Raw genomic sequence first — 55,350 nt, forward strand, 5'->3', positions numbered from 1 at the left:
AACTGAAAAAGGATGTAAGAGATTTTGTCGAAAAATATTTTTTGGACACCCCTGAGGGGCCGAAAAGCCTTGATAAATCAACATTTCTAGAGGGAGGGATACATAATGGATCGCATGTTCCGCGTCTTGGCTTTTTGGACTGGCATTTTTGCCGTCATGTTTTATCTTGGCCATATGCATACGACATCGCTCATCTTCTTTGGCCAAACCGTGTTTTTCCTTTTCGTCGGCTTTTTGAAACTGACCGAGCGAATGTACATTTACATTTTCGGGGCGTATTTGACGATTTTCTTTGCCGCTTTTACATACTGGACGACGTTCATGATGGTGCCCGGCATGGGCGAATGAAAACAGGCAGAGCCCGTTCTCTGCCTGTTTGTCTTTATGGCAAAAATTCCGGCGCCGCCCAAATGTCCGGGATGGGAAGCTTCACGCCTTTTTGTCCGATGAGCACATCGAAAAAACGGCTGATGCCGTCATCGGCGACCAACGCGCGAAGCATCCGGTCTTCCCGGCTCGGCGGGGCAAACAACTCCGCGCTTTTGGAAACTGCCCATTCGTCCAAGAGACCGGCAGCAAGCAAAAACCGATCTTGGCGGAGAAACGCCACCTCCTCCCACCCGGTCTGCTGGGCGTACAAGCGGATGGCATCCCATTGTACATGGGCCGTCAAATCCATCTCCCCTGGACGGTGAAGCGGGTCGGGGACGAGCCGATGGCGGAAATAACCCCGCAAGCTGCCGTGCCGCCGCGCCGGCGCCCGCAGCTGTTCGTCCGTATAACCATAATCAATCGTCACCATCACCGCCTGGCGAAACTGCGGCCCGATGTCAAGCCAAAATGATCGTGCCGCGAGCGGCACTTCCAAGCGCTGCCCTTCGGCAAGCGAGAGGCCGCGCTCAGCCAAGTAGCGAGCAATATCCAAATTGCAAAGCGGCTCCTTTTCCTCGACGAGCCGACCGTCACGGGCGGCGACGAAACATTCATAAAGAATCCCTTGTTCCTTTGCAATCACATGAACCGGGAGTGCGTCAAAAAATTCATTGCTGAATACGATCCCAGAAAACGGCCCACGCTCGGCGAGCCAGCGGGAGACGTTGTCATATTGCTCCACTTTATCGGCAGCCGCGCGAAGCGTTTCCCGCTGCCTTTGACGGTGGAACAGGCTTTGATCGATGATCGTATACGACAACTCACGGTATGTATCAGGGCTTTTTTTCTCCCATTCTTCCAATATCGCCAGCGCCAAACGTCCATCCCCGCCCCCCCACTCGCAAATCGCCGGCGGCAGGCCGCCCCGCTCGACAATCCGAATGAAAAACGAAGCAAGCGCTTTTCCGAATACGGCAGCGAACGAGCTGTTCGTAATGAAATCTCCCTTCCTGCCGATTTTCGTCCGCTCGCGCATATAATAGCCCGCCTGTGCGTCATAAAGCGCCATGTTCATATAATCGGCGTATGACACCCGCCCTCCCGGCGCCGCGGCAATTTGTTCGTACAGTTGTCCCATGATGGTTTCCTTCCTTAAATTTTTTATTTTTACTATTGACATAGTGAAAACAATGGTATATGGTTATAGTAGTAGCTTAACTATATCCCCTCCCATTATTATGGATAGAACATCCCCCAAAAACCCTTCTTGGCGCGGCTGAGAGGGGTTTTTTTATTTTGCAGGCTTCACAGGCAGACGCCTGTCTGCCTGTTTCCATGTCCTCTCCGGAAGCTCTGCCGTGCGGCGGCTGCCGGGAAATCAAGAAAACCCGTGCAAAAATGGATTGGTGTCCATTTCCATGCCGATCGTCGTCTCCGGTCCATGCCCGGACAAAACCAACGTCTCTTCAGGCAGCGTCAACAGCTTGCGGTGAATGCTTGCCAACAGCTGCTGGTGGTTGCCGCCCGGCAAATCGGTGCGCCCGATGCTGCCGGCAAACAGCGCATCGCCTGAAAATACGAGCTGCGCGGCTTCACAGTAATACGAGACGCTGCCCGGCGAATGGCCAGGCGTTTCCCGCACGTCAAACACAAACGGACCGATCGTCAACGTCGTCCGCCCTGTAAGGCATGTCGGCTCGCAACGGACAACGACCGGACCGCCGAAATAAAGTGAACCGTTGAGCGCCGGATCTTGCAGCCATGATTTTTCGTTTTCATGCACATACACGGGAATATCCCAGCGGGCGAGCACATCAGAAATGCCGCCGATATGGTCAAAATGGGCATGCGTCAGCAAAATCGCCAGCGGGGTCAATTTCTTTTCTTCAATTCGGCGCACGATCGTTGCTCCTTCCGCTCCAGGGTCAATGATGACACATGCACCGTCCGCGGCCGACAACAAGTAGGCGTTCGCCTGAATCGGGCCGACAGGAATGCGCGTCCATTCCATCACCGTCTCCTCCTTATCGTTGGCATGGTCAGCGTTATCCTTATTTTACCGTTTTTCTCCCGCCGATGAAAGAGAAACATGCAAATGCGGAACAGACCTCGACAAAAGAAAAAAAAAAGATTACAATGAAAAAGAATGAGCTCGCTTGTACATACTGTTTCACAAGGGGGTAAAACGGATGGGTACAGTCATTATTTTTGCGCTCGTGACGTTGCTCGCCCTTTACGGCATGCTCCGCACGCTGCGCGAGAAAAATGTGCTCGGATTTTTATTTGGGCTTGGCACAGCGGCGGTTTTCGGCTGGTTTACAGTGATGACGATTTTGCACCACGGCATTCCGACAGGCACACACTGAAAACGCAAGAGGCGGACGGAGCCTCTTGCGTTTTTTCACGCCTTTCAGAGCATTGCGATGCAATTGGCAGCCCATGCGGCATTTCTCCGCAAACGCCGCCTTCAAGCCATTTCGAGCGCAGCCAAAAACAAACCGAGGCTGTCGCGGTATATTTGCGCAAATTGCGAAAGCGGCAGCGGGTTGACCCCTTCTCCGAGTTCGACCGTATAGCCTCTGCGCCGCCATGTCTGAATGAACCAGTCGCGGTAGCCGGCGTGGCTGTCAATATAGCGAATCGCTTGGTATCCGCTCGCTTCGGCCATCGCCTTGACGGCCGCCTCCGCTTCTGGCGGCTCCAATCCTTCGTACCCCCAATAAATCTCCTTTCCTTGTGTATGAAACGCAACAACCATTGCAAAATCCCCTTCTTCAGCCAGCGCTGCCATCGCTTTCGCCTCCGGCTCGGTGAGTGGGGCGAAGCCGGGAAAATCACGCGGCGCCGGTCCCTTTGGCGGTTTGCGCGCCTGTTCAATTTCCCAGCGGGCCGGAAACTGGTTGTTTAAGTCGATGCCACGAATGTTCGCTTTCCACTGGGAAAAATCAGCGGCCCCACCGTTAATGCGGATGGCTTCACTCCGGTGCGGCTCCTTCTCGGGAGGACCGTTCAACACAAGATTGACGCCATCGGGATTGACCATCGGCACGACGGAAAGAGTCGTTTTATGGTAATACTCGAGAACCCGGCGGCCGGCCAACATGTCGTCATTGACAAGCGCCCGCACATAGTCATCGATGAGCGCCATTAATACTGCCGTTGTAATCCATTCGTTGGCATGGAACGATCCGTTCATATGGACGCGCACCGGGCCGCGGCCGATTTGCAGCTCAACAAGCGGCAAACCGAGCACGCTGTATCCGATCGTCCGCTGGCGCACAAACGGGTAATGGCGGACGATCGCGTCAATATCCTCCGTCAAAGCGGCAAAATCGTACGGCCGGACGCTGCGAACGACAGGAGCGGCGATCCGCATAGGCAGCGGCGCTGTTCCGTCAATGACCGCCATCGCCCCCGACATCCGCCGCAACGCCTCGATCGGCAGCGATAGACTGCGGGAGAGTGTTTCCCATGACTCGATGACGCCATATCCCGGAATAGCGACTGTCTGTCCGGGACGCAGCCTTCCTTTGTCGACATGTGGATTGGCGTCTACAATCAACTCCGTCGGCACTGAAAACCATTGCCCGTATTTTTCAAGCGTATCGCCAGGCCATGCTTGGACGCGCATGCGCCATCTCCCCTTCCCTTTCTTCTACCTTCAACATATGCGGCAGGCGCCAAAAAATGAAAACAACGGCTTGCTCCCTTGCTGGAGCAAGCCGTTGCGGTTTAGGCGCCGATGAGCGATTTCGCCAACCAGGCGCCGCCGATGACTCCGGCGTCATTGCCGAGCGTTGCCAGCACGATCTCCGCTCCGGCGGCGACACGCGGAAAAGCATAGCGGCGGAAATGGGCGGCGACATGCTCAACGAGCAGTGCCCCCGCTTTCGAGACACCGCCGCCGATCACAATTTTCTCCGGATTGGTTACATTGGCCGCATTCGCCAACGCCAAACCGAGATAGCGCGTCACCTCCTCAACAACCTCAAGCGCGAGCGCATCCCCCGTTTTGGCGGCGTCAAACACAGCTTTGGCGGTGACATCGCCGCCGCGGAGCGCGCTCGGACGCTCGCTGGCAGCCAGCTTTTCGCCGGCAATCCGCACAATGCCGGTCGCCGACGCAATCGTTTCCAAACAGCCCGTTTTGCCGCAGTTGCACGGCGCGCCGCCGTCTGCAACCATCGTCATATGGCCAATTTCTCCACCGGCGCCGTTCGTCCCGCGCACGATGGCCCCGTTGGCGATTACGCCGCCGCCAACGCCGGTGCCGAGCGTCACAAACAGCAAATGGCGCGCCCCTCCCCCGGCCCCTTTCCACATTTCGCCGAGGGCGGCGATATTCGCGTCATTGTCGACGGCCACCGGCAGCCCTGTCTCTTCTTCGAGCTGTCGTTTTAAGGGGTAGTGTTTCCATCCTAGATTGACCGCTTCATACAGCATTCCTGTTTCTTCCTGAACCGGCCCGGGGGCGCCGATTCCGATGGCGAGCAGCTGTTCTTTCGTTCCGCCAAGCCGGGCGAGCGTTTCATCCAACGACCGGGCGATATGGGCGACGATCCGTTCGCCGCGGTTGGACGTGTCTGTTGGGATTTCCCATTTGTGTACAATGATTCCGTCTTCTGTAATAAACGCCATCTTCGTCGTCGTGCCGCCAAGATCGATGCCTGCCAACCATTGTTCCATTGCCATTCCCTCATCCTTTTCTCATTCGTTTTTCCCGCTCGATTTGCGCTTCCTGCCGCAAAACAAATAACGCAGCCTGCAATTGTTTGACATCGATGAGCTGAGACTCGTACAGCTCTTTCACTTCCTCCTCCATCAGCTCCAAATCGGCGAGCCGGTCGCCGACATAAATGATCGTGCCAAACTGTTTGAGCAGCTGTTGCACATCGTATACTGTCTTCATCGTCATTGATTCTCCTTTTCTCCCTTTTTAATGTATCGGCAAATATCCGCAGCCGTCAAGACAAAAAAGCAGGCGCCGGGAAATAGAGCGCCTGCGTCAACGGTCAGGGTCGCGCGGATGAAGAATGGCCGGCCGCCGGTTTTTCAGCGGCATCGGCGAGCGGATGAGCACATCGCGCATCGCCCGATAAGAAAACGGAATAAACGGCCATAAATACGGGATGCCAAACGACGACATCCGGGCCAAGGAGATGATCCAAACAGTAAGGCCGAGCACATAGCCGTACAGGCCGAACAGGCCGGACAAGATCAGCAAAGCAATGCGGACGAGCCGGTTCGCCAAGCTCATCTCATAGCTTGGCGTCGCAAACGTGCCGATGGCGGCAACCGAGAAATATAAAATCACTTCGTTGGAAAAGAGGCCGACCTCCACGGCAATGCCGCCGATCATAAGCGCCGCCACCAAACCGAGCGCTGTCGCCAGCGAGGACGGCGTATGAATGGCGGCCATTCGCAGCATATCCATGCCGATTTCGATCATCAAAATTTGGGCAAAAAGCGGAATATCGCCTAATTTCGCCTTTCCTAAAAACTGCAGCGGCCCCGGCAGCAGTTCCGGCTCCGTCATCAATAAATACCAAAGCGGCAACAAAAACACCGACGCCCAGACAGCCAAAAAGCGAACGAGCCGCAAATACGCCCCGACGATCGGCTTGTTCCGGTATTCTTCGGCATGCTGCAAATGATGCCAAAACGTTGCCGGGGTGATCATGACGCTTGGCGACCCGTCAACGATGACGAGCACATGCCCTTCGTACAAATGGGCGGCCGCCGTATCAGGACGCTCCGTATAACGAACGACCGGGTACGGGTTCCAATGCCGCCCGGAAATAAACTCTTCAACCGTCTTTTCCGCCATCACGAGCCCGTCCGTATCGATGGCGGAAATCGACTGCCGGACGCGGCGGACAAGTTCCGGGTCGGCAATTTCTTCAATATAGCAAATGCAAATGTCCGTTTTCGAGCGGCGCGCCACCTGTACATATTCCATCCGCAGCGACGGGTCGCGGACGCGGCGGCGGATGAGAGCCGTATTAAAGATGATCGTTTCCACAAACCCGTCGCGCGCCCCGCGCACTACCCGCTCAGTGTCCGGCTCCTGCGGGCCGCGCACTGGATAGGTGCGGGCGTCAATTAAAAGGATGCGATCCACGCCATCAACGACGAGCGCCGTCGGTCCGGCAAGCACGGCGGCGACCGCCTCCTCGAGATCGTTCGTTTGCCCGATTTCTACATAAGGAAGATGCCTTTTTAACAGTTTTTCGAGCGGATCAGCGTCCAGTTCACCCTCGTCTAGATGGGACAAATTTCTCATTAAATAATGCAAAATATCGTCTTTCACAAACCCGTCAATCATAAACAATGCCATCGCCCGGCCGCCATACTCGACGTCGAGGCGGATGACATCAAAGCTTTTGCCGACCCCAAGCCGCTCGGCTAAGTAAGCCGCATTGTCTTGGAGACGGCATGAAGCTGGCCGTTTCGGCACACGTTTGTCCATCGCCATCCCCCTGCATCTCGTGTCACTGTATACTCCCCATCATAGACAACCAGCAGGAAATTCATACATAAATGTCCCTTTCTATGCATATATTGGTGGAAACTTGTCCGCTCAGGGAGGATGCCATGAGACGATGGTTGTTGGCCGCCGTAGGAGCAGCGTTTTTTCTCGCCGCTATAGCTGCGCTGTTTTCGTGGTGGGAGCGTCAGCGCACCGAGGAAACGATTAAATTTTTCCCGCTTGACCGCGAGGCGGTGTTCACCGAAGCGAAAACCACTCTTGCGCTTGCAACAAACAAAGAGCGCGGGCGCTATTCGCTGCGTTGGTCCACTGTCTCCACGCTGAACCGCCGCGCCTATTTGCGGCAAGACGTTTCATTGCTGTTTGCTGACGGCCGATTGGTTGATGTATTGTCCCGATGGGAGACGAACACCGGAACGATCGCCATGGAAAAAACAGCAATTATGCATGACAGCCGTTTTTTCCAAGCCATTTCGTTCCATCATGGTGAACTGCACAGGGGCGAAACGATCACAAGCAGCCAAACGATGTCAAGCGCGTATTTGTATGTCATCGACTCGCCATACCATCCGCTCGCATCATTCCGCCGGCCGAAAACGGGCGCCGAGCGCGAATGGCAGCGCGTCTTGAACAAGGCAACGAACGAATTTCTCCGCCATAAGGCGGACGAGCTGCTTTCCCATTTTTCGCTATCGAAAGAAGACTACTACGCCCTTTATTTGCCGGAGCTTGTCGCTTATACGGAACAACCGCTGCCCGGCTTGTCGATGACAAAAACACAGACGATCATCGGCCGCCTATGGGAGGGGATCTATAAGTCGTACGTTCTCGGCATAAAAAAAGAGGATGGCTCCATCCTCTCGCCGATCGGCAGCACGGTGCCCCTTATTTTGATCCGGAAAGATTACGGTCAAATCCTTGTTTTGCTTGAAGCGAAAAATGGAGACAAAGTCATGCTCATCCAAGTTCCTTAGCGGAAACCAAGCCATAAGCCGGACGCTGCCAATAACAACGCGGCGGCCAATGCGCCGGCCTGCCGCCCCGAAGCGGTCTGCTTCGGCAAATGGACAGCACCCGCTGCCAGAAAGCCGCCGACAAGCCCGCCGATATGGCCGGCGTTGTCAATGCCGGGAACAAGCAGGCCAAACAGCAGGTTGACGACGATTAAGCTGATTACGTTCATGCCCATCGTCCGAAAAAATAGATGCCGGTAAACCGTCCCAAAATAAAGAAGCGCCCCAAACAATCCGAAAATGGCGCCGGACGCCCCGGCCGAAATCGATGGAGTGAACAAAAAGCTCGACAGCGTTCCGAAAAAACCAGCCGTTGCATAAATGATCAAAAAGCGAAGCGAACCGTACAACCGCTCTGTCGTCGTCCCTAAATAATACAGCGCAAACGTGTTCGTCAACAAATGCAAAAACCCGATATGCAAAAACATCGGCGTCAAAAATCGCCACCATTCCCCCGCCTCAATGAGCGGATTGAATTTGGCGCCATACCGGATCAAGACGTTGGGGTCCGTGCTGCCACCGCTCCACTCGAGAACAAAAAACATAGCGACTTGCACGATCATCAGCAGCCGAGTGAACACCGGCCTGCCGTATTCAAAAATGCGCCGCTCTTCCTCCCGTTGGCGGCGCCATTCCGTCAGCACTTGATGTTTGAAACGCTCGGCGGCGGCGAACGGGTCTTCCTCTTCCGCAGATGGAGCCGGGCGGAGCGCCGCCCCGGTCATCTCCTCGAGCCGCGGCAGCATGTCATTGATGTTGCCGCTATGAATGAGAAGCGTATGAAACGCGCCATCGCCCGTCCCTAAAAGCGGCAGCGGTTCGTCAATGAGAAACTCCCAGTCATCAACCGGCGGATACGCCATGATGTATACGTTGACAACCTGGCCTCCTCTGCCGGTTGCCCGTCCGTCCATCCGCCGAATGAATTGCCACGTATATTCCATATCAAGACGCAGCGACCGACTCCAGTCGAAATCGGCGCGGACGAGGCGGATGAGTGTCGGCCGCCGCCAGCGGGCCGATTCGAGCCATACTTCATCCCCGCGTTCGGCCATCCGCGCGATGCGGTAACCGCCGCGAAGCAAAAGATGAACAAGCTGCCAAAACAATACATCCATCGTTCCAACCATGTTCTCCTCTCCCTTTCTCCGGCAGGCCGAACCCGGCGGACAGCAAAGCTCCGGCTGTCTGGATGATCCAGCGCAATCCAGAGGGAGGCTGTGCCGTTCCCGCCCCAGGCGCGCTTTTTCCACCCGCCCGCTTTGAAATCGACGATAAGGGTGGCCAGCTTCCCGTTCGCGGCATCATAAAACGGCCAGCCGGCCACCGCCTCTCTAGCGCAACATTTGCGACACAACCGCGTTGCGCACCGCCGGAATGTTGAGCGCAAAGCGAACAAGCTGCTTTCGCAGCGGCGGAATGCGCAACGCCCAGTCAGCCATTCGGTAACGATAACGATAGGCGAGCCATCCGGCTGCGACCGCCAACAGCGAGTACGACCATTTGTTCATTGGTGTTCCCCCTTCATCATATGACATGCTCGTTATTCTTTTTTCCCTTTTTCCCCTTAATTATGAAGCAGACGGCCTAACGCCCCAGCACAAGGGCGGCGGCAAGCACCGCACCGGCAGCCGACAAGACGTTGACGGCATCGTTGTCAAGCCAGCGCCATCCTTTCACCTGAACGGTCATCCGCCCGCAATGCTGTTTTCGCTCGGTGGCGATCCCGCATACCGGACAGCGGTAAACGGTCTGCCAGGCGGCGCCAAGCCATGTATCCAGCCAGCTGCCAAACCAGCCGAACAGTGCAAGGGGGAGCCACGGTGCAGCGGGAAGGAGCAACGCGCCGCTGGCGGCGATGAACAGCGCCCCAGCAAGGGAAGCGGCCGTGCCAAGGAGCGTCACCGCTCCGGAAGTGCCGGCCTCGACCGACTGAAAACTCGGCCATGTCCGCGGCGGACGCCGGCTCAAGGCACCGATTTCCGACGCCCATGTATCGGCGTTCGCCGCCGCGACCGCGACGACGAACAGCTCGTTCCAAACCGGGTCAGGGAGCAGCGCCGCCAGCAGTCCGAGCGCAGCCGGCACTCCACCGTTGGCCAGCACTTGGACCGCATCGCGCCGCCCCCCTTTTGCCACCTTTTCGGCGAGTTTCTCCTTTTTCCGCCTCCCGATATGGCTGAAAAAGCTGGAGCTGGCAAAAAATAATCCCAGCAACCATAGCCCGCTCCATGAAAAACCATACCCAACCAAGGCGCCGACAACAACGGTCGCCGCCGCTCCCGAGGCGGACAGCAAGCGCAGCAGCCACCCGCCGCCGGCTGCGATGGCGGATGCAGCAATATACGCCCATTCACCGCTCACAGCGAATGACCCCTTTATCGGTAATAATGAACTCTACCGGCACGTCATGTTCTTCTGCTGGGATGTCGTCCACCACTTGAAACGAATAGGCAAGCGCCGCCGTCACTGCCGCCGCCCCCGGCAAGTACCGGTCATAATACCCGCCGCCGTAGCCGATCCGAAAGCCATTTTTGGCAAAACACACTCCTGGAACAATAATGAGATCAAACTCCTCGCGATCCATCGCCGTCGTTTGTTCCTCGATCGGCTCAAGCAGCCCGGCATACGCCTCTTCAAGCTGGGCAAACGACACGATCCGCCGAAACGTCATCGTTTTCGCCGCTGGGTCGCATTTTGGCACGCCGACTTTTTTTCCTTCCCTCCAAGCTTGTTCAATGATCGGCGCCGTATCCACTTCCGTCTCCCGCGCCACCGTGATGGCGATCGCCCGGGCTTGTTTCCACGGCGTCCATTGATATAAATAACCGGCAATTTGCCGGTCGCAAACTCGTTTTTCAGGCGCCGGAAGCTGCCGAAGCCGGCTGAGCATATGACGGCGCAGTTCCCGTTTGCGGTCCATCGTCGCTCCCCTCTCTGTCCGAAAGATAAAAAAGCAGCAGGAATGGCGTTCCTACTGCTTACTTCGTTTCGCGGTGCAACGTAACTTTGCGGTCCCGCGGGCAATATTTTTTCAGTTCAAGACGTTCCGGGTTGTTGCGTTTATTTTTGGACGTAATATAGTTGCGTTCGCCGCATTCTGTGCATGCCAGTGTAATGTTCACACGCATCCTTTTTCCCTCCAAACGTGCTTTATATAATCAGACCTTTCTATGATAGCATTTTTCTGCGACGATTTCCACCTCTAAATTTCATTTCCCTCCATTTTATCTTTTTCCACAAGACCGGCCACAAATAGAATACGATATGATATAGTGAAAAGAGGAGGGATTCATGATGGTAGAATACATGATCATCGCCTTGGCGGCCTTATCGATTCTTTTGCTTGTCCTTTCCTTTTTCGCCAAAGACGAATGGAAGCCGCTCGAAGAACAAATTGACCAGCTGGCTGTCTCGTTGGCGCAAGAAACGTATCAAATGAAAAAACGGCTGCAAGTCATCGAGGAGGAACTGCTCATCCCTGAGCGCCGGCGCCCGCCCCGCCGCGGTCCTTTTTCCGACACCGAGCGGCGCATCTTCTTTTTGCATAAACAAGGATTTCCGCTCGAAGAGATTGCGCAAGAGACCGGTTTGACGGTTGCCGAGGTCGAGCGGATCGTGAGGAGATTGCTGCGATGAAGAAACGGACGATGCGCGCCTTTGCTCTCGGCCTGCTTGTTGCCACGTCATTCATCGGTGTCTCGTATTATCATTCCGCCCCCGATGCGCCGACGGAAGCGGAAGTGCAGGCGTTTCTCGAACAACGCGGGCTTGTTGCCATTGCGAAAAGCGAATACGATCAACTTCGCCGCGACCGGCAAACGTCGGCTGAACAGCCGGCTGCGCAACCGGCGAAAACAGTATACATATACCGCCTTGTCATCCAAAAAGGCGACACTCCGGAAACGTTCGCCAAAGAGCTTGAGGCTGCCGGCATTATTCAAAGCGCTCGCACGTTTCGCGAGTACTTGCAGCAGCACGGGCTGACGCGCTCGATCCGCCCCGGCGCCTATAACGTGCGAAGCGATATGGATTATGCGGCAATCAGCCGCTTGATTGCTAAACCATAACGGAAAGAAGGAGGCAAATGATGAAAAGACTGCCTCCTTCTTTGTATTTGCATCAATCATTCAAATCATAATGCTTCCCTTTGACGAGATAAAGGAGATGCTCGGCGATGTTGGTCGCATGATCCGCCGTCCGTTCAATATACCGGGCGACGAGAGCCAGCACGTTCATTTGCGCCAGCGCCTCTTTATCTGTTTTCTCCATCTCAAGCAGCGCTCTCATCATCTCCCCGTACCGCTCGTCAACCTGACGATCCATATCGGCAATTTGTGCAGCCAGCGATGCATCTTCCCGATCGTACGCCGTCATAGCCGCCGATACCATGTCTGCCGCCAATTGGTGCATCGACACTAGTGGGCGGATGTCGATGACGAACGGCTCGCCGCCGATGCGGATGCACGCCTTGGCGACATTAACGGCAAAATCGGCGATCCGCTCGATATCGCCCGCGATTTTGATCGCGGCGATGATGCGGCGCAAGTCGGTCGCGACCGGCTGCTGTTTCGCAATGAGCCACAACGCAAAGTCGTTCACTTCTTCTTCGAGCTTGTCAATCGAGCCGTCTCCGTCAATGACGGCCATCGCCAAATGTTTGTTTTGTGTTTGAAACGCGTCAATCGCCTGTTGCAATGCCACTTCTGTTAACCGCCCCATCTCAACCAGCTTGTTGTGCAGCGCTCGCAAGTCATCAGCAAACGTTTCACGCATTTCAGGCTTTCCTCCCTTGTTTTTTATCCGAAACGGCCGGTAATGTAGTCTTCTGTACGCTGGTCGGCCGGATTGGAAAACAGCTTGTTCGTCTCTGCGTATTCAATCACTTCTCCGTTCAAGAAAAACGCTGTTTTGTCCGAAATGCGGGCCGCTTGCTGCATGTTATGGGTCACGATAATGATGCTGTATTGTTTTTTCAATTCTTGAATAAGTTCCTCGATTTTCAACGTGGAAATCGGATCGAGCGCCGACGTCGGTTCATCCATTAAAATAACGTCCGGCTCAATCGCCAAACAGCGGGCGATGCACAATCGCTGCTGCTGTCCGCCTGATAACCCGTAGGCATGATCGTGCAGCCGATCTTTTACCTCATCCCAAAGCGCCGCCCCTCGCAAACTTTTTTCGACAATTTCGTCGAGCACTTTTTTATTGCGGATGCCATGAATGCGGGGACCGTACGCAATATTGTCGTAAATCGATTTCGGGAACGGGTTCGGCTTTTGAAACACCATGCCGACTTGTGTCCGCAATTGTTCAACCGGATAGGAAGGGTCAAAAATGTTGCGCCCGCGGTAGACGAGCTGGCCGGCAATGCGGACGTTCGGCACGAGCTCGACCATTCGGTTCAACGTTTTAATATAGGTCGATTTTCCACATCCTGACGGCCCGATAATTGCCGTCACCTCATTTTCATAAATTGTTAAATGAATGTGCTTCAGCGCATGATGTTCACCATACCATAAGTTTAAATCTGTTGTCTCGTACACAACGCCTTTTGTTGCAACATCTTCGACCGCCGGCGTTGCCGCAGACGGTTCGACCAACGGTGAGAGTTTTGTTTTCTTTGTTTTTGTTGCCATCATCTGATTGGTCTCCTTTCGCTCTTCCCCGAAATTTTTGCGTTAAAACCGCTTTTGAAACTTGTTGCGAATCAACACCGCGACCGAATTCATCAAAATTAAAAAGACGAGCAGGACGATAATCCCGGCAGCCGCTACATGCTGAAACTCCTCTTGCGGCCGTCCTGTCCAGTTGTAAATTTGCAGCGGCATAACGGTAAACGTATCGAACACGCCGCTCGGCAAGTAGGCGATAAACGTTGGAATGCCGAGCACCACGAGCGGAGCGGTCTCCCCGACGGCGCGGGAGAGCGCCAAGATCGCCCCCGTTAACATCCCCGGCAGCGCCGCCGGCAGCACAACCCGGCAAACCGTTTGCCATTTCGTCGCCCCCATGGCATACGACGCTTCTCGCAACTGCTGAGGAACGGCACGAATCGCTTCTTGGGCCGCGACGACGATCACCGGAAGAACGAGCAAGCTCATGGTCAATCCAGCTGCAAGCACGCTGCGCCCGAGCCCGAGCTCACGGACGAAAATCGTCAACCCGAGCAAGCCAAACACGATCGACGGTACACCGGCCAGATTGGAAATATTCGTTTGAATAAAAGCGGTGAAACGGTTTTTGCGCGCGTATTCTTCCAAATAAATGGCCGTCCCGACCCCCAAAACAAACGAAACCGGTGCGACGATTGCCATCAGCCAGAGGGAGCCGACCAATCCGGATTTGATCCCAGCCTCTTCCGGCCGGCGCGAAGGAAAGCTGTTTAAAAAGTCGCCATCCAGCCAGCCGATCGCCTGCATAATAACACGGGATAATAACAGCATAAGAGCAATCAGTCCAAAAACGGTCGCAAAAAAGAAGATGGCTTGCAGGATGGTGTTTTGCGCCAGCCTTCCTTTCATTCGCTTCCAAACGAGCGGTTTGTCCATTTTGTTTTCCATCGTTTTCAATACTCCTCCCTAAACCGGCGGGAAATGTATTGCGCCAATATATTCATAAGCAATGTAAAAACAAACAGCGTCATCCCGACAGCATAAATGCTGTAGTAAATCGTCGTCCCGTAACCGGCGTCGCCCGTTGTCACTTGGACGATATAGGCAGTTAATGTTTGAATCGATTTCGTCACATCAAATGTAAATTCCGGCGATGATCCGCCAGCCACCGCGACGATCATCGTTTCACCAACCGCCCGGGAAATGCCTAAAATAAATGAAGCGATCACTCCAGAAGCAGCGGCGGGAAGCACGACCTTAAGCGCCACTTCAAGCTTTGTGGCGCCAAGGGCAAGAGCGCCTTCGCGAATCGAGTTCGGCACCGCGCTCATCGCGTCTTCTGACAGCGAGGCGATCATCGGAATGATCATAATCCCCATCACGAGCCCCGGGCTGAGCGCATTAAAAATCTCTAAATCCGGAATAACCTTTTGCAATAACGGCGTCACGATCGTCAACGCAAAAAATCCGTAAACGATCGTCGGAATGCCGGCAAGCACTTCGAGCGCCGGCTTGATGATTCGGCGCGTCCGCTCCGACGCATACTCGCTCAAATAAATAGCCGAAGCGAGTCCAACCGGAACAGCCAAAAGCATAGCGATACCGGTCGTCAGCAGCGTGCCGGTCACAAGCGGAGCGACGCCGAACGATCCATGCTCCTCATTCCACGGAAGCCACTCTTTGCTCGTGACAAACTCAACAATCGATACACGGCGGAAAAATTCGATCGTCTCAAAAAGAAGAGTAAACAAAATGCCGAGCGTTACGAGCACGGAGAGCGCCGCCAATGTAAAGAGAAACTTCGGCGCGAGCTTTTCCATCCTTTTCGGCCAATGTTGCCGCGTTTGGTTTTCGGCAATCATCTCCCGCACCGATAACTGCTGTTCTTTCTTCGTTGGAATCCCCATAAAACGAAAACTCCTTTCCGACATATTCCAGCCGCAGTCACAAGTCTAGGCCGACGGACATCCCTTGTCGCCGGCCTGACGAAACCTATTTCAATCCTTTCAACGTTTCAAGCTGTTCTTTATACTTTTCCTCCGGCAGGCGGACGTAACCAACTTCTTCCGCCAAGTCCCCGGCTGTTTCCATCAAGAATTCCATGTAGTCATACACTTGCGGTTTTTCTTTCAGCGATTTGACGTTCACATACGTAAACAGCGGACGCGAAAGCGGAGTGTATTTTCCTGTTTCAATCGTCTCGTTCGTCGGCTCGACCGGACCGTTGCCACCATCGATCGGAACCACTTTCAGCTTATCTTTATTTTCCAAGTAATACGCATAGCCGAAGTAGCCGATCGCGTATTGATCTCCTTCAACCCCACGAACGAGAATATTGTCGTCTTCCGCAAGTTGAGCCGTTTTGACCAGTTCTTTTCCTTCCAAAATCACTTCATCAAAGTAGTCATACGTCCCGGAATCATGACCCGGCGAGAAAAACTTAATTTCCTCATCCGGCCATCCTGGGCGGATGTCCGACCATTTTTTCACCGTGCCATCTTCCGTCCACATTTTTTTCAGCTCATCGACCGTCAAGTAGTCAACCCAGTCGTTTTCTTTGTTGACAACGACAGAAAGGCCATCATAAGCGAGTTGAAATTCTTGGAATTCAATGCCGTTGGCAGCGGCCGCTTGTTTCTCTTCCTCTTTGATCGGACGGGAAGCGTTCGAAAAATCCGTTTCCCCTTTCGTGAACTTTTCAAATCCACCGCCCGTTCCCGACATACCGACGGACACTTTCACGTTCGGCTGTTCAGCCATGTATTCTTCAGCGGCTGCCTCCGCAATCGGATAGACGGTCGAGGAGCCATCCATGATCACTTCGCCCGACAGTTCGTTCGCTGCGGACTCACCGTTGGCGTCATTTTCCTCTGCTCCGTTGCCTCCGCCACAGGCAGCAGCGATTACCATCACCCCGCTGAGCACCCCGGATAACATGAGCCGTTTCCACTTGTTCATCGTTTTTCCCCCTGCCCATTTCGTTTTCTCCTTACATGTCCTATCATAAATGGCGGCTATTAACGAGGTTTAAACGGAATGTTAAGATTGTGTAAACATTCCGACCGCGTTACTGTCCGGCTCGGACAAATGGTACCTAATTAAATCTTTATCTTTTGTATGAAAAATAGGAATGAAATTGACCGCACGCACAAGTTAAATAGCGAATTGGATGTATTTATTATTCGCTTATTCACCTTTGTTTTATTCAATAAAAAGGCTGATTCAACAGGGAAACCGCCTGTCGAATCAGCCCAGTTTATTGTTGCTCATTTGTTTCTGAAGCCGCCTTCTCTCCATTGGCCCTCTTTACTTTCAATTCAAAATACGCATCTAAAATGCGGCGGCCGATGCGGTTGTTAATGCCATCACTTTCCCCTTGCGTCGCCCACGGGACGACGACCGCAAACGATACTTGCGGATCGTTATACGGCGCATAGCCGACAAGCGTCAAATTGTAGGTCGAGTCATTGCGGCGGCTTTTGATCGGCCCGTCGTAAAACGCTTCAGCCGTCCCTGTTTTCCCGGCCGGCTTGTACGGAGCGCCGGCGAAATACGCATACGCCGTTCCGCCCGGCTCTTGCATGACGCGGCGGAACCCTTCCTGCACGCGCTCAATGTATTCCGTCTTCATATCGACGCGGTTTAACACGATCGGCTCGAACCGTTTGATGACGCGGCTAGGTTCTTTTCCGTCAATGGACGGCTCACGAATTTCTTTGACGAGTTGCGGCTTCATCCGATAGCCGCCGTTGGCGATCGTCGAGACGTATTGCGCCAGCTGCATCGGCGTATACATATCGTACTGGCCGATCGCCAAGTCAAGCAGAAATCCTGGCAGTTTGCTTTGCCCTTGAAAACCGCTCAATTCGTTCGGCAAGTCGAGGCCGGTTTTCACACCCAATCCGAATTGGCTGAAATAATGGCGCATCGTCGTAAACGCGGCCGGATTGATGTCAAGGGGCTGATGCGGACGATACACACCGCCCCCGATGGCGATCGCTGTTTTAAACATATAGACGTTCGACGACTGCTTGAGCGCCGTCAGCTCGTTGATCGTCCCCATCGTTTTCCATGATTTTTTTTCAGGAGTTCGGTAGATATAAAGCGGCTCATCCTTAATATACGTATTCGGATGGAGCACGCCCGTTTGAAAGCCGGTGAGAACGGTCGCGCCTTTTACCGCCGATCCCATCGCATAAGCAGACGTAATGTTGCCGATGGCAAAGTCGACAAACTCGCCATCGCGAAGCAGTTTTCCAGCCATCGCCAACACTTCGCCCGTCTTCGGGTTCATCATGACGACAAACGCCCGGTCCAAGAGCGGCGATCGGCCTTTGCGCTTCGTCGCCAGAATCTCCTGCTGAATGATCTCTTCGACTTTTTGCTGCAATTCAGCATCGATGGTCAACACGAGATCTTTGCCGCGCTCGCCTGGATACACTTGCTCAACCGAGATGACATTGCCCGATTTGTCAACAACGTTTTTCACTTTTGCCTTTTTGCCGTGCAGCACTTCTTCATACTGCATCTCCAAATAGCTTTTGCCGACGCGGTCATTGCGGCTGTAGTCGCGGGCTAAAAAGTAATCGAGCCGTTCGCGCGGGACGCCTTCGTCTTCTTCCGTCACACTGCCGAGCACGGAGCGGAATGTGTTGTCATACACGTATTTCCGGTCCCAGTCAACGGTCGTATTGACGCCGGGCAGCTCGCCCAAATGCTCACTGACGACCGCATATTCGCGGTCGGTCACTCCTTTGCTTTTGACCGTCTGTGGCGTCAAGGCGTAGCCGCTCTCCATCTCATGTTTAATGGCGATCACTTCAAGCTCTGCTTTCGAAATTTGCGCCAAATCTTGCTTGGTGATGCGATCGAGCGTCCACTCGTACACTTTTTTGTCGATCTCTTTTTGCGTCAATCCTTGATCAGCGAGCTTTTTCCGTTCTTGTTCGCTCACCTTCCGTTTCGCTTCTTTCGGATGCGTTAAAATCCAATAATCTTTCATATCGCGCTCCGTCACTTTTTTCTCAGCATCGGGAATGTCGATGTATTGGGCAAGTTTCCTTGCTATGTCCAATATTTCTTCCGGCTGTGTCGTTTTGGAGCGCGTGTACGTAATCGCCTTTTGCGGTGTGTTGTCGACGATCACGCGGCCGAATCGATCGTAAATTTTGCCGCGCGGCACCGGCGTGCTGACGATTTCATCCTGCGTTCGCTCCACTTCGCGGCGGTAGTCCTCTCCGTACACAATTTGCACGACGCCCAAGCGCAAAATAAGCACTGAAAACAACAAAAAGACAAAGAAAAACAAAATGTTTAACCGAATCGGCACTTGTGCCCGTTTCTTCCGTTTCATCCCCCGGCCCTCCTTTCCCCCCTATTGTAAAAGAAAAAGAAGGGGTTGGCTAGGGAAAAACATGGGCGACTTTTATGCTGTCGGGCCGCCCCGTTCATTGGCCAGCTTCGGCCGAAGCAAAAGCCGCCCTTGCCGCTCCCGCTCCGGATGGCCATCAGTCAAGCGGATGCGGCGGACGAACCAGTAAATCACTAGATGTCCAGCCCCGCATACAAACATGAGCATACGAATGCCCATCTTTTCCCCAAACAGTGTCACCGCCGCCAAAAAGGCTAAAATCGATGCCATCCGCCCGGCGTTTAAAAACAGCTCGCGGACGACGATATATTCGACGCGCGCTTCCGCTGATTTCCAGCTTTTCCCGATCACGTCAAACGTCAACGATGAGTACGGAACAAGCAAAATCGGATAAGCGATGGCAATCGTGACGGCATAAAGAAGAAGGCGCGGGTACGAAGGATGAAAGACGATGAGAAAAATGGCTGCATACAGCAAAAGACCGCCCAACAAAATGGCTTTCATCCGGTATTCCCGCTTCATCAACCGGGAGACGACGTAATAAGCGATAAACGATGTGAAGGAATTGACCAATCCGTACTTGCCAAGCGCCCATTCGCTATGGGAGCTGACGTAGACAAGCACGGAAATGACAAAAACGAACGAGCCTTCACGCAGTCCTTGAAAAAAATGGGCGTTCGTAATGAGCCGCCAGTTCCGGTTTTCATTCCGTTCCTTTAAAATGCGGAAAAATAAATATTTCCCCGCTGCCGGACGGCGCTTAAGGAAAAAGCTGAGCAGCACAGCGACAAGAAACAAACCGAGCGACAACGAAAACGTCACCGTGTACCCCTTTGCCCCGGCCAGCGACGAAATGATGTAGCCGGCGGCAATCGGCCCGATCATACCGGCTGATGAGGTCAACACCCCGAAAAAACCGTTAAAAAAGTCGCGCGTCTCCGGTTCGGTAATTTCAAATGTCAGCACGTTAAAAGCGAGCCAGTAAAAACCGTAGCCGACGCCGAGCAGCGCGCCGAGAACGAGCAAATATTGATGGGCGCGGGAGCCGACCAGCAAAACCGTGACAAAAAAAACGGCTAAACATGACACGCCAAGCCGTAAAATCAAAATGCGGTCGATCTGTTTCGCCAGACGGCCGGCAACGATAAACGTCAGCGGCTGCATCGTGACGACCGCCAAGTTGTACAATGCCAAATCGCGAAAATCGCCGGTCTGTTTCCACAAATAAATGTTGACAAACGTGTTCGACAGGGAAACACCGAGCGCATAAAATCCTCCAATGCAAAGCAGCAGCAGTAAATCACGGCCTACTTGTTCTTGGCCGGTCAATTTTTCGAAAAATGCCATTGCGAACTCCCCTTTTCGTCTATCCGGTAGTGTGGCCATTTCCGCTGCCTCTATGCACCCGGCGCAACGAAAACCGCTCCCTTTGCCTGCCCCCTTCGTCGAAAAAAAGCGGAGCGTTTTGTTTCGCCCCGCTTTGTTGATTACTTCGCTTTCGCTTCGCTGTACCGTTTCGCCACTTCGTCCCAGTTGACAATGTTCCAGAATGCGGCAATGTATTCCGGACGGCGGTTTTGGTATTTCAAGTAGTACGCATGCTCCCAAACGTCCAAGCCGAGAATCGGCGTTTTGCCTTCCATGATCGGCGAGTCTTGGTTCGGCGTGCTTGTGATTTCCAGCTCGCCGTTGTTCACGACAAGCCATGCCCAGCCAGAACCGAAACGGCCGGCCGCTGCTTTCGAAAACTCGTCTTTGAACGCGGTGAAGCTGCCGAATTTTTTGTTGATGGCGTCAGCCAGCTCACCCGTCGGCTCGCCGCCGCCATTTGGCGACAAAATCGTCCAGAAAAGCGAGTGGTTCGCATGGCCGCCGCCGTTGTTGCGCACCGCCGTGCGGATGCTTTCCGGAAGGGCTTCCAAATTGCTGAGCAGTTCTTCGAGCGATTTGTTTTGCAAATCCGGATGCCCTTCAAGCGCCGCATTCAAATTTGTAACGTATGTGTTATGGTGCTTCGTGTGGTGAATGTTCATCGTTTCTTTGTCGATGTGCGGCTCCAGGGCATCATACGGATACGGCAATGCTGGCAATTCAAATGGCATCTAAATCTCCTCCTTCTTTTGCATTATGTAAGCGGACGCTGCACGTCCGTTCAAAATCAGCTTACCAAAATTGCCACAATGTTTCAATGAATTTGCCTGTCCACCAATGAACAGGAAACGATCACAGTTGAATTCGCCTGTTCCAGCATATACAATGGAAATGGAGAAAAAGAAAGGTGTGGCCATGATGAATGTATTCGTCCAACTATGGAAAAGCCTATATTCCCCCAAAGACATCGCCCGTTTTCGATTTCAAGGAATTGGAAAAACAATTGGCTATTTGTTTTTGCTGACGCTTTTATCCGTTCTCCCAACTTTTTACTATGCTTCAACGTCGCTAGCTGAGAGCATTCGCACGACAAGCGCTTTGTTGCGTAACGACCTCCCGCCCTTTTCGATTGAAAACGGCGAGCTTCGCTCAGCGGCGGCTGAACCGATTCATATTGACCAAGGTGGATTTACGATCGTTTTTGACAGCACGGGTAAGGTGACGAGACGGGAAGTAGAACGGTTGCCGAATGCCATCGCCTTGTTGAAACATGAGGCTGTGCTCGTCGCCGGCTATCAGGCGCAGCACTACAGCTATGCCATGTTTCCAGACGTAACCATCACTGATGAGGACGTGCGCGTGTTTATTGCCAGCTTGCAGTCGCTTCTCCCGGTTCTTATTCCGCTTTTCGGGCTTGTTTTATATGTGCTCGCTTGCGCGGGGAAATTCGTCAGCGTTTGCTTACTCGCTTTCTTTGGCCTCATGTTTGCCGGCATGTTAGACAAAAAGCTTCGCTACCGTCATACATGGATCATGTCGGCTTATGCGATTACGCTGTCGACGGTCTTTTTTGCTTTAATGGAAACAGTCCAAACGATCGTGCCGTATAGCACCTTTATCCATTGGTTCGTTTCGCTCGCCGTTCTCTTTTTGGCGGTGAAGGAAGTTCCTGCCTCAGCCCAGCGAAACAGCTAGCCGCCAAGGAGTTCCTTGGCGGCTTTTTATCCGGCCGTTTCAAACTGTTTCACGCTTTGCCTCAACGTTTGGCCGAGCTCAATAAGCTCAAGCCCGATTCGATACATCGCCTTCATATCTGTTGTTTGTGTGTGGGAAGAATGAAGCATCTGTTCAGCGCTTGCCAATGTTTGTTGGGCCGTTGATACGAACGAAATGGTTGCCTGTTCCATCGGAGGAACCGAATTTGCCAACTCTCCCATATGTCGTTTCATACCCTCGATCTTCTCTGTCACAACTGCAATCTCCCTTAGCAATTCCTCGAAGGAACATTTCGAGCGGTACGCTGTCTGCATATACGTAGAAAAACGTTCGGAAACGAGCATGCCTTGCTTCGTTGTCGCGATGATGACATCGACCATCTCTTCCGTTGTTTTCGCAATCGACTCAACCGCTTTTCCTGATTGCTCCGCTAACCGCCTTATTTCTTTCGCCACGACAGCAAACCCTTTTCCAGCTTCTCCTGCTCTCGCCGCTTCAATCGTTGCGTTCAAAGAAAGATATTTCGTTTGCTCAGCGATCGTGCGAATCACTTGCACGATGTTGGCAACGGACGATGAGTAGCTCTCAACCTTTTTGACGGCGCCGGCCATTTGGGCAATTTCCTGCTCGAGTGCCTGAATGGACTGCGTCAGTTGCTTAATTTGTCTTCCCCCTTCCAAAGCAGCCGTATTCATATGTTGGGAGCTTTCTTGGATCATCTCCATCTGGTCAGTGACTTGCACCATATCCTCTTTCATTCGCTGAAAGAAGGTAATCGTTGCGTCTGAAGAAGATGCCGTTTCCGCAGCACCGCTTTTCACCATTCCGACTGCTTCCATTAATTCCTGATTACTCTCCACTGTCTTTTTAGATACTGTTTTTAATTGCTCGCCTTTATCCGAAAGCTGTTCTGTTGTAACCGATATGCGATAAATCATCTCCCGCATATTGCGAACCATCTGTTGGAAACTGGCGGACAACGATTGAATTTCCCGGGTGCGGGAAATGATGGACAGGTCGCTGCTCAAATCTCCATTCGCCACCTTTTTCATCGCTCGCTGAAGGCTGACGATAGGTGCTATCACCGTTCGGACAAACGCGATGATGACCAATGAGGCCGCACATGCGCTGATCAATGTTGCCGCCAAAATAAAAACAGCCATTTGGCGCACAGCCGTCATGTATGAACTTGTAGGCACAGCAATAACATAGATTCCTTTTAATTCCTGTATATTCCGGTAAACAAGTGTATAATCTTTTCCATTTATAACGGCATAGGAAATCCCATTTCTTTTCTTTTTCATATGTTCGGTGAGCGTCTCCGGAAGCAAAAGCTGTGAGCGCCGGCTTATGTAGAATGGGCGAACCGTTTCAGCAACGAGAAAAAATTCAGCCGGCATCCCATCTTGCATCAATTCGGCTTGTTGCTTGCGGACGCCCTCGTTCACACGCTCCATAAACTGTTCTTGATCCCCTATGTACATAAATAAAAGGTTTTGCACCAGTTCATACATCATATCCGTTTCCCGCTCAAGGCGTTGCTCAATCGCTTGCATTGTCTCCTTTTTGGCTTTCGCATACGATACTGCGCCAACCAGTCCAACTGAGATGGCTACAATGCCGACAAATAAAATGATTAACTGGTTTTGCAACTTCATCTCTCTTCGTGTTTTTTTCATGCTCGTCCCCCTCCTTCTCCCATTATGTCGGCCAACTATTAAGCCCGTGTAAATACTTTGTAATTTTTTTGAATTGTTCTCATATTTCACGCGGACAAGCATACATTTCATAAAAAAAGCGGTGGAGGAATCATGAAAAAGTGGCTGCTTGTTTGTGTCGCCATCCTTGTCGGCTGCATCGCCTACCGGGATTTGACAACCGGAACGCTTCCGACGTCATCGAACCCGCTGATCGTCGACGAGACGATCGGCAGCCTTGCTTACAAAACGATTAAAATTAAAGCCGGAGACACCCTTTTGTCCATTGCCGAGCGTGAACAGCAAGGGCCGCTTCCCGTTTCAATCGACACGTTGATCCGCGACTTTGAGAAGCTGAATCCCGGCACAAAGGCGAACGCTCTTCAAATTGGAAAAGTATATAAAATCCCAGTATATAAAAAATAAGCGTAGTGTATTTCTTGCTAACGTGTTGTCACTACTGATAAACTTAGGGCAGGACAGCATTTGGTTTAAAGGAGCGAATGTTCGTGGGTGACATAATCCATCGTTCAAAAACGCGGCCCGTCCGCGTCGGTCCGCTGACGATCGGCGGCAGCAATGAAGTAACGATTCAAAGCATGACGACGACGAAAACGCACGATGTCGAGGCGACGGTGGCGCAAATCCGCCGGCTTGAGGAGGCGGGCTGTCAAATCGTCCGCGTCGCCTGCCCGGACGAGCGGGCGGCTGAGGCCATACCGGAAATAAAAAAGCGAATCAACATCCCGCTTGTCGCCGACATCCACTTTGACTATAAATTGGCGCTGAAAGCGATCGAAGGCGGCGTCGATAAAATCCGCATCAATCCAGGCAACATCGGGCGCCGCGAAAAAGTCGAAGCGGTCGTGAAAGCGGCGAAAGAGCGCGGCGTGCCGATCCGCATCGGCGTCAACGCCGGATCGCTGGAAAAACGCATTTTAGAAAAATACGGATATCCAACAGCCGACGGCATGGTCGAGAGCGCCTTATACCATATCCGCATCTTGGAAGAACTCGATTTTCACGACATTATCGTTTCGTTGAAAGCGTCCGATGTGCGCCTCGCCATTGAAGCGTACGAAAAAGCGGCGCGCACGTTCGACTACCCGCTCCATGTCGGCATCACCGAAGCGGGAACGCTTTTCTCCGGCACGATCAAAAGCGCGGTTGGACTCGGCGCCATTTTAAGCAAAGGGATCGGCAACACGATCCGCGTTTCGTTAAGCGCCGACCCGGTTGAAGAGGTAAAAGTGGCGCGCGAAATTTTAAAAACGTTCGGGCTCGCCTCCAATGCGGCGACGCTCATTTCCTGCCCGACGTGCGGGCGGATTGAGATCGATTTGATCAGCATCGCCAATGAAATCGAGGACTATATCGCCAAAATTAAGGCGCCGATCAAAGTCGCCGTGCTCGGTTGCGCGGTCAACGGCCCGGGCGAAGCGCGCGAGGCGGATATCGGCATCGCCGGCGCCCGCGGCGAAGGCTTGTTGTTCCGCCACGGCAAAATTGTCCGCAAAGTACCGGAAGAACAAATGGTAGAAGAGCTGAAAAAGGAAATCGACAAGCTGGCGGAAGAATATTTTGCGAAACAAAAGGAAAAAGAAGCCTCCCTGAAAAGCGGCGCCCCGGAATAAACGGGGCGCGCCAACGGGCGGACGCCGAAAATAGGGCGTCCCCGCCTTGGGGACACCCTCGCTTTTTTTACGTATAAAACGGCATAATAAACAGGCGGACGAGAATGGCGATGACGCCAATCCCGATGGCCCAAGCCCCAAGCGTTTCCGCCCCGCGCCGGCGTGCAATAAAACCGACGATGATGCCGGCGGCTCCTAACAAAATCGGCCAAATAAACAAGGCGATGATCGACAACGCCAGGGCGAGCCATCCAAGCCCGGCGCCGCCTGCGCGTTCTTCATCCCGCTCGTCGCGGCGGCGAATCGGTTCAGCGACTTCCGCCGCTGTTTCTTCCATGAAAGTGCGTTCTGGTTCCTCTTTTCCGATCGATTGCACGTAACTTCCATTATACGTGCGCTCGCGGTCATCTGCCATATGCTTCCCTCGCTTTCCTAAAGTAAGGAGCATTCTTAGTATGAGAAACCGGTGTCATTTTATCAGTGTGAATATTTTCTAAAAGGGGGATGCGACGATGAAACACCGGCTCGGGATCGACATTGACGGCACGGTGACGTGTCCGAGCACATTTATTCCGTATTTAAACGAGGCATTTGGCAAACCACTCACATTAGGCGACATTACACAATATAATTTGGCGCCGCTGTACGGGACAACGGAGGAAGAAATGGACCGGTGGCTTGCGGAAAATGAGGCGGGCATTTACGAACGTGCGCCGCTGGCTCGCTACGCGCTTGAGGTGATTGACAGCTGGAAAGACAAATACGAGCTGTATTACATCAGCGCCCGCGGCCGCCATTTGTACGAGCTCACCGAACGCTGGTTTCAACGGCACGGCATCCATTACCACCATATTGAGCTGATCGGGTCCCACGATAAAATCGCCGCCGTCCGCCAATACAGGCTGGCCGCCTTTTTTGAAGATAAATACGATAACGCTTGTGAGATCGCAGAAGCATGCGGCATCCCGGTCATTTTGTTTGACACGCCATACAACCAAGGCCCGCTTCCTGACAATGTCATCCGCGTCCGGCATTGGCTCGAGGCCAAGCGTGAAGTCGAGCTGCGCTTGGCGCCATAAGAAAAACATCTCCCGTCTTATATCGGGAGATGTTTTTGGCATTGCGGACATGTTCCGTAAATTTCAAATTTATGGTCGGCGATTTCGTAGCCGTCGAGCTGCGTGGCCAGCCTTTCCATTGGACATATATCGATTTCTTTTGTTTTCCCGCACTCGGTGCAAATGAAATGATGGTGATGGCGGCGGGCGTCACAGGCGAACCGAAACCGTTTCTCTCCTGACAACTCGGTCATCTCCAAAATGCCGAGCGCAGCAAAGAGCGACAAATTGCGGTACACCGTGTCAACGCTTAAGCCCGGATAAGCGGGACGAAGCGCCTCAAGCACTTCTTTTGCCGTCAAATATTTGTCGCGGCCGGCAAACAGCTCGAGCATTTGTTTCCGTTTTTCCGTATATTTAAACCCTTTTTCCTTCATTAACTGCAACGCTTCGCCGACGTTCATCGCGACCGCCCCCTTCTCCATTTTTTCCATCCTAATACGAGAAGCAAAATGGCCACGGCCATCATGACAATCGTTCCGCCCGGCGCCCAATCGAGTTCGTATGCCACCAGCAAGCCGACGATGACGGAAAGCTCCCCGAAGAAAACGGAATATGCGATGGCTTGTTTAAAGCTTTTGGCGATGCGGATGCTCGCGGCCACCGGCAGCGTCATGAGCGAAGAAACGAGCAGCACGCCAACGATGCGCATCGACGCCGCGATGACGAGAGCGACAAGCACGATAAACAAAAAATGAATGAGCTTGGCGCGGACGCCGGAAACGCGGGCATATTCCTCATCAAACGAGAGAAGAAACAATTCCTTGTAAAAAGCGAAAATGACGGCGGCAGCAACAATCGCGACGCCGAGCGCCGTTCCGACATCAGAGCGGCTGACAGCGCTCACGCTGCCGAACAAGTACGAAAACAAATCAGTTGTAAATCCGTTGGCCGCTGAAATCAAAATCACACTTAAGCCGATGCCGGCCGATAAAATGATCGGAATGGCAAGCTCCTCATAATGCCGGTACACAGCACGCAGCTTTTCGATAAACAGCGAGCCGATGACGGAAAAGCCCATGCCGATGTACAGCGGGTTCCATCCGGCTGCCGCCGGCACGGACTTCCCGAGCAGCAGCCCGGCGGCAATGCCGGCAAGCGTGACATGGCTCAACGCATCCGCGATGAGCGAGAGCCGCCGAACAACGATAAACACGCCAAGCAGCGGCGCGGCAAATCCGGTCAATACCCCGGCCCAGAAGGCGTTGCGCAAAAACTCGTACTGCCATAAGGCTTCCCACACGTGTCATTCCTCCAACGTCAATCGTTTATATGGCCCCTCTAGTGCTCGTGGGAGAGAACGTGAAGCGGATGCCCGTAAAACTGCGAAATGGCTTCGTCGCCAAGCTGTTCAAACTCCTCCGCTTTTCCATGGAAATAGAGGCGTCTGTTCAAACAGGCGATATGGGTGACCCGCTCCGTAATCGTCCCGATGTCGTGCGTCACTAAGATAAGCGTCAAACCGCGGCGGTTCAAATCGCCAAGCAGCTCATAAAACTCGTGCACATGGCGGGCATCCACGCCGACCGTCGGCTCGTCTAAAATGAGCAAATCCGGTTGGCTCGCCAACGCCCGGGCGATAAACACCCGCTGCTGCTGGCCGCCGGACAGCTCGCCGATATTGCGCTTCGCCAACTCGCTCAGCCCAACAGCCTCAAGCGCCGCCGTGACCGCCCGCCGGTCTTCTTTCGTCAACAGGCGGAACAAGCCGCGTTTCGCCGTCAATCCGCTCGCCGCCACTTCCTCAACCGTCGCCGGAAAGCTGCGGTTGAAGCTGTTCGCTTTTTGCGACACGAAACCGATTCGATGCCATTCGCGAAACGATTCAATCGGCTCGCCGAACAAAAAAATGCGGCCGCTGTTCGGTTTTAACAAGCCGAGCACACATTTGAGCAGCGTCGATTTTCCCGAGCCGTTCGGGCCGACCAATCCTAAAAATGCTCCTTTCGGCACCGTTAAACTAACATGCTCAAGCACGTTCTCGTTTTCATAGCGGAACGACACATCCTCAATTTGCAAAACAAGCCCACTCTCCATGGCGGTTCTCCCTTGCTAATTCAGAATCATTCTGATTTGCTTCACTATGCAAGTATACCCCGCCATCCGCGTTTTGTAAACCTCAATGAATCGCTGATTTAAAGCGGGCGCCGCGCACTTCATGCGTCGGCATAATGGTGATGAACGCATCCGGGTCGATTTCATTGACGATCGATTTTAGTTTTGTCACTTCCAAGCGCGTGACGACCGCATAAATAATTTCTTTTTCTTCATCGGTGTAGCCGCCTTTGCCGATCAATTTCGTCGTTCCGCGGCCGAGGCGGTGCAAAATGGCGTCCGAAATCTCCGCATAATAATCAGTGACAATAAAAGCGGCCCGCGTCTCATCAAGCCCTTCGATGACTGCGTCGATCGTCTTGGAAGCAATATAGTACGTCATGACCGAATACATCGCCGCCTCGACCCCGAGCACAAACGCCGCCCAGCCGAAAATAAAGACGTTGACAAACATGACGAACTCCCCGACGGAAAACGGGATTTTTTTCGTCAACAAAATTCCTAAAATTTCCGTCCCATCGAGCGACCCACCATGGCGAATGACCAACCCGACGCCAAGCCCAAGCGCCAAACCGCCAAACACCGTTGCCAAAATCGGCTCGGCCGTCAGCGGGGAAAAATGATGAAATGCCCGTTCAGCGGCTCCGAGAATGACGACGCCTAAAATCGTCGACAACATAAACGTTTTGCCGATGTGCTTGTAGCCGAAATACATAAACGGGGCGTTTAAGAGGATGACAAGCGTGGCAAAATTGAGCAGCCGCCATTCATCTGGGATCAAGTAATCGAGGATGAGCGAAACACCGATAATGCCGCCATCGATCATTTTATTCGGAACAAGCAGCCGCTCGATCGCGAAGGCAGCCAATGCCGCGCCGATGGCGATCATGACCACCCGGTACAACACATGGTTCAACGGTTCCTTTTTATGCTGTTTTGCCGCCAAATTACCACCCTTTCTCCCTTTGCTTTCATTTCCATTATATCATACACCCCTTTTCTGTTCACGCCATATGATGGAAGAGAACGAAGGAGGCGGTGGCAATGAATTTTTATCAACAGCTTGTCAAGCAAAAGTTGAAAACGATCACCCCAGAGGAATTGGCGGCCTACAGCCGGGACTACGGCCTGCCGATTACCGTCAGCCAGGCGAAAAAAATTCTCCATCTGGCCCGGACGAATGATATCAACGTTTTCGATCCGCAAGAACGGAAAAAATGGGTGCGCGAGCTGGCGAAAATCACCTCGCCGGAGATCGCCAAAAAAGCGAACGAACTGTTTTTGCAATTTGTGCAAAAAAAGTAAAAAAGGGCGGAACGCCCTTTTTTATTGCTCGTCAGCTGCAATTTTCTCAAGCAATCGATCATCAAAGGTCTTTGCCCGCAGCATCGCAATTTCATGCTTGTACGGTGGTTTTTTGTTGTTTTTCTCCTCACCGACATACGGCGTTTCTAAAATTTTTGGAATATCCTCCAGTTGTGGATGATGGACGATATAATTGAGCGCAGCAAACCCGATATGGCCGAACCCGATGTTTTCATGGCGGTCTTTTCGGCTGCCGCGCGGGTTTTTGCTGTCGTTGATGTGCAGTACTTTCAGCCGCCCGAGACCGATGATCCGGTCAAACTCCTCAAGGACGCCGTCAAAATCGTTGACGATGTCATAGCCGGCGTCATGCGTATGGCATGTATCAAAGCAAACGGACAGCTTATCATTATAGGCGACGCCGTCGATAATGTACGCGAGCTCCTCAAACGTCCGCCCGCATTCCGATCCTTTGCCGGCCATCGTCTCAAGCGCGATTTGCACGGTCTGCCCGCGCGTCAACACTTCATTCAGCCCGCGGATGATTTGCCGGAGCCCCGCCTCCGCCCCGGCGCCGACATGAGCACCCGGGTGCAGCACAAGCTGGCTCGCCCCTATCGCTTCTGTCCGCTCGATTTCAGCGCGCAAAAAATCAACGCCAAGCGCAAACGTATCAAGGTTGACCGTGTTCCCGATGTTGATGATGTACGGGGCGTGAACGACGATCTCCTCAATGCCGTGCGCCGCCATATGTTTTCGCCCGGCTTCGATATTGAGTTCCTCGATCGCCTTGCGCCTTGTGTTTTGCGGCGCCCCCGTGTAAATCATAAACGTATTCGCGCCGTAGGAAACGGCTTCCTCACTGGCGGCGAGCAGCATGTTTTTGCCGCTCATCGACACGTGTGAACCGATTTTTAGCATCCTCTTCTCTCCCTTTTCGTTTCATTCCGGGCCAAGACTACAATTGTTTGAAACGGCCAAGCCGCTTTTTCTTCTTTTCGAGCTCGGCGCGCAGCTTTTTCTTATAGCCCGGCTTCACTTTCTTCGCCTTTTTCAGCTTGGCGATCACCGGCGCGAGTTCGTCTTTCTTTTCGCCCGCCCGCTTGCTCCGCCGGTTCCATGGCGGGAGCTCTTTCCATTCGCCGCGCACAAGATCGCGGTGGACGAACGAAATGCCCATTTTCTCCAGGCGGGCGATCGCATCCTGGTCGGACGGCTCGTAAATCGTCGCCGCAATGCCGTTGTAGCCGGCGCGCGCCGTCCTTCCAGCGCGGTGGATGTAAAACTGTAAATCATCCGGCAGTTCGTAGTTGACAACATGGCTGACTCCTTCGATGTCGATGCCGCGCGCCGCCAAATCGGTGGCGACCACGTATTGAAACTCGAGATCGCGGATTTGGTTCATCACTTTTTTTCGTTCGCGCGGCGTCAAATCGCCGTGCAGCACGCCGACTTTCAGCCCTTGTTCCGCAAGAAGGTCGGCGACTTCATCCGCCATCTTTCTCGTGTTGACGAACACGATGGCCAAATACGGGTTGTAGCTGACAAGCACATCATGAAGCAGCCTAGCCTTCTCGCGCCCACGCAGCGGAATGAGCACATGCTCGATGTTTTCGTTTGCCGCCTGTCTCGGCTTGACCTGGACGAATGTTGGATTTTCCATATATTTTTTCAAAAACGGCTTCAGCTTTTCCGGAATGGTCGCCGAAAACACAAGCATTTGCAACTCTTTCGGCATGCGGGCGGCGATTTGGTCCACATCGACGAGAAAGCCCATATCCAGCATCAAATCGGCCTCATCAACAACAAGAGTGCGCGCCGTATGCACATCAAGCGCCTGCTCGCGGATGAAATCGTTGATGCGCCCCGGCGTGCCGATGACGATGTGCGGCTGCACCGTCAATTTCTCGAGCGCTTTTTGCTTATCCGTCCCGCCGATGAAACAGCGGGCGATGATCATGTGGTCTTTCGGGCAAAATTTTGTAATCTTCAATGTCTCATGATAAATTTGCGTCGCCAGCTCGCGCGTCGGCGCCGTGATGACAGCCTGCACTTCCGCACGCTCCGGATCGATCTTTTCGATGATCGGCAACAAATAGGCATGCGTTTTCCCTGTCCCGGTTTGCGACTGGCCGACCATGCTTTCGCCGCGCAACGCCCCCGGAATGATGCGTTCTTGAATTTCCGTCGGTTTATAAAAACGAAGCGCCTTAATGGCTTCGATGACAAACGGTTGAAACGAAAAACGGGCAAACTGCGTCTCCGTCATTCCACCACAACTCCCTTCTGCCTGAGCCGCTCCATTCGCTTCACCATTATAGCGAATGTCGGAGGTCGGCCGCAACTAAAGACCACGGCAGCGGGAAAAACCTTTCCCGCCTCGCCCGCATATTGTATGAACGAGGACGATTGTTCATCCGCACAGTGGAAAGGAGGCAACTGTCATGAGTGCCATGAGATACAGCCGGCCCCCGATGATGCCTTCTCCATTCATCGGTGCCCCGCCCGCCCCGTTCGCCCGCATGCCGGCCCCGTTCCCTCGCCCCGGCGGCGCAGGCGGCCTGCTAGCCCGTTTATTTTCCCGCGGGCAGCCGCCAACGGCGGTCCCATCTCCATGGGGGATGCCGCTATTGCAAAACACAGCCGCCAACGCCGCCACAACAGCCAACACAGGCAGCGGGTTTATCGGCATGTTAAACAACGTGCAAAAAATGCTCGGCATCGCACAAAACGTCATGCCAATGGTGCAGCAGTACGGGCCGCTCATCCGCAATCTTCCGGCGATGATCCGCATTTTTCGTGAGTTGAAACCAGCTGATAAAAAAGAGGAGAACCCCACCCAACCGGAGCGCGCACCGGCTGAAGAGGAGAAACGAAAATCAGGAGGGCAGGCGGCCAAGAAACGCCCCGTTCCGCGGCCAAAGCGCGAAGAGCTAGCAGAAAAGCGCACGCCAGCCGCACCCAAACCATCAACCCCCAAGCTGTATATATAGCCATTTTCCGCCCCAGCGCTGCTTGTTGCCGTTTGGGGCGATTATTCTTTGTCTTCCCTTCCGCTCTCCGATATAATGAAAGGTGAACAACCGCCGCACGGTCGGCGGCAGGGAGGGAAAACGATGGAAGTCATTAAAATCACCCCGCGCGGATATTGCTACGGGGTTGTCGATGCGATGGTGATCGCCCGCAATGCGGCTTTGGATCCGTCATTGCCAAGGCCCATTTATATTCTTGGAATGATCGTCCATAACAAACACGTCACCGATGCGTTTGCCGAAGAAGGCATTATTACACTCGATGGAGAAAACCGGCTTGAGATTTTGGAAAAAATCGACCGCGGCACGGTCATTTTCACCGCCCACGGCGTATCGCCGGAAGTGAAAAAGCGGGCGCTCGAAAAAGGGCTGGTCACGATCGATGCAACGTGCCCGGATGTGACGAAAACACACCGCTTGATCGAACAAAAGCTCGCGGATGGCTATGACATCATTTACATCGGCAAAAAAGGGCACCCGGAGCCGGAAGGAGCGGTCGGCATCAATCCGGAGCGCATTCACCTTGTGGAAACGGTCGACGATGTCGAACGGCTCGCGTTGGAAAACAAGCGCCTTATGGTGACGAACCAAACGACAATGAGCCAGTGGGACGTCGCCGATATTATGGCGAAAGTGAAGGAAAAGTACCCGCACGTGGAAATGCATAAAGAAATTTGCCTCGCGACCCAGCTCCGGCAAGAAGCGGTCGCCGAACAGGCAAAGGACGCCGACGTGACGATCGTTGTCGGCGACCCGCGCAGCAACAACTCCAATCGCCTCGCCCAAGTGTCGGAAGAAATTGCCGGCACGAAAGCGTACCGCGTCGCGGATGTCACGGAAATCGACATCAATTGGATAAAAAATGCCAAAAAAGTCGCCGTCACCGCCGGCGCTTCGACCCCAACGCCGATCACCAAGGAAGTGATCGACTTCCTCGAGCAATTTGACCCGAACGACCCGGCGACATGGCAGCGGGAGCGGAAAGTGCCGCTGCACAAAATTTTGCCAAAAGTAAAAGCAAAGAAAGACGAGTAACAGCTCGCCCCGTTTATAAACAAAGGCTGTCCCGCAGTCGGCAAAACCGCCTGGTGGAACAGCCTTTTTCGCTTGCCGCTTAGATGAACTGAAACGGATCCGTATGAACGCTGGAGGCGATCACGTCCGTTTCCCACTGCCGCTTCCGGAGCTCTGCCATTAAATAGCGGGCTAATCCTTGCTTCATCACTTTTTCAACATTATGGCCCGGGTCGACAAGGCGCAAGCCGAGCGCCTGGGCGTCATGGGCCGTATGGTAGTACACATCGCCGGTCACGTACACGTCCGCTCCAGCCGAGGCGGCAGCAGCGACAAACTTGTTCCCGTCCCCGCCCAGTACGGCGACGGTTTGCACAAGGTCATCGAGCCGGCCGACGACGCGCACGGCCGGGACGGAAAATGCGGTTTTCACTTGTTCGGCGAAGGCGCGCAGCGTCACCGGCTGCGGCAGCCTCCCGATGCGGCCAAGCCCAAAGCGGCGCCCCTCGTTGTCAAGCGGATAAAGATCATAGGCCACTTCTTCATACGGATGGGCAGCCAGCATCGCTTGAATGACATTCCGTTCCAAGGAAGCAGGAACGATCGTCTCAATGCGCACTTCCTCCACTTCTTCGAGCTTCCCTTGTTCCCCGATAAACGGCTGCGCTCCTTCTTCCGGCAAAAACGTTCCGATGCCGTGGCTGTTGAACGTGCAATGGCTGTAGCGTCCGATATGGCCGGCGCCGGCATCGCCTAACGCCGCCCGCACCGCCTCGGCATGACTCGCCGGCACGTAGACAACGAGCTTTTTCAACGGTTCTGTATATGTTGGCACGAGCACCGCCGTCTCGCTTAAACCAAGCGCCTCGGCGAGCCAATCATTGACCCCGCCAAATGCGACGTCTAAATTCGTGTGGGCGGCATACACAGCGATGTCGTGCTTGATGCACGCCGCGATCGTCCGCCCGTGCCCGTCGTCCGTCAACAGCTGCTTAAGCGGGCGGTAGAGCGGCGGATGATGGGCGATAATCAAATCGACTCGTTGATTGATGGCTTCGGCGACGACGTCTTCCAGCACGTCGAGGGCGATCATCACTTTCCGGACCGGCTTGTTCAACGTCCCGATTTGCAGGCCGATCCGGTCCCCTTCCATGGCGAGCTGTTTCGGGGCAAGCCGTTCCACAAGCTGAATAACTTCATGACCGTACGGAACCCGGCTCATCGCAACGCCTCCTCTACCAATTGGACTTTTTTCTCCAGTTCGCGCATTTTCACCCTAGCCGCCTCGCTTTCCCCTTTCTCCGCCAAATCGGCGATAATCCGTTTCCAATGCAGAAGCTCGCGCTGCCATTTTTCGCGGAACACCTCGCTGTTTTCCCGGCGCAAAAACGGCCCAAGGAGCAATTCCGCCTCCAGATGGCGGTACGGCCGCCGGGCGTCGCCGCGCTCGGCGACAAGCACTTCGTAAATTTGCCCATCTTCCTTCAGTATGCGTTCGGCAATCAACTCCCACCCATGATCGAAGAGCCAGCGGCGGATCAGTTCAGCGCCAATGTTCGGCTGCAAAATGAGCCGTTGGACACCGACGAGCTTTTCTTTCCCCTCATCCAAAATGCGGGTGATAAGGGAGCCGCCCATGCCGGCGATCGTGATGCAATCCACTTCCCCCGGAGCGATGACAGCCAATCCGTCTCCTTTGCGCACCGAAATGCGGTCGGAAAGCCCCGTCTTTTCCACTTGTTGCTGCGCGGAGCGAATCGGGCCGTCAGCGACCTCGCCGGCAATGGCTTTTGACACATACCCGTGCAGGCAGGCATAGCAAGGCAAATACGCATGATCCGACCCAATGTCAGCGAGCACGGCTCCTTTCGGAATGAAGGAAGCGACCGTTGCCAACCGCTTTGATAGGCGAAACTCGTTCATGGCTCCTTTGGTGCAGCCCGCCTTCCTTCCACCGCTGGGCGAAGGCGGCCGCTCCTTCCTCCTTTCCTGTTCTCAAGGTCGCGCGCCTCTATTGTACTAAACAAAACATCCCTCTGCCAAAAGCAAAGGGATGTTCACCATCCATTATTTTAAACCGGCGAGCCATTTCGTCATCGCGTCGATGTTGTCAGCCGGCACAAGCCCACCCGGCATGCCGCCGCGGCCGTTTTGCAGGACATCTTTGATTTGGTCCGCCGATAACCGTTCGCCAACTCCTTTTAATGCCGGACCCATGCCGCCTTCATAATTTTGTCCGTGACAGCTGACGCACGTTTGTTGGTAAAACTGCTCCGGATTAAATTCAGCAGCCTGCTCCGTTTTTTCGCCGCCTTTTTTCTCTTTGGCCATTTCCTTCGCATCGCCTAGTCCTTTAAACGACAAGACGAACGTCAGCACAATCCCGAATGCCATAATGATGAAAAACGGGATGAGCGGATTGCGGTTCATCTCTTTTACCTCCCTTATGTATGATAAAGAACGATGCAAACAATTTTATTTTACTGTAAATAGCGGACAAGGAAAAGCCCTAAGTTTCCAAAACAAAAACAACCGGCTTCATCGCCACCAAACAACCACCGCCATAAGCGCCCCACCGACAACGGCAGAAAGAAAAAAGTAACGGAGGCGAAACAGGCGGCCAATGGCAAGCCAAATGGCACAGTTCGCCAGCACAGTCACCGTAAGCGCACCGGTTTGGCCAGGAAAGTAATGGCTGCTGACAGCAACCGTCTCCACAAGCAACAGCCACGCGCTGCCGATCAGCGGAAAATGAAGGAGCTGCCGCTCTTTCCGCCATCGCCAAACGAGCAAGAGGCACGCGGCCAAAAAAAGGGACAAAAGGAGTGTTTGCAAAACGAATGACAATTCAGTAAAATAAATGACAAGAGCAGCGGCTGGAAGCAATAAACAGAGACCAGCGGCGAGCGAGCTGCGCCACCGTCGTCCGTGCGAACGGGCGTCTCCTTCCGTGTACAACGCGAGCAAATAGTCGCAATAATGTTCCGGCAGAAGGCGCGAACGTTTCCAATATTCGATTTCTTGGATGATCGTTTCCCGTCGTTGCCGATTCATAGATAGACCACCTTTCCCATAAAGAAAGAAAAAATAGTTTACTTCCGAAGAAGTAAACTATCGAACAAACCGGTTACTCTAAAAAGTCTTTCAGCCGTTTGCTGCGGCTTGGATGACGCAGCTTGCGCAACGCTTTGGCTTCAATTTGACGGATGCGTTCGCGCGTCACGCCGAACACTTTGCCGACTTCTTCGAGCGTCCGCGTCCGTCCGTCGTCAAGCCCGAAGCGGAGACGCAGCACATTTTCCTCGCGATCCGTCAGCGTATCAAGCACATCTTCGAGCTGCTCTTTCAACAGCTCGTAAGCAGCGTGCTCGGATGGCGATGTCGCGTCTTGGTCTTCGATGAAATCGCCAAGATGCGAGTCATCTTCCTCGCCGATCGGCGTCTCGAGCGACACCGGTTCTTGGGCGATTTTCAAAATTTCCCGCACTTTTTCCGGTGTCAAATCCATTTCCTCGGCGATTTCTTCCGGCGTTGGTTCGCGCCCGAGGTCTTGGAGCAGCTGCCGTTGGACGCGGATCAGTTTATTGATCGTTTCGACCATATGCACCGGGATGCGGATCGTCCGCGCTTGATCGGCGATCGCCCTTGTGATGGCTTGGCGGATCCACCACGTCGCGTACGTGCTGAACTTGTAGCCCTTGCGGTAATCAAACTTTTCAACCGCCTTGATCAGCCCCATGTTCCCTTCCTGGATCAAATCGAGGAAAAGCATGCCGCGGCCGACATACCGTTTGGCAATGCTGACGACGAGGCGGAGGTTGGCTTCCGTCAGCCGGCGCTTCGCCTCTTCATCGCCTTGCTCGATCCGCTTCGCCAGCTCAATTTCTTCTTCCGCTGATAAAAGGGGGACACGGCCGATTTCTTTTAAGTACATGCGCACCGGGTCATTGATTTTCACGCCGGGAGGAACGGATAAGTCATTTAAGTCGAATTCCTCCTCCTTGGCCAGCTCATCGATGTCCGGATCGGCTTCCAAATCGGATTCGCTGATGACTTCAATGCCTTGGTCAGCCAAGTATTCATAATATTCGTCCATTTGGTCGGAGTCCAAATCAAAGCCGGAAAGCCGCTCGGCAATTTCTTCGTATGTGAGGATGCCGCGCTTCTTGCCGAGCTCAGCGAGCTGCTCTTTCACCTGCTCCAGCGTTTCGCCGGCAGCCGCCTCGGCCTGCTTTGATTGGGCTGGTTTTTCGGCCATTTCATTACCTCCTTTAAAAACTCATACCACCATATTATGAGGAAGATAACATTTTTTTCATTTCAATCATTTCTTTGGCGATGCGGGCAGCTGTCAAAAAGTCCTTTCTTCGCTCCGCTTCCGTTTTTTCTTGTTCTTTTTCCTTTAGCATTAACCATTTCGGGCGATTCAACACATGCCTGATATAATCCTCGAGCTCCTGTTCGGAAACGTCATCTGCGATCAATAAAAGCGACAGCTCGCTCGCGAGCGGCTGCAACTCGCCGGGGATTCTTGAGATGAGCGCGCCCGGGTCGGCTTCATGCCCTTCTTCGTAAAAGGCGTAAATATAAGCGGCTAACGCCCGATGCTCCTCGATGTTAAACCGGCCGCCAATCCGCTCTTGAACGATCAGCGCCACATCGCGGCTTCTCATCATATGAGCAAGCAGCAGCCGTTCCGCATTTTGAAAAGCCGGCAGCAGCTTTTTCGCCAGCATCGGCCGCGCGGTTTCCCCATCGGGCGCCTCCCGCGGCTTTGTCCTCTCGCGCTGGCTGCGGGACAGCTGCTCATGAAGAGCGGAAAGCGACAACGAAAACTCATCCGCAAGCTGGCGCAAATAATAATCTTGTTCCACCGGGCTCGACAGCTTGCTGATTTCTCGGAGCGCTTCCTCGATATAACGGAGCCGGTCGCCTTCTTCCTGCAAATTTTTTCCGCGCCGCAAATACGCCATTTTAAACGCCACGAGCGGCCGGGCGGCAGCCACTTCTCCAGCAAACCGTTCACCGCCATAAACACGTATATATTCATCCGGGTCAAGACCGTTCGGAAGGGATGCCACCTTGACGCGGCATCCCAATGCGCTCAGCTGCTCAGCAGCGCGCCAAGCGGCTTCGATCCCGGCGCCGTCGCCGTCATAACAAATCGTTATAGTGTCCGCATGGCGGCGCAAAATGCGCGCCTGCTCCTCGGTCAGCGACGTCCCCATCGTCGCAATGGCATAATCGATGCCGGCCTGCGCTGCGGAAATGACATCGGCAAACCCTTCGACAAGCAGCGCCTCCTGCCGCTTGCGGATCGGCACCCGCGCCGCATGAAAGTGGTATAGAATCGCCCCTTTGCGGAAAACGGGCGTTTCTGGGCTGTTGACATATTTCGGATGCCCTTCGCCGAGCAGGCGGCCGGAAAACCCCACCGTTTCGCCGCGGTGGTCGTGGATCGGAAACATAATGCGGTTCCGGAACCGGTCGACGTATCGCCCGTCCTCTTTTTTCGTCAACAACCCCGCCTTTTCCATCATCGGAAGAGAAAAGGAATGGCTCTCCAGCAACTTGGCCGCCGCATCGGGTGCATCCGGGGCATAGCCGATTTCAAACCGGTCGATCGTTTCTTTTGTCCATCCGCGCGCCTGCAAGTAATCAAGCGCGGCTTGTCCTTCTTTTGTATGAACAAGCAAATGATGGTAAAATCGTTTCAGCAAGGCATGCGCTTCCGTCATCGCCTTCGCCTCGTCCGTCTGACCGTCATCGCGCCCGCGAACATCCAGCTCATAGACGGACAAATCGACGCCTGCCTTGGCCGCAAGCCGTTTGGCCGCTTCCACAAACGGAATGCCCTCGATGTCCATTAAAAACGTGAAGGCATTCCCTCCTGCTCCGCAACCGAAGCAGTGGAAAATTTGCTTTTCCGGAGAAACGGAAAACGACGGCGTCTTTTCCCCATGAAAGGGGCATAAGCCAAAATAGTTGCGGCCCTGCCGTTTCAGCTGGACGTATTCGCCGATGACATCCACAATATCGACGCCGCGGCGAATGGCTTCAATCGTTTCTTCGGGAATGCGATGTCCCATACGAACAACCCCGTATCATAATTTAATTTATTCTCGGCTGTCAGCCGATTTCCCTTTTACTTTCGACAAATTTTTTCAATTCCTCCGTTTTGCCTTCCCCCTTGCCCGCAACAGCCGGCCCTCCCAATCCGTCCGCCGCCTCCGTAAAGCAAACGGCGTCAAGCTGGCGAAAGGGCGCTTCGATATATTATATTTCAAGGCCAAAGGGAACATTTCATTTTTTTTGACTTTGTTGCAGCGGACAACCTGGCCCCTAAAGCAAGGGAAGGCTTCACACCCCCTATTATTCTACATCATCCCCAAAAATCCTTCTTTTTTTTCGGGCGCCCGGCGGTTTTTGTCGAAAACTTTTCCCTTGTTTTCCTTGACAAACAGCTATAAATAGTTTACTCGCCTTATGCCCGCTCTAAACCTATGCAGGGTCATTTTTCCCACAATTTTTTATTATAATATAACTCAGGGACGTATGCCATAAAAAAGCGCACGATTACCGGCAGGAAATCGTGCGGACAAAACAGGCGGATCCAACGTTCTTAACACTTCAACTTTTTCATAATGATGCTTGCCGTTTCTTCCACAGCTTTGTTCGTTACATCGATGACATCGCAGCCGATTTTTTTTACGACTTCGTCAAAATAAGCCAGCTCTTCTTTAATGCGATCCATGTTCGCATAGATGGCTTGGTCGTTCAAGCCGAGCGATTTCAAACGCTCGCGGCGGATCGACAGCAGCTTGTCCGGGCTGATTTTCAAACCGAAGCATTTGCCTGGCCCGACTTGAAACAGCTGCTCGGGCGGCTCGACTTCCGGAACGATCGGTACGTTTGCCACCTTCAGCCGCTTATGCGCCAAGTATTGCGACAGCGGCGTTTTCGATGTGCGCGATACGCCGATCAACACAATATCAGCGCGCAAAATGCCGCGTGGGTCGCGGCCGTCGTCGTATTTGACGGCGAATTCGATCGCTTCGATTTTTTTGAAGTAATCTTCGTCGAGCACGCGCACCTGGCCCGGCTCATACCTTGGCGTCAGCTGGAACAAGCCGCTCATTTTTTCGATGAGCGGGCCGATGATATCGTAAGCGACCACCCCTTCGCGCGCCGCCTCGGCAAGCAAAAATTCGCGCATTTCCGGAACAACGAGCGTAAAGGCAATAATGGCTTGGTTCATTTTGGCCAACGCGACCACTTCGGCTAACGTCGTTTTATCCTCTACGTATGGAACGCGCTTGATTTGAACCGGCGAGGCGTAAAACTGGCTGGCCGCCGCCTTGACGACAAGCTCAGCCGTCTCCCCGCCCGAGTCGGATACGACATAAACGAGGCGTTGATTCATTTTGTTCCTCCTTTTCGCTCACACATCGTCTTTGGCTAATGAGACGAACGCTTTCGTCATATTCGTTTTCGTAATGCGGCCGATCACTTCATACCCCTTCTCCGTTTTGCGCACGACCGGCATAGCGTCGATTTGCTTCTCGATCAGCCGTTCGGCCACCTCAATCAGCGGATCATCTTTATAACAAACAGCGATGTTCGGCATCCTTGTCATGATAATATTAACGGGAATCGCTGTCAGTTCCTGTTTGCCGATGCTCGCGCGCAGCAAGTCTTTGCGCGACAAAACGCCCGCAAGAAGCGACTCCTCATCGACGACAAACAGCGTGCCGACGTCTTCCAAAAACATCGTGACGATCGCATCATAGACGCTCACGTTTTCGTTGACGACGACCGGGATGGACTGGTAGTCTTCAACTTTTAATTTTTTAATCTTATCGGCGAACAGCTGCGTGCCAGTTTTTCCGGTATAAAAATAACCGACGCGCGGCCGCGCTTCCAAATAGCCGGCCATCGTCAAAATCGCGAGATCGGGCCGCAGCGTCGCCCGCGTCAAGTTCAGCTTTTCGGCGATGCTCTCGCCGGTGATCGGCCCGTAGTCTTTGACAATTTGCAAAATTTGTTCCTGGCGTTTATTCAGTTCGATCGTCGCTCACCACCTTGCCAAAAGGTCCCACACGCTATCATCCTTGTTTATATTATACTACATCACGCGTTTACAAGGAAAATTAAGCATCCTGGCCGCTATCGGGGGCGAGTGTGTCTTTCAGCACGCTCATTTGCTGCAAAAAGCGTTTCGCCTTCAGCGACAGGCCGGCATATTCATCGTAGTACGCCGACAGCACCGCCTTCAATTCCGCCTTTGTCGTTTCTTTGACCGAAATCGCGCCCAGCCGGGCAAGATCAATATGGAAAAACAGGCGCAACAGCCGGGCCGACGCCGGCGACAACGGCATCCGGTGCGGGTCGGCCTCCTCGCAGCGATGACAAAGGAAGCCCGCCTCCTTGACCGAAAACGAGACGCTCCCTTCTGTCGCCCCGCAGCGCGCGCAACGGTCAAGCACCGGCGGAATGCCGAGCACTGGGAGCATTTTCATCTCATAAATCAACGCCATGATCTCTAAATCGCGCCCTTCGCTCATATACTGTAACGTCTGCCGCAACAGCTCAAACAAGTACGGATTGCGCTTTTGCTCTTCTGTGCTTTTGTCGGTGAGCTCCACAATATACGCGGCATAGGCAGCGGCAAACAAATCTTCACGCAGCGCCCGCATCGAATCAATGAGCTCCCCTTGATGGAGAACGCCGACGCCGCGGCTGCGGCGGATCAAATAATGGCCATAGGCGAGCGGCTGCGTAACAGCAGAAAGGCGGCTGCTTGGCTTTTTCGCACCTCGCGCCATCACAGCCACCTTTCCCCATTCCCTTGTAAACAATGTGACAATTTTATTCGTCTCGCCATAATCGATGGTCCGCATCACGATCGCTTCGCACTTCTCAAACATCGAATCACCACCGCTTCAGCCAACGACGATACTACGAGATCGGCTGGTCGATTTCTTCCTGTTCGGCGTTTTGTTCTTCACCGCCAAACCGTTGTTCCCGCTCCAGCTCTTTAAACAGAAGGTACGTATCAATATTGCCTGTTTGGCTAAACAACTTCCACGTAAACTCAAGCATGGAATGACACCTCTTTCCGCCTGCAGGCATTGCATATTGGTGGTTTTACCTATAGGTTGGCTCGGTCAAAACCCGTTTATGTCGCGTAAAATTTTCTAGCCGTCAATACTCGTCCTCGCGAAACCCGAAGTCGCGCAACTGCGAAAGGCGGTTGCGCCAGTCCTTTTGCACCTTCACCCACAGCTCCAAAAACACTTTGGATCCAAGCAGCGCCTCAATGTCAGCGCGCGCCCGCTGTCCGATTTCCTTTAACATCCGGCCTTGCTTGCCGATGATGATCCCTTTTTGCGAATCGCGCTCAACAACGATGACAGCCCCGACGTAAACCGTGCCCGTCTCTTCGCGCCGCTCAATGCGTTCGACGACGACGGCGATCGAATGTGGAACTTCCTCGCGCGTCAAGTGAAGCGCTTTCTCGCGAATGAGCTCGGCGATGATAAACTGCTCCGGATGGTCGGTGACTTGATCCGGCGGATAATATTGCGGTCCTTCCGGCAACCGCTCTTTAATTTGCTCCAGCAGACGCTCGACATTGTTTCCTTCAAGCGCTGAAATCGGCACAATTTCCGCAAACGGGTGCAAATCCTTGTACTGGTCAATGAGCGGCAGCAGCTCATCCGGGTGAACGCGGTCGATTTTGTTGATCACCAAAAACACCGGCGTATCGACTTCTTTCAAGCGCTCCATAATGAACGCCTCGCCGCGCCCAAACCCTTCCTCGGCATTGACCATAAACAAAATCAAATCGACTTCGCGCAGCGCATTGAGCGCCACTTTCATCATAAAATCGCCGAGTTTATGCTTCGGTTTATGCACCCCGGGAGTGTCGATAAAAATGATTTGCGCGTCCTCATCCGTGTACACGCCTTGGATTTTATTGCGCGTCGTCTGCGGCTTGTCGCTCATAATGGCGATTTTTTGCCCGACGACACGGTTTAAAAACGTCGATTTTCCTACGTTCGGTCTTCCGATAATGGCAACAAACCCTGATTTGTATCCTTCCTTATTCATGCATATCCTCCGCTGAAAAAGCATCTGGCAGCAGTTCTTGAACGGTGACGATTTTGACATCGCCGTTGATATTGGCCAAAATGACTTTCATATCACTTGGGCAAAGCTCAGCGATCACTTGACGGCATGCGCCGCACGGCGGAACCGGGCGGGGAGTGTCGGCAATGACCGCGAGGGCGGCAAACTCCGTTTCCCCTTCGGAATACGCCTTAAACAGCGCGGTCCGCTCCGCGCAATTGCACACGCTGTAAGCGGCGTTTTCAATGTTGCAGCCGCGGTACACACTGCCGTCTTTCGTCAGCAACGCGGCGCCGACTTTGAATTTCGAATAAGGCACGTATGCGAATTCGCGCGCTTTTTTCGCTTCGGCAATGAGCTGTTCGATCTCCATGAATGGCTCTTCCTTTCCTGAAAGCAAACGCTGCTTTCTTTTATTTTACAAAAAATCGCCGCCAATTTCATCATTTGAAACGAAAATGTAACAGAAAAATTAGAATTTTCTCTCTCGTTCGTTCAGCGAAGATGCGGCCAAAACAGCAGCGCCCCGATGATGACAGCAACCCCGGCAGCCACGAGCACAGCCGCAGCAGCGATATCTTTCGCCGCTTTCGCCAGCGGGTGAAACTCCCCTGTCACCAAGTCGACCGTGCGCTCGATGGCTGTATTCACCAGCTCGAGTATAACGACCGCACCAACTGTCAGCACTAACACAATCCACTCCCAGCGCGACAGCCCGACAGCGAAACCGAGCGCAAAGGCAACAACGGCGGCCGCCAAGTGAAAACGCAAATGCGCCTCCTCCTTCACCGCCGCCTTCATTCCCGCCCAAGCCCAGGCGAAACGATCCCGTTCCCTCGCACCTCGCATGGCTATCGCGTCAATCCGAACCGCGTCAATATTTCCTCTTGCTTGGCAAACATGACGCGCTCTTCCTCTTCCGTTTCGTGGTCATAGCCAAGCAAATGCAAAAAACCGTGCACAGCCAAAAACCCGAGCTCGCGCATGAACGAATGCCCGTATTCCGCCGCTTGCTCTTTCGCCTTCGGAATGGAGATGACGATGTCGCCAAGCACCAGCGGCATATCGGCGCCGATGATGTCGACTTCGCCCTCTCCTTCCTCTTCCAACGCGAACGAAAGCACATCAGTCGGAGCGTCTTTGCCGCGATAGTCGCGGTTCATCAGGCGAATGCGCTCGTTGTCCACGAATGAGACGCCCACTTCCGCCCCGTCCGGCACGTTCTCGCTCGCTGCCGCTTCGCGAAGGAGTTGCTCGAGCATCTCAAGCTGCTCTGCGGTCACTTCGCCCGTTTCGTCGATAAAGTCGATGTGAATGGTCATGCATGCTTCACCTTTTCCTTTCGTACTTCCGGGTATTCAATGCGCGAATGGAAGACGCCGTTGAGCGTCTCACAAAGCGAACGGGCGACGATCTCCAACTCTTTCATCGTGATGTCGCACTCGTTCAACTGGTTGTCCTGCAGGCGGTCGGCGATGATCCCCCGGACGATCTTTTCGATTTTTTCCTGCGAGGGGTTGGCCAACGAACGGACAGCCGCCTCGACGCTGTCGGCAATGTTGATGACCGCCGCCTCTTTCGTCTGCGGCTTCGGCCCGGGATAGCGGAACTCGGCTTCGGAGACCACTCCCGTTTGCTCGAGCGCTTTATGATAAAAATACTTGAGCAGCGTCGTGCCATGATGCTGTTCGGCGATGTCGACAATCTCCTTTGGCAGCCGGTGCTTGCGAAGCAAGGCGACGCCGTCGGTGACATGGGCGATAATAATATTTTTGCTCAATTGCGGCGACAAATGATCGTGCGGATTGCCGCCCATTTGGTTTTCAATGAAATAGCGGGGCCGCTTTGTCTTGCCGATGTCGTGGTAATAGCAGGCGACGCGCGCTAGCAAGCCGTCGGCGCCGATCGCCTCGCACGCCGCTTCCGCCAAATTGGCGACCATGATGCTGTGATGATACGTCCCCGGCGCCTCCGTCAACAATTTGCGCAACAGCGGGTGATTTGGATTCGACAGCTCAATGAGGCGAAGCGGCGACAAAATGCCGAATGCCGTCTCAAACACCGGCAGCAGCCCGATCGTCAAAATGGCGGAGAAAATGCCGGAGGCCGCCGCCATGAGAAGAAAAAGGCCGATCTCAGCCAGCGAGTAGCGGCCATTTTTCATTAGCAACAACGATAGGAGCAAACCCGTATTGACGACGGCAACAAGCACACCGGCCCGCCAAATTTTCGCCTTCGCCAGCTCCTTCGGCAGGCAAAACGTCCCAGCCAGGCCGCCAGCGAGCAAATAAACAGCCAAGGACACCGATACGGCGCCAGTCGCCCCGATTTCTTCATTAAACAAGATGCTGCCGCACACCGCCCCAATGATGGCGGTCATCACCGCCAGCCGCTCGCCAAGCAGCACGCGGACAAGCATCGGACCGAACGCTGCCGGAACGAGATAGCCGGCCGAAACGGCCCCGCCGGACGGCAGCAGGCGAATGAGCACCGTCACCGCCATCATCAACGTGAACACCGCTCCATAAAGCAGCAAGTTTTCATTCGTCTTCTCGGCGCGGAAATAGTAAACGAGCGGCGCAAGCAAGAGCAGCACGAACAAACAAAGCCCCGCGGCCGGCCAATGCGGGCGTCCGCCGCCAAGCAGGCCGACGAGCTCAAGCCGGTGGTAAATGTCACTCGTAATAAATTGCCCTTCCTCCACGATCACTTGCCCTTGCAAAATTTTCACCGGCTTCACTTCATCCATCGCCTGCCGCCGCTTTTCTTCCGTCGCCGTCCGGTCGTAGACGACGTTCGGAATGACAGCCTGCCGGCACAACTTGGCGACGGTTTCGCGCAACGCCGGCGACAGCGCCGCATACTTGAGCTCTGTCGCTGCTTTCGCGCGCGCCTCGTCAAGCTCCGCCTGGGAAATGCGCTCGCTCATGGCCGCATGCACGGCTGTCAACGCTGCTTCTTTGGCTGTCTCGAGTTCACCGGGAGAAGCGCTGAGCAGCCGCCGCCATTCTTCAGAGGACAGGTAGGCAAACCACTCCGGCGGCAGCCGTTCCTCGAGCTTCGCTGTCAAATCACCGGGCGAACGGCCCGAACCCGCCTCGTTTTGCACGCTCTCAATGGCGGCAAACAGCGAGGAAAGAAGATCGACACGGTTTTCGGCATATTCTTTTTTCAACGTATAAACGTCTGCCACTTTGGCGGCTGCTTCTTCTTTCAGCCTGGCTGTCGCTTCTTTGTCCTCAACCGTCACCGGCGAGCGGATCGTTTCTTTAGCGACGTCAAACAGGCGCAGCTCATATTGGCGCGGTTTCACTTGCCAGTACAACACAGCAAACAACAGCGCAGCCAAAAACAAAAACAGCCAAAAGCGGACGAAGCGGACGTCTTTTGTCCGCTCGAGAAAAAAACGAAGCCTTCCCACCGGTTTTCCCCTCGCTTTGTAAGAAAAGCTGTGCCATCCATCCCGGTCTGTGCTCTATAAGCCGGCCTCATCGTAGGCATTAATAATTTTCGCCACAAGCGGATGGCGAACAACATCAGACTGCTCCAAAAACACAAAAGCAATGCCGCTGATGGAAGCCAAAATGCGCTTCGCGACCGACAGCCCCGACTCGACTCCTTTTGGCAGGTCGACTTGGGAAATATCGCCGGTGATCACCATTTTTGACCCAAAACCAAGCCGGGTTAAAAACATTTTCATTTGCGCCGGCGTCGTATTTTGCGCTTCGTCCAGAATGACGAACGCATCCTCAAGCGTCCGGCCACGCATATAGGCGAGCGGAGCGATCTCAATCGTGCCGCGTTCAATGAGGCGCTGCACGTACTCCGCTCCGAGCACGTCGTTTAGCGCATCGTACAGCGGGCGCAAATACGGGTCGACTTTCTCCTTCAAGTCGCCGGGCAAAAAGCCGAGGCTTTCCCCCGCCTCGACAGCCGGTCGGGTCAAAATGATGCGTTTGACGCTGCCGTTTTTCAGCGCCTTCACCGCCATGACAACCGCCAAGTACGTTTTCCCGGTGCCGGCCGGCCCGATGCCAAACGTCAAGTCGTGTTGTTCAATCGCCGCCACGTAATAACGCTGGCCGAGCGTTTTGACGCGGATCGACTTCCCTTTGGCATTTTTCGTAATCTCTTCTTCGTACAGCTGGATGAGGCCGTCAAGCGCCCCTTTTTTCGCCAGCTGGACGGCATAGATGATGTCGCGCTCGCTGACGGCCACCCCTTTGCGGATGACAATCAATAAATGGCGAAGCAGCTCATCGACGAGCTGGACTTGCTGCGGCGTTCCGGAGACGTTGACCGTCTCCCCGCGCGTCACAATCGACACGCCAAGCTCTTCCTCAATCCGCTTTAAATGGGCGTCATGAACGCCAAAGAGCGCCGCCGCTTCCTGTTGATTGCGCACGTGTTGGCTGATCGTGACAAACTGCTCTGACATTCTCAATCTCCTTGAACGATGGGTTGTGGTACAGCAATATTTTCGATGACTTCGTAATGCAATTCTACCCTTACTTTACCATTCTCTTTCGTCTGATGCAAAACTTTTTCGCCGCGAATGACCGCCTCTTCCGGCAGCTTGGCCCGCAGCTCGCGGCGGGCGATCTTTTTCGCTTCTGCAAACGCCTCTTCCCACGTATAGCTCCGTTTCACTTCCTCGGCTTCACGAATCGTAACACGCTCGTAATACACCGGCAAGTCCCATTTCCAAAACCGAAACGGCCGCTTTTTCGTTTCGATGACCGTATGGGCGAACGCCGGCTTCTCCCACCCCCAGATTGGAAGGGAAAAGCGGCCCATTGCGATATAATGCCGTTCGGCGAACGCGCCGGTCAACACATGAAACGTCGTCTCAAGCGGCAGGACAACGGTGGACTTGTACCATGTCTCGCCAAGCACCTTTCCGGTCGCCGGTACAAATTTCGTTCTCCCCTCGGCGCCGATCACGCCGGAAACGAGAAGCTGACCTTTTTGTACATAATCATTGACGGAAACGAGCGGTTGTCCTTCTTCAACGAACAAATCGGCGATCACCGCCTCTTTTTTGGCGACTAAATGGCGCGGGGGGATCGGTTCTTTCGGTTCCGGAATTTCTTTTTCCACGACGCGGAAATGCAGCGACGTCCCTTCCCACTCGACGCCGACCCATGTAATGTCATGGATGCGTTCGGTCAGTTTCCTTTGCAACGTTTCCGGGTCATCGAGCAGGAATTGAAACACGCCGCGCTCGACGCCCATCCGTTTTAGTTCGCGGACGATTTGATGTTCTGTCTCGGGGGAGGCGCCTTCAATGTCAATGCTCCACACAACGTTGGACAGCAGAAATACAATGGCCGCAAAAAGGAGCAGCCCGAGCCCAAACCCGCTGTTTCGCCGCGCCCGTCGCCAAAAAAACGGCAACCCTCTTCTCCCGACAAACGAAAGCTTGCACTCGCTTTGCCGGGCGATATGGCGAAACCGCTTGACATCGCTGAGCTTAATGAAAAATGTCGCCGTCTCCCGGCTATGATTTTTCACATTCCATACGGCGATGCCCTGGCGCACGCAGGCGTTGATCAGCCGTTCGATCCCTTTTCCTTCCGCCTTGACACGCACGCTGCCGGCTAACGTGTCAACCCATTCATTTTTCATCGTTTGTCCTCCTCTATATAAACGACTTGGCTGATTTTCCCCTCCAATAAAATTTCTTCCGGCAAAATCGTTTTGATGACAAACTGTTCGCCGCGGACAAGCAGCTGCCCGTTCCGCAGCAAAAGGCGGAGCTCTTTATCGCTGAACGCGAGCAGCCCGCGGTGGTTTTCAATGTAAATATGTATGTGCCCCACCATCGTGATGCGGGGCAGATCCATGACGATATCGGCGGGAAGCTCGAGCTTTTCCGCCATCCACCGCTTCATCTGCTGGCGCCATTTCTTCACCATACAAAAAGACCCCCCTTTCATCTCATATGTATGAGACAAAAGGGGGTTCTAGCACCGCTTTTCAAAAACAACGGGCCCGCCTGCCGGCAAGGCCCATTGCTTGTTTTATGAAAGCTGTTGTTGCACCAATTTATTGACGAGCGAACCGTCCGCTTTGCCTTTCACTTTCGGCATGATGGCGCTCATCACTTTTCCCATATCCGCCTTCGACGAAGCCCCGACTTCCTTGATCGTCTGCTCGATCAGTTCGCGAAGTTCGTCCTCTGTCAGCGGTTTCGGCATATACGACTGAACGATGTCAATTTCGGTTTTTACTTTTTCGACAAGATCTGAACGGCCAGCGTTTTCAAATTCGCGGAGGGAGTCTTTACGCTGCTTCAGTTCACGAGAAAGAACGGTCAGCTCTTCGTCTTCCGAAAGCGGGCTTTTGCCGAGCTTGATCGCCTCGTTTTGCAGCGCCGCCTTCAGCATACGGAGAACAGACAGCTTTTCTTTCTCTTTGTTTTTCATCGCCTGCTTCATATCGTCATTCAAACGATCGAGAAGACTCACCGATTATACACCCTCTTTAATGCATGCTCTTAGTGCTTGCGCTTTCTAGCCGCTTCAGATTTTTTCTTCCGTCTGACGCTTGGTTTTTCATAAAATTCGCGCTTTCTCACTTCTTGCAAAGTACCCGTTTTCGAAACGGCGCGTTTAAAGCGACGAAGAGCGTCGTCGATCGACTCGTTTTTGCGGACGATCGTTTTGGACATCCTGCTTCCCTCCCTCCGAACAACAACCATTGCATATTGTACTTGTCAATTATAATACATGCCGGCGGAAAAGGTCAATAAAAAAAGCGCGATCCCGGCGCCGAAAAAAGTGGTCATCGTCCGCGGACGAGGCCCATACATATAGGATGAAAGGGGAGATCGCCCGTGGGGCCGCTTTTGATGCTGTTTGCCATTTACACCGCCATTTTTCTGATCGGCATGTTCATGATGAAGGCCGGGTTTTACGCGTTATCCGGCCATCGGTTGAAACGATGGCTCATGCGCTTTACCGCTGCGCCATGGCAAGGATTTCTCACCGGGATGGCGGCAACCGCCCTCGTGCAAAGCAGCTCGGCGGTCATGGTGATGACGGTCGGCCTCGTCGCCACCGGCTATTTATCGTTTCGCCAGTCCATCGGCATCATTTTAGGCAGCAACATCGGCTCAACCGTCACAACCGAGCTGATGACACTCGATATCGGCGACGGCGCCATTCCGCTTCTCATCGGCGGCGCACTTCTCGTCTTCATAGGACGCCGCCGCTTCGTTTACAGCATCGGGATGATCGCCGTCGGCCTTGCCGCCTTGCTGTTTGCCATGAACGGCTTCTCCAGCCTCGCCAAGCCGCTCGCCGATTACCCGCTTGTTGACGCCTGGCTCAAGCAAACGAACAGCTCGACCGCCATCGGACTCTTCGTCGGCATTGCCTTGACCGCCCTCGTCCATTCGAGCGCGGCGACGATCGGCATCGCCATGGGGTTTTTAAACGAACAGTTGTTGACGCTTCCAGCCGCCATCGCGATATTGCTTGGCGCCAACATCGGCACGTGCATTACCGGGCTGCTGGCCTCCATCGGTTCAAGCAAAGAAGCCCAGCTGACCGCTTATACCCATTTATGGCTGAACGTCGCCGGCGTTGCCGTCTTTGCCTTCTGGACGGAGCCGTTCGCCCGTTTTGCCGCCATGCTCAGCCCGGCGCCGGATGTGCAGCTCGCCCATGTGAGCGTCTTGTTTAACACCATTTGTTCAGCCGCCGCGTTGCCGTTTGTCGGCATCATCGAAACGGCCATCTTGCGTTTGCATGGCCAAAAGCGGGCTTAATAATCGGCGCGCCCAGTTTGGCCGCTGACGATGGCAACCCCGGAGCTCGTCCCGATGCGCGTCGCCCCAGCCTCGATCATCGCCTCAGCTGTTTTCCGGTCGCGAACGCCTCCTGAAGCTTTGACGCCCACATTGTCGCCGACCGTTTTTCGCATCAGCGCGACGTCTTCAACCGTCGCGCCGCCGCCTGAGAACCCAGTCGATGTTTTCACATAGTCAGCGCCCGCTTTCACCGCCAATTGGCAAGCGCGCACTTTTTCATCATCCGTCAAAAGCGCCGTTTCAATAATTACTTTCACGAGTGCTTTTCCGGCTGCCGCTTCGACGACGGCGCGAATATCGCGCTCCACCCAGTCGTCGGCTCCGCTTTTTAAGGCGCCGATGTTGATGACCATATCGACTTCGCGCGCGCCGTTTTCGATGGCGTTTTTCGTTTCAAACGCTTTCGTTTCCGGCGTTGTCGCCCCAAGCGGAAAGCCGATGACCGTGCAGACGCGGACATCCGTGCCGGAAAGTTCCCGCGCCGCCGTTTTCACCCACGACGGGTTGACGCATACTGAGGCAAACCCGTACTGTTTCGCCTCCGCGCATAATTGAACGATTTGCTCTTCCGTTGCCTCCGGCTTGAGCAGCGTATGGTCGATCATGTTCGCAATGTTCACTGTCATGGACACTTGCCCCTTTCTGCCGCTGCAAAAAAATAAAAGGTCTGACGTCTACCATCATACCATGTCTGCGAGGCAAAAACTAGCCGTCATCTGTATAGTTCCCGAGAAAAAGAAGAAAAAAACCCCAGCCGAGGCTGGGGTGTCTGTGCTTGTCTCTCCATATCAGGTTATGAGCTTAACTTTACGGAATGAGCTGCCCCATCCGGCACAATGCGGACAAACTCACCTTCGTTGTACGGGTAGCCGGCTTTCGTGATTTTTACTTTCACGAGTTCGCCGACCATCTCTTCTGTCCCCGGGAAACGGACTTTCAAATAGTTGTCCGTATAGCCGATATACATGCCCGGATGATCTTTGTCTTGCTCTTCTGGAATGACTTCGAGCACGTGCCCTTCAAATCGCGACGCGTATTCTTTCGCCAGCTGATCAGATAGGGCAATGAGTCGGCGGACGCGGTCATGTTTCGTCTCTTCGTCCACTTGGTCCGGCATGCGCGCCGCCGGTGTGCCAGTCCGCTTCGAATACGGAAAGACGTGCAGCTCGGAAAACTGCTGCTCGCGGATAAAGTGGTACGTTTCCATAAATTCCTCTTCCGTTTCACCCGGAAAACCGACGATGACATCGGACGTTACGGCGAGTTCCGGGAACACTTCCCGCAGGCGGGCAAGCCGCTCGGCGAAAAATTCCACCGTATATTTGCGGCGCATCCGCTTGAGCACCGTGTTCGACCCGGATTGAAGCGGAATGTGCAAATGGCGAACGATTTTGTCCGAACGCTGCAACACATCGATCACTTCATCGGTAATTTGGCTCGCCTCAATCGACGAAATGCGAATCCGTTTCAGCCCCGGCACTTGCTCATCCAAATCGCGCAGCAGCGCTGCGAAGTTATAGTCTTTTAGATCGGTGCCGTAGCCGCCCGTATGAATGCCGGTCAACACGATTTCCTTATAGCCGGCGGCGACAAGCTGGCGCGCCTGGCGGATGATTTCTTGTGGATTGCGCGAACGCATCAAGCCGCGCGCCCACGGGATGATGCAAAACGTGCAAAAGTTGTTGCACCCTTCTTGAATTTTCAACGATGCCCGCGTCCGGTCGGTGAACGACGGCACATCCATTTCCTCAAACACGCGCGTTTTCATAATGTTATGGACCGCGTTGATCGGCTGGCGCTCGCGCTGAAACTGCTCAACGTAGTCCAAAATTTTATGCCGGTCTTGCGTGCCGATGACAATATCGACGCCCGGAATCGCCATCACTTCCGCCGGCGATGTTTGCGCATAGCAGCCGGTCACGCAGACGACGGCATCCGGATTGCGGCGCACCGCACGGCGGATGACTTGGCGGCTTTTTTTGTCGCCGGTGTTCGTCACCGTGCACGTGTTGATCACATACACATCGGCGCGGCTCTCAAACTCCGTCCGTTCGTAGCCGGCCTTTTTAAACAGCTGCCAAATCGCCTCTGTTTCGTAATGATTGACTTTGCAGCCTAATGTATGGAAAGCCACTGTTGGCATGTTGTTCACCTCACTGCAGGCCATGCCGCTGAGCCAGCAGCATGACTGAATTTGTTCAAACCGTTGATTACTGTTGCGCCGCCTCCCAATCTGGCGCGCGCAGCTCCCATTCATAGGAAGCCGCGGCAAGCAGATAAAGCGGCGCCGTTTCCGTGCGCAAAATGCGCGGGCCAAGGCTGCACGGCAAAAAGCCGCCTTGTCGGAGCCGCTTTGCCTCCTCAGGGCTAAATCCACCCTCAGGTCCGAACACGGCTAGCAGCGTGCCGCCGGGCTTGAGGCCGGCAAGCAGCGCCGGCAGCGAACCGTGCCGTCCCCCGCGCCCTTCTTCTTCATAGGCGAATAGACGTTGATCCACCGTTTCGCCAAAAGCAAGCAGCGCGTCCAGCGAAAGCGGCGCCCGCACCTCGGGCAATGACGTGCGTTCCGCCTGTTCGGCCGCCTCTTTCGCAATTTTTTTCCACCGTTCCACTTTTTTCTCCGCTTTCTTCATGTCCCATTTGACGACCGAACGGGCGGCGAAAAACGGCAGAAAGCCGGCGGCGCCAAGCTCCGTCCCTTTTTGGATGACAAACTCCCACTTTTCGCCTTTCGGCAGCCCCTGGGCGATATAAATGCGCACCGGCAATTCGCGCCCCTCTTCCTTCCATTGTACAATACGGGCGCGCACATGCTCACTGGCAATTTGTTCAATGCTGCATACAGCCGTGCGCCCGTCCGGAAAGACGCAAGCGATCGCATCCCCCGGCTTCATGCGCATGACGCGGGCGATATGGTGCGCGTCAGCGCCGCTGATCGTGACGACTTCGCCTCGGCGCTCCCGTTCGGAAACGAAATATCGCTGCAACGAACATCCCTTCTTTGTTTACGACTTGATGGCGACTAACGCGACCCAATCTTCCATCACGTTCACTTCCTCAATGACAAACCCAGCCGCCAGCAGCCCGTCTTTGACGTCCTGCTTTTTCGCCTGGATGATGCCGGAGGTGATGAAGCGGCCGCCCGGCTTCAGCAGCCGGAAAGCGTCGGAGGCAAAACGCAAAATGATTTCCGCCAAAATGTTGGCGACAATCACATCAGCCGGCTCATCGACATGGTCAAGCAAATTGTTTTGCGCCACCGTAACGACCGACTGCACTTTATTGAGCTTGACGTTCAGCCGTGCGCTGTCGACTGCGACCGGATCCAAATCGAACGCCCGCACCGACCGGGCGCCGAGCATCGCCGCAGCGATGCTTAAAATGCCGGAGCCGGTGCCGACGTCAATGACCGCATCGCCGGGGCGCACATATTTTTCGAGCGCCTGCAGGCACATGACCGTCGTCGGGTGGGTGCCGGTGCCAAACGCCATGCCCGGATCCATTTCAATGATCAACTCATCATCGGAAACCGGCTCATACGTTTCCCACGTCGGCACGATCGTAAACTTCTCCGATACTTTCACCGGATGATAATGCTTT

At 54.0% G+C, this 55,350-nt stretch carries 64 protein-coding genes (1 of these 64 only partly in view); 13 read left to right on the forward strand and 51 right to left on the reverse strand.

Annotated elements, in window-relative coordinates; genetic code table 11:
• Nucleotides 1–105 precede the first annotated feature (105 nt).
• Nucleotides 106–348 (forward strand): DUF2626 domain-containing protein, encoded by a 243-nt coding sequence (locus CV945_RS02505; RefSeq protein WP_033010198.1) that lies wholly within the window; start codon nt 106–108, stop codon nt 346–348.
• Nucleotides 349–382: 34 nt separating this feature from the next.
• Here the strand turns inward: CV945_RS02505 and CV945_RS02510 are convergent, their stop codons facing one another.
• Together CV945_RS02510 and CV945_RS02515 are read right to left on the reverse strand one after the other, a co-directional pair.
• Nucleotides 383–1,510: a class I SAM-dependent methyltransferase gene (locus CV945_RS02510; protein WP_100659074.1), complete on the reverse strand. Its 1,128-nt coding sequence runs from the start codon at nt 1,508–1,510 to the stop codon at nt 383–385.
• A gap of 240 nt (nt 1,511–1,750) precedes the next feature.
• Nucleotides 1,751–2,383: an MBL fold metallo-hydrolase gene (locus CV945_RS02515; protein WP_049625174.1), complete on the reverse strand. Its 633-nt coding sequence runs from the start codon at nt 2,381–2,383 to the stop codon at nt 1,751–1,753.
• A 178-nt stretch (nt 2,384–2,561) separates the two neighbouring features.
• Between CV945_RS02515 and CV945_RS02520 the strand changes: the two genes are divergently transcribed.
• Nucleotides 2,562–2,738, forward strand: a complete 177-nt coding sequence (locus tag CV945_RS02520; RefSeq protein WP_033010201.1) for a DUF2759 domain-containing protein — start codon at nt 2,562–2,564, stop codon at nt 2,736–2,738.
• A 101-nt stretch (nt 2,739–2,839) separates the two neighbouring features.
• On the opposite strand, the gene CV945_RS02525 is transcribed toward CV945_RS02520, so the two are convergent.
• The 4 genes from CV945_RS02525 to CV945_RS02540 form a co-directional block, all read right to left on the reverse strand.
• Nucleotides 2,840–4,003 (reverse strand): M14 family metallopeptidase, encoded by a 1,164-nt coding sequence (locus CV945_RS02525; RefSeq protein ID WP_100659075.1) that lies wholly within the window; start codon nt 4,001–4,003, stop codon nt 2,840–2,842.
• Between the two features lie 101 nt (nt 4,004–4,104).
• Entirely contained in the window at nt 4,105–5,058 is a 954-nt protein-coding gene (locus CV945_RS02530) for an ROK family glucokinase (protein ID WP_033010241.1), read from the reverse strand.
• Between the two features lie 10 nt (nt 5,059–5,068).
• Complete coding sequence (locus CV945_RS02535; protein WP_033010242.1) at nt 5,069–5,281, reverse strand: YqgQ family protein; 213 nt, start codon at nt 5,279–5,281, stop codon at nt 5,069–5,071.
• Nucleotides 5,282–5,377: 96 nt separating this feature from the next.
• Nucleotides 5,378–6,841 (reverse strand): spore germination protein, encoded by a 1,464-nt coding sequence (locus CV945_RS02540; RefSeq protein ID WP_033010203.1) that lies wholly within the window; start codon nt 6,839–6,841, stop codon nt 5,378–5,380.
• 125 nt (nt 6,842–6,966) lie between these two features.
• On the opposite strand from CV945_RS02540, the gene CV945_RS02545 reads away from it, so the two are divergent.
• Nucleotides 6,967–7,836: a hypothetical protein gene (locus tag CV945_RS02545; RefSeq protein ID WP_063330778.1), complete on the forward strand. Its 870-nt coding sequence runs from the start codon at nt 6,967–6,969 to the stop codon at nt 7,834–7,836.
• Here CV945_RS02545 and CV945_RS02550 read toward each other — a convergent pair.
• From CV945_RS02550 to rpmG, 5 genes are all read right to left on the reverse strand, one after another.
• Nucleotides 7,833–9,005: a rhomboid family intramembrane serine protease gene (locus CV945_RS02550; RefSeq protein ID WP_198518477.1), complete on the reverse strand. Its 1,173-nt coding sequence runs from the start codon at nt 9,003–9,005 to the stop codon at nt 7,833–7,835. The genes CV945_RS02545 and CV945_RS02550 overlap by 4 nt on opposite strands.
• A 204-nt stretch (nt 9,006–9,209) precedes the next feature.
• Entirely contained in the window at nt 9,210–9,386 is a 177-nt protein-coding gene (locus CV945_RS17185) for a hypothetical protein (RefSeq protein WP_167438915.1), read from the reverse strand.
• 76 nt (nt 9,387–9,462) lie between these two features.
• The gene (locus CV945_RS02555; RefSeq protein WP_044743159.1) at nt 9,463–10,239 is read right to left on the reverse strand and encodes a DUF92 domain-containing protein; all 777 of its coding nucleotides are present in this window, start codon (nt 10,237–10,239) and stop codon (nt 9,463–9,465) included.
• On the reverse strand, nt 10,229–10,798 hold the full coding sequence (locus CV945_RS02560) for a 5-formyltetrahydrofolate cyclo-ligase (RefSeq protein ID WP_033010210.1): 570 nt from the start codon (nt 10,796–10,798) through the stop codon (nt 10,229–10,231). Before CV945_RS02560 ends, CV945_RS02555 begins: the two co-directional genes overlap by 11 nt.
• A gap of 58 nt (nt 10,799–10,856) precedes the next feature.
• Entirely contained in the window at nt 10,857–11,006 is a 150-nt protein-coding gene (rpmG, locus tag CV945_RS02565) for a 50S ribosomal protein L33 (protein WP_011231931.1), read from the reverse strand.
• Nucleotides 11,007–11,172: 166 nt separating this feature from the next.
• On the opposite strand from rpmG, the gene CV945_RS02570 reads away from it, so the two are divergent.
• On the forward strand, nt 11,173–11,514 hold the full coding sequence (locus CV945_RS02570) for a hypothetical protein (protein ID WP_063330781.1): 342 nt from the start codon (nt 11,173–11,175) through the stop codon (nt 11,512–11,514).
• Entirely contained in the window at nt 11,511–11,945 is a 435-nt protein-coding gene (locus CV945_RS02575; protein WP_100659076.1) for an MltG/YceG/YrrL family protein, read from the forward strand. Before CV945_RS02570 ends, CV945_RS02575 begins: the two co-directional genes overlap by 4 nt.
• Nucleotides 11,946–11,997: 52 nt before the next feature.
• Here the strand turns inward: CV945_RS02575 and phoU are convergent, their stop codons facing one another.
• From phoU to CV945_RS02615, 8 genes are all read right to left on the reverse strand, one after another.
• The gene (gene phoU, locus CV945_RS02580) at nt 11,998–12,651 is read right to left on the reverse strand and encodes a phosphate signaling complex protein PhoU (protein WP_063330783.1); all 654 of its coding nucleotides are present in this window, start codon (nt 12,649–12,651) and stop codon (nt 11,998–12,000) included.
• A 23-nt stretch (nt 12,652–12,674) separates the two neighbouring features.
• Nucleotides 12,675–13,517 carry a phosphate ABC transporter ATP-binding protein PstB gene (pstB, locus tag CV945_RS02585; protein WP_044743156.1) on the reverse strand — a complete coding sequence of 281 codons (843 nt, stop codon included), beginning with the start codon at nt 13,515–13,517 and terminating at the stop codon, nt 12,675–12,677.
• Nucleotides 13,518–13,556: 39 nt separating this feature from the next.
• Nucleotides 13,557–14,438, reverse strand: coding sequence for a phosphate ABC transporter permease PstA (pstA, locus tag CV945_RS02590; protein ID WP_198518478.1), 882 nt, complete (start codon nt 14,436–14,438; stop codon nt 13,557–13,559).
• A 5-nt stretch (nt 14,439–14,443) separates the two neighbouring features.
• Nucleotides 14,444–15,397: a phosphate ABC transporter permease subunit PstC gene (pstC, locus tag CV945_RS02595; protein WP_063165266.1), complete on the reverse strand. Its 954-nt coding sequence runs from the start codon at nt 15,395–15,397 to the stop codon at nt 14,444–14,446.
• A gap of 85 nt (nt 15,398–15,482) precedes the next feature.
• Nucleotides 15,483–16,448 carry a PstS family phosphate ABC transporter substrate-binding protein gene (locus CV945_RS02600; RefSeq protein ID WP_063165265.1) on the reverse strand — a complete coding sequence of 322 codons (966 nt, stop codon included), beginning with the start codon at nt 16,446–16,448 and terminating at the stop codon, nt 15,483–15,485.
• 298 nt (nt 16,449–16,746) lie between these two features.
• Entirely contained in the window at nt 16,747–18,843 is a 2,097-nt protein-coding gene (locus CV945_RS02605) for a peptidoglycan D,D-transpeptidase FtsI family protein (protein ID WP_100659077.1), read from the reverse strand.
• Between the two features lie 72 nt (nt 18,844–18,915).
• Nucleotides 18,916–20,208, reverse strand: coding sequence for an MFS transporter (locus CV945_RS02610; protein ID WP_100659078.1), 1,293 nt, complete (start codon nt 20,206–20,208; stop codon nt 18,916–18,918).
• A 140-nt stretch (nt 20,209–20,348) separates the two neighbouring features.
• On the reverse strand, nt 20,349–20,963 hold the full coding sequence (locus CV945_RS02615) for a superoxide dismutase (protein ID WP_047818706.1): 615 nt from the start codon (nt 20,961–20,963) through the stop codon (nt 20,349–20,351).
• A 187-nt stretch (nt 20,964–21,150) separates the two neighbouring features.
• Here CV945_RS02615 and CV945_RS02625 point away from each other — a divergent pair, with 187 nt between their 5' ends.
• The gene (locus tag CV945_RS02625) at nt 21,151–21,927 is read left to right on the forward strand and encodes a DUF1189 domain-containing protein (RefSeq protein WP_100659080.1); all 777 of its coding nucleotides are present in this window, start codon (nt 21,151–21,153) and stop codon (nt 21,925–21,927) included.
• Between the two features lie 26 nt (nt 21,928–21,953).
• Here CV945_RS02625 and CV945_RS02630 read toward each other — a convergent pair whose 3' ends face one another.
• Complete coding sequence (locus CV945_RS02630) at nt 21,954–23,627, reverse strand: methyl-accepting chemotaxis protein (protein ID WP_050497521.1); 1,674 nt, start codon at nt 23,625–23,627, stop codon at nt 21,954–21,956.
• Nucleotides 23,628–23,759: 132 nt separating this feature from the next.
• Here CV945_RS02630 and CV945_RS02635 point away from each other — a divergent pair, with 132 nt between their 5' ends.
• Nucleotides 23,760–24,071 (forward strand): LysM peptidoglycan-binding domain-containing protein, encoded by a 312-nt coding sequence (locus tag CV945_RS02635; protein ID WP_033010227.1) that lies wholly within the window; start codon nt 23,760–23,762, stop codon nt 24,069–24,071.
• An 83-nt stretch (nt 24,072–24,154) separates the two neighbouring features.
• Nucleotides 24,155–25,279 carry a flavodoxin-dependent (E)-4-hydroxy-3-methylbut-2-enyl-diphosphate synthase gene (ispG, locus tag CV945_RS02640; RefSeq protein WP_100659081.1) on the forward strand — a complete coding sequence of 375 codons (1,125 nt, stop codon included), beginning with the start codon at nt 24,155–24,157 and terminating at the stop codon, nt 25,277–25,279.
• A gap of 67 nt (nt 25,280–25,346) precedes the next feature.
• Here the strand turns inward: ispG and CV945_RS02645 are convergent, their stop codons facing one another.
• Nucleotides 25,347–25,694 carry a hypothetical protein gene (locus tag CV945_RS02645; protein ID WP_033010230.1) on the reverse strand — a complete coding sequence of 116 codons (348 nt, stop codon included), beginning with the start codon at nt 25,692–25,694 and terminating at the stop codon, nt 25,347–25,349.
• Between the two features lie 97 nt (nt 25,695–25,791).
• Between CV945_RS02645 and CV945_RS02650 the strand changes: the two genes are divergently transcribed.
• Complete coding sequence (locus CV945_RS02650; protein WP_033010231.1) at nt 25,792–26,358, forward strand: nucleotidase; 567 nt, start codon at nt 25,792–25,794, stop codon at nt 26,356–26,358.
• Between the two features lie 17 nt (nt 26,359–26,375).
• On the opposite strand, the gene CV945_RS02655 is transcribed toward CV945_RS02650, so the two are convergent.
• The 4 genes from CV945_RS02655 to CV945_RS02670 form a co-directional block, all read right to left on the reverse strand.
• Nucleotides 26,376–26,801: a Fur family transcriptional regulator gene (locus CV945_RS02655; RefSeq protein WP_033010232.1), complete on the reverse strand. Its 426-nt coding sequence runs from the start codon at nt 26,799–26,801 to the stop codon at nt 26,376–26,378.
• Nucleotides 26,798–27,640, reverse strand: a complete 843-nt coding sequence (locus CV945_RS02660; RefSeq protein ID WP_063330789.1) for a metal ABC transporter permease — start codon at nt 27,638–27,640, stop codon at nt 26,798–26,800. Before CV945_RS02660 ends, CV945_RS02655 begins: the two co-directional genes overlap by 4 nt.
• 38 nt (nt 27,641–27,678) lie before the next feature.
• A complete protein-coding gene (locus CV945_RS02665) occupies nt 27,679–28,434 on the reverse strand; it encodes a metal ABC transporter ATP-binding protein (RefSeq protein ID WP_033010234.1) in 756 nt (251 codons plus the stop codon).
• A gap of 82 nt (nt 28,435–28,516) precedes the next feature.
• Nucleotides 28,517–29,398 carry a YitT family protein gene (locus CV945_RS02670; RefSeq protein ID WP_094238977.1) on the reverse strand — a complete coding sequence of 294 codons (882 nt, stop codon included), beginning with the start codon at nt 29,396–29,398 and terminating at the stop codon, nt 28,517–28,519.
• A gap of 98 nt (nt 29,399–29,496) precedes the next feature.
• On the opposite strand from CV945_RS02670, the gene CV945_RS02675 reads away from it, so the two are divergent.
• Nucleotides 29,497–29,757: a DUF2624 domain-containing protein gene (locus tag CV945_RS02675; protein ID WP_047818712.1), complete on the forward strand. Its 261-nt coding sequence runs from the start codon at nt 29,497–29,499 to the stop codon at nt 29,755–29,757.
• 21 nt (nt 29,758–29,778) lie between these two features.
• On the opposite strand, the gene CV945_RS02680 is transcribed toward CV945_RS02675, so the two are convergent.
• The gene (locus CV945_RS02680) at nt 29,779–30,678 is read right to left on the reverse strand and encodes a deoxyribonuclease IV (RefSeq protein WP_063330790.1); all 900 of its coding nucleotides are present in this window, start codon (nt 30,676–30,678) and stop codon (nt 29,779–29,781) included.
• A gap of 37 nt (nt 30,679–30,715) precedes the next feature.
• The gene (locus CV945_RS02685; protein ID WP_050367557.1) at nt 30,716–32,026 is read right to left on the reverse strand and encodes a DEAD/DEAH box helicase; all 1,311 of its coding nucleotides are present in this window, start codon (nt 32,024–32,026) and stop codon (nt 30,716–30,718) included.
• A gap of 184 nt (nt 32,027–32,210) precedes the next feature.
• Between CV945_RS02685 and vrrA the strand changes: the two genes are divergently transcribed.
• Nucleotides 32,211–32,750, forward strand: a complete 540-nt coding sequence (gene vrrA, locus CV945_RS02690; protein WP_100659101.1) for a VrrA/YqfQ family protein — start codon at nt 32,211–32,213, stop codon at nt 32,748–32,750.
• 123 nt (nt 32,751–32,873) lie between these two features.
• Nucleotides 32,874–33,824 carry a 4-hydroxy-3-methylbut-2-enyl diphosphate reductase gene (locus CV945_RS02695; RefSeq protein WP_044743145.1) on the forward strand — a complete coding sequence of 317 codons (951 nt, stop codon included), beginning with the start codon at nt 32,874–32,876 and terminating at the stop codon, nt 33,822–33,824.
• Nucleotides 33,825–33,903: 79 nt separating this feature from the next.
• On the opposite strand, the gene CV945_RS02700 is transcribed toward CV945_RS02695, so the two are convergent.
• The 20 genes from CV945_RS02700 to rpsU all read right to left on the reverse strand — a co-directional run bounded on the left by CV945_RS02700 (nt 33,904) and on the right by rpsU (nt 50,607).
• The gene (locus CV945_RS02700; protein WP_033007938.1) at nt 33,904–35,025 is read right to left on the reverse strand and encodes a Nif3-like dinuclear metal center hexameric protein; all 1,122 of its coding nucleotides are present in this window, start codon (nt 35,023–35,025) and stop codon (nt 33,904–33,906) included.
• Nucleotides 35,022–35,726, reverse strand: coding sequence for a tRNA (adenine(22)-N(1))-methyltransferase (locus CV945_RS02705; RefSeq protein ID WP_100659082.1), 705 nt, complete (start codon nt 35,724–35,726; stop codon nt 35,022–35,024). Before CV945_RS02705 ends, CV945_RS02700 begins: the two co-directional genes overlap by 4 nt.
• A gap of 144 nt (nt 35,727–35,870) precedes the next feature.
• Nucleotides 35,871–36,233, reverse strand: a complete 363-nt coding sequence (gene cccA, locus CV945_RS02710; protein WP_100659083.1) for a cytochrome c550 — start codon at nt 36,231–36,233, stop codon at nt 35,871–35,873.
• A gap of 108 nt (nt 36,234–36,341) precedes the next feature.
• Nucleotides 36,342–36,857, reverse strand: a complete 516-nt coding sequence (locus tag CV945_RS02715; protein ID WP_100659084.1) for a hypothetical protein — start codon at nt 36,855–36,857, stop codon at nt 36,342–36,344.
• 73 nt (nt 36,858–36,930) lie between these two features.
• Nucleotides 36,931–38,061 (reverse strand): RNA polymerase sigma factor RpoD, encoded by a 1,131-nt coding sequence (rpoD, locus tag CV945_RS02720; RefSeq protein ID WP_033007929.1) that lies wholly within the window; start codon nt 38,059–38,061, stop codon nt 36,931–36,933.
• Nucleotides 38,062–38,095: 34 nt separating this feature from the next.
• Entirely contained in the window at nt 38,096–39,892 is a 1,797-nt protein-coding gene (dnaG, locus tag CV945_RS02725) for a DNA primase (protein ID WP_033007926.1), read from the reverse strand.
• 533 nt (nt 39,893–40,425) lie between these two features.
• A complete protein-coding gene (locus CV945_RS02730) occupies nt 40,426–41,226 on the reverse strand; it encodes a pyruvate, water dikinase regulatory protein (protein WP_033009661.1) in 801 nt (266 codons plus the stop codon).
• A gap of 18 nt (nt 41,227–41,244) precedes the next feature.
• Complete coding sequence (gene ccpN / locus CV945_RS02735) at nt 41,245–41,871, reverse strand: transcriptional regulator CcpN (protein WP_255350126.1); 627 nt, start codon at nt 41,869–41,871, stop codon at nt 41,245–41,247.
• An 82-nt stretch (nt 41,872–41,953) separates the two neighbouring features.
• Nucleotides 41,954–42,730: a DNA repair protein RecO gene (gene recO / locus CV945_RS02740; protein ID WP_033009656.1), complete on the reverse strand. Its 777-nt coding sequence runs from the start codon at nt 42,728–42,730 to the stop codon at nt 41,954–41,956.
• Nucleotides 42,731–42,761: 31 nt separating this feature from the next.
• The gene (locus tag CV945_RS02745; RefSeq protein ID WP_020960618.1) at nt 42,762–42,905 is read right to left on the reverse strand and encodes a YqzL family protein; all 144 of its coding nucleotides are present in this window, start codon (nt 42,903–42,905) and stop codon (nt 42,762–42,764) included.
• Between the two features lie 102 nt (nt 42,906–43,007).
• Entirely contained in the window at nt 43,008–43,916 is a 909-nt protein-coding gene (gene era / locus CV945_RS02750; protein ID WP_033009655.1) for a GTPase Era, read from the reverse strand.
• On the reverse strand, nt 43,909–44,307 hold the full coding sequence (locus CV945_RS02755) for a cytidine deaminase (RefSeq protein WP_033009654.1): 399 nt from the start codon (nt 44,305–44,307) through the stop codon (nt 43,909–43,911). The genes era and CV945_RS02755 overlap by 8 nt, the downstream gene beginning before the upstream one ends.
• 122 nt (nt 44,308–44,429) lie before the next feature.
• The gene (locus CV945_RS02760; protein WP_033009653.1) at nt 44,430–44,783 is read right to left on the reverse strand and encodes a diacylglycerol kinase family protein; all 354 of its coding nucleotides are present in this window, start codon (nt 44,781–44,783) and stop codon (nt 44,430–44,432) included.
• Nucleotides 44,784–44,785: 2 nt separating this feature from the next.
• Nucleotides 44,786–45,256 carry an rRNA maturation RNase YbeY gene (gene ybeY / locus CV945_RS02765; RefSeq protein ID WP_033009652.1) on the reverse strand — a complete coding sequence of 157 codons (471 nt, stop codon included), beginning with the start codon at nt 45,254–45,256 and terminating at the stop codon, nt 44,786–44,788.
• On the reverse strand, nt 45,253–47,355 hold the full coding sequence (locus CV945_RS02770) for an HD family phosphohydrolase (protein ID WP_044743138.1): 2,103 nt from the start codon (nt 47,353–47,355) through the stop codon (nt 45,253–45,255). Before CV945_RS02770 ends, ybeY begins: the two co-directional genes overlap by 4 nt.
• 54 nt (nt 47,356–47,409) lie before the next feature.
• Nucleotides 47,410–48,372: a PhoH family protein gene (locus CV945_RS02775; protein ID WP_033009649.1), complete on the reverse strand. Its 963-nt coding sequence runs from the start codon at nt 48,370–48,372 to the stop codon at nt 47,410–47,412.
• A 2-nt stretch (nt 48,373–48,374) separates the two neighbouring features.
• A complete protein-coding gene (gene yqfD / locus CV945_RS02780; RefSeq protein ID WP_033009647.1) occupies nt 48,375–49,562 on the reverse strand; it encodes a sporulation protein YqfD in 1,188 nt (395 codons plus the stop codon).
• Nucleotides 49,559–49,852: a sporulation protein YqfC gene (yqfC, locus tag CV945_RS02785; protein WP_033009643.1), complete on the reverse strand. Its 294-nt coding sequence runs from the start codon at nt 49,850–49,852 to the stop codon at nt 49,559–49,561. Before yqfC ends, yqfD begins: the two co-directional genes overlap by 4 nt.
• 105 nt (nt 49,853–49,957) lie before the next feature.
• Nucleotides 49,958–50,404, reverse strand: coding sequence for a GatB/YqeY domain-containing protein (locus tag CV945_RS02790; RefSeq protein WP_033009641.1), 447 nt, complete (start codon nt 50,402–50,404; stop codon nt 49,958–49,960).
• A 29-nt stretch (nt 50,405–50,433) separates the two neighbouring features.
• On the reverse strand, nt 50,434–50,607 hold the full coding sequence (gene rpsU / locus CV945_RS02795; protein ID WP_008879912.1) for a 30S ribosomal protein S21: 174 nt from the start codon (nt 50,605–50,607) through the stop codon (nt 50,434–50,436).
• Nucleotides 50,608–50,772: 165 nt separating this feature from the next.
• On the opposite strand from rpsU, the gene CV945_RS02800 reads away from it, so the two are divergent.
• Nucleotides 50,773–51,708, forward strand: coding sequence for a Na/Pi symporter (locus CV945_RS02800; RefSeq protein WP_033009640.1), 936 nt, complete (start codon nt 50,773–50,775; stop codon nt 51,706–51,708).
• Here the strand turns inward: CV945_RS02800 and deoC are convergent.
• The 4 genes from deoC to prmA form a co-directional block, all read right to left on the reverse strand.
• Nucleotides 51,705–52,376, reverse strand: coding sequence for a deoxyribose-phosphate aldolase (gene deoC / locus CV945_RS02805; protein ID WP_033009639.1), 672 nt, complete (start codon nt 52,374–52,376; stop codon nt 51,705–51,707). The two genes, CV945_RS02800 and deoC, sit on opposite strands and share 4 nt — an antisense overlap.
• A 167-nt stretch (nt 52,377–52,543) precedes the next feature.
• Nucleotides 52,544–53,893, reverse strand: coding sequence for a tRNA (N(6)-L-threonylcarbamoyladenosine(37)-C(2))-methylthiotransferase MtaB (mtaB, locus tag CV945_RS02810; RefSeq protein WP_033009637.1), 1,350 nt, complete (start codon nt 53,891–53,893; stop codon nt 52,544–52,546).
• 67 nt (nt 53,894–53,960) lie between these two features.
• A complete protein-coding gene (locus CV945_RS02815; protein WP_033009635.1) occupies nt 53,961–54,737 on the reverse strand; it encodes a 16S rRNA (uracil(1498)-N(3))-methyltransferase in 777 nt (258 codons plus the stop codon).
• Nucleotides 54,738–54,755: 18 nt separating this feature from the next.
• On the reverse strand, nt 54,756–55,350 hold the 3' portion of the coding sequence (gene prmA, locus CV945_RS02820; protein WP_033009663.1) for a 50S ribosomal protein L11 methyltransferase. The gene runs 344 nt beyond the window's last position; only the last 595 of its 939 coding nucleotides appear in the window; its start codon lies off the right edge, out of view; its stop codon occupies nt 54,756–54,758.

The organism is Geobacillus sp. Manikaran-105 (assembly GCF_002809955.1).
In the GTDB taxonomy this organism is placed as follows: domain Bacteria; phylum Bacillota; class Bacilli; order Bacillales; family Anoxybacillaceae; genus Geobacillus; species Geobacillus thermophilus.

Bases quoted from the DNA above. Each gene is read 5' to 3' on its own strand.
- deoC (WP_033009639.1), bottom strand. From the start codon at position 52,376: ATGACAGTGAACATTGCGAACATGATCGACCATACGCTGCTCAAGCCG.
- CV945_RS02700 (WP_033007938.1), bottom strand. From the start codon at position 35,025: ATGAGCCGGGTTCCGTACGGTCATGAAGTTATTCAGCTTGTGGAACGG.
- CV945_RS02505 (WP_033010198.1), top strand. From the start codon at position 106: ATGGATCGCATGTTCCGCGTCTTGGCTTTTTGGACTGGCATTTTTGCC.
- vrrA (WP_100659101.1), top strand. From the start codon at position 32,211: ATGAGATACAGCCGGCCCCCGATGATGCCTTCTCCATTCATCGGTGCC.
- CV945_RS02730 (WP_033009661.1), bottom strand. From the start codon at position 41,226: ATGAATCAACGCCTCGTTTATGTCGTATCCGACTCGGGCGGGGAGACG.
- cccA (WP_100659083.1), bottom strand. From the start codon at position 36,233: ATGAACCGCAATCCGCTCATCCCGTTTTTCATCATTATGGCATTCGGG.
- CV945_RS02625 (WP_100659080.1), top strand. From the start codon at position 21,151: ATGAATGTATTCGTCCAACTATGGAAAAGCCTATATTCCCCCAAAGAC.
- CV945_RS02545 (WP_063330778.1), top strand. From the start codon at position 6,967: ATGAGACGATGGTTGTTGGCCGCCGTAGGAGCAGCGTTTTTTCTCGCC.
- rpsU (WP_008879912.1), bottom strand. From the start codon at position 50,607: ATGTCCAAAACGATCGTCCGCAAAAACGAGTCGATCGACGACGCTCTT.
- CV945_RS02705 (WP_100659082.1), bottom strand. From the start codon at position 35,726: ATGAACGAGTTTCGCCTATCAAAGCGGTTGGCAACGGTCGCTTCCTTC.
- phoU (WP_063330783.1), bottom strand. From the start codon at position 12,651: ATGCGTGAAACGTTTGCTGATGACTTGCGAGCGCTGCACAACAAGCTG.
- CV945_RS02540 (WP_033010203.1), bottom strand. From the start codon at position 6,841: ATGGACAAACGTGTGCCGAAACGGCCAGCTTCATGCCGTCTCCAAGAC.
- CV945_RS02510 (WP_100659074.1), bottom strand. From the start codon at position 1,510: ATGGGACAACTGTACGAACAAATTGCCGCGGCGCCGGGAGGGCGGGTG.
- pstC (WP_063165266.1), bottom strand. From the start codon at position 15,397: ATGGGGATTCCAACGAAGAAAGAACAGCAGTTATCGGTGCGGGAGATG.
- mtaB (WP_033009637.1), bottom strand. From the start codon at position 53,893: ATGCCAACAGTGGCTTTCCATACATTAGGCTGCAAAGTCAATCATTAC.
- CV945_RS02605 (WP_100659077.1), bottom strand. From the start codon at position 18,843: ATGAAACGGAAGAAACGGGCACAAGTGCCGATTCGGTTAAACATTTTG.
- CV945_RS02745 (WP_020960618.1), bottom strand. From the start codon at position 42,905: ATGCTTGAGTTTACGTGGAAGTTGTTTAGCCAAACAGGCAATATTGAT.
- CV945_RS02675 (WP_047818712.1), top strand. From the start codon at position 29,497: ATGAATTTTTATCAACAGCTTGTCAAGCAAAAGTTGAAAACGATCACC.
- CV945_RS02600 (WP_063165265.1), bottom strand. From the start codon at position 16,448: ATGAACAAGTGGAAACGGCTCATGTTATCCGGGGTGCTCAGCGGGGTG.
- CV945_RS02760 (WP_033009653.1), bottom strand. From the start codon at position 44,783: ATGCGAGGTGCGAGGGAACGGGATCGTTTCGCCTGGGCTTGGGCGGGA.
- CV945_RS02650 (WP_033010231.1), top strand. From the start codon at position 25,792: ATGAAACACCGGCTCGGGATCGACATTGACGGCACGGTGACGTGTCCG.
- CV945_RS02685 (WP_050367557.1), bottom strand. From the start codon at position 32,026: ATGACGGAGACGCAGTTTGCCCGTTTTTCGTTTCAACCGTTTGTCATC.
- CV945_RS02560 (WP_033010210.1), bottom strand. From the start codon at position 10,798: ATGGACCGCAAACGGGAACTGCGCCGTCATATGCTCAGCCGGCTTCGG.
- CV945_RS02535 (WP_033010242.1), bottom strand. From the start codon at position 5,281: ATGAAGACAGTATACGATGTGCAACAGCTGCTCAAACAGTTTGGCACG.
- CV945_RS02630 (WP_050497521.1), bottom strand. From the start codon at position 23,627: ATGAAAAAAACACGAAGAGAGATGAAGTTGCAAAACCAGTTAATCATT.
- ybeY (WP_033009652.1), bottom strand. From the start codon at position 45,256: ATGACCATTCACATCGACTTTATCGACGAAACGGGCGAAGTGACCGCA.
- CV945_RS02775 (WP_033009649.1), bottom strand. From the start codon at position 48,372: ATGTCAGAGCAGTTTGTCACGATCAGCCAACACGTGCGCAATCAACAG.
- recO (WP_033009656.1), bottom strand. From the start codon at position 42,730: ATGTTTGAGAAGTGCGAAGCGATCGTGATGCGGACCATCGATTATGGC.
- rpoD (WP_033007929.1), bottom strand. From the start codon at position 38,061: ATGGCCGAAAAACCAGCCCAATCAAAGCAGGCCGAGGCGGCTGCCGGC.
- CV945_RS02520 (WP_033010201.1), top strand. From the start codon at position 2,562: ATGGGTACAGTCATTATTTTTGCGCTCGTGACGTTGCTCGCCCTTTAC.
- CV945_RS02755 (WP_033009654.1), bottom strand. From the start codon at position 44,307: ATGGAGATCGAACAGCTCATTGCCGAAGCGAAAAAAGCGCGCGAATTC.
- CV945_RS02655 (WP_033010232.1), bottom strand. From the start codon at position 26,801: ATGAACGTCGGCGAAGCGTTGCAGTTAATGAAGGAAAAAGGGTTTAAA.
- CV945_RS17185 (WP_167438915.1), bottom strand. From the start codon at position 9,386: ATGAACAAATGGTCGTACTCGCTGTTGGCGGTCGCAGCCGGATGGCTC.
- rpmG (WP_011231931.1), bottom strand. From the start codon at position 11,006: ATGCGTGTGAACATTACACTGGCATGCACAGAATGCGGCGAACGCAAC.
- CV945_RS02635 (WP_033010227.1), top strand. From the start codon at position 23,760: ATGAAAAAGTGGCTGCTTGTTTGTGTCGCCATCCTTGTCGGCTGCATC.
- CV945_RS02615 (WP_047818706.1), bottom strand. From the start codon at position 20,963: ATGCCATTTGAATTGCCAGCATTGCCGTATCCGTATGATGCCCTGGAG.
- pstB (WP_044743156.1), bottom strand. From the start codon at position 13,517: ATGATGGCAACAAAAACAAAGAAAACAAAACTCTCACCGTTGGTCGAA.
- CV945_RS02680 (WP_063330790.1), bottom strand. From the start codon at position 30,678: ATGCTAAAAATCGGTTCACACGTGTCGATGAGCGGCAAAAACATGCTG.
- CV945_RS02610 (WP_100659078.1), bottom strand. From the start codon at position 20,208: ATGGCATTTTTCGAAAAATTGACCGGCCAAGAACAAGTAGGCCGTGAT.
- era (WP_033009655.1), bottom strand. From the start codon at position 43,916: ATGAATAAGGAAGGATACAAATCAGGGTTTGTTGCCATTATCGGAAGA.
- CV945_RS02695 (WP_044743145.1), top strand. From the start codon at position 32,874: ATGGAAGTCATTAAAATCACCCCGCGCGGATATTGCTACGGGGTTGTC.
- dnaG (WP_033007926.1), bottom strand. From the start codon at position 39,892: ATGGGACATCGCATTCCCGAAGAAACGATTGAAGCCATTCGCCGCGGC.
- CV945_RS02645 (WP_033010230.1), bottom strand. From the start codon at position 25,694: ATGGCAGATGACCGCGAGCGCACGTATAATGGAAGTTACGTGCAATCG.
- CV945_RS02515 (WP_049625174.1), bottom strand. From the start codon at position 2,383: ATGGAATGGACGCGCATTCCTGTCGGCCCGATTCAGGCGAACGCCTAC.
- CV945_RS02550 (WP_198518477.1), bottom strand. From the start codon at position 9,005: ATGGTTGGAACGATGGATGTATTGTTTTGGCAGCTTGTTCATCTTTTG.
- CV945_RS02570 (WP_063330781.1), top strand. From the start codon at position 11,173: ATGGTAGAATACATGATCATCGCCTTGGCGGCCTTATCGATTCTTTTG.
- CV945_RS02530 (WP_033010241.1), bottom strand. From the start codon at position 5,058: ATGGAACAATGGTTGGCAGGCATCGATCTTGGCGGCACGACGACGAAG.
- CV945_RS02525 (WP_100659075.1), bottom strand. From the start codon at position 4,003: ATGCGCGTCCAAGCATGGCCTGGCGATACGCTTGAAAAATACGGGCAA.
- pstA (WP_198518478.1), bottom strand. From the start codon at position 14,438: ATGGAAAACAAAATGGACAAACCGCTCGTTTGGAAGCGAATGAAAGGA.
- CV945_RS02575 (WP_100659076.1), top strand. From the start codon at position 11,511: ATGAAGAAACGGACGATGCGCGCCTTTGCTCTCGGCCTGCTTGTTGCC.
- yqfC (WP_033009643.1), bottom strand. From the start codon at position 49,852: ATGGTGAAGAAATGGCGCCAGCAGATGAAGCGGTGGATGGCGGAAAAG.
- CV945_RS02715 (WP_100659084.1), bottom strand. From the start codon at position 36,857: ATGAATCGGCAACGACGGGAAACGATCATCCAAGAAATCGAATATTGG.
- CV945_RS02665 (WP_033010234.1), bottom strand. From the start codon at position 28,434: ATGGAGAGTGGGCTTGTTTTGCAAATTGAGGATGTGTCGTTCCGCTAT.
- yqfD (WP_033009647.1), bottom strand. From the start codon at position 49,562: ATGAAAAATGAATGGGTTGACACGTTAGCCGGCAGCGTGCGTGTCAAG.